This window comes from Mycobacterium sp. ST-F2, from assembly GCF_001905655.1.
Taxonomy (GTDB): Bacteria; Actinomycetota; Actinomycetes; order Mycobacteriales; family Mycobacteriaceae; genus Mycobacterium.
Genome location: NZ_JMHT01000006.1, coordinates 1 through 56,649, shown reverse-complemented (window position 1 = coordinate 56,649; position 56,649 = coordinate 1). Strand labels below are relative to the sequence as shown.

The window sequence follows — 56,649 nt, the reverse complement described above, 5'->3', positions numbered from 1 at the left end:
TGTGGTCACCGTCGAATCCCTGGGCGCGGCAATCGAATTCGTCAATGCCCGACCGAAGCCGCTGGCGGCTTACCTCTTCACGAAGAGCAAGACCACCCGTGAGCGGGTCATCCGTGAGGTGCCGTCCGGCGGCATGCTGGTCAACCACCTGATCTTCCACGTGGCCACCTCCAAGCTGCCGTTCGGTGGAGTGGGTCCCTCGGGGATGGGTGCCTACCACGGCAAGTACGGCTTCCTGGAGTTCAGCCACTGCAAGTCGGTGATGACCAAGCCGACCCGTCCCGACCTCGGCAAGCTCATCTACCCGCCGTACACCGACAAGGCGTGGAAGCTGGCCCGCAAGTTCTTCTAGACCCGACCCGACGATGCGGCGGCTGATCGGTCGCCGTATACACAAGGGGTGGCCCACCCGAAAATGGATGGGGCGGGCTGTCCGATTTTCTGTTCCATGAGAGGAAACCCATGCCCGGAGTGCAGGATCGCGTCATTGCCGTCACCGGAGCCGGAGGCGGCCTGGGACGTGAATACGCGCTGACGCTGGCCCGCGAAGGCGCCTGCGTCGTGGTCAACGACCTGGGCGGCGCCCGGGATGGCACCGGCGCCGGCCACAACATGGCCGACCATGTCGTCGAGGAGATCAAGGCCGCCGGTGGCCGCGCTGTCGCCAACTACGACTCGGTGGCCGAGGCCGAGGGCGCCGAGAACATCGTCAAGACCGCGATCGAGGCGTTCGGCAAGATCGACGGCGTGGTGTCCAACGCGGGCATCCTGCGCGACGGCACCTTCCACAAGATGACCGCCGAGCAGTGGGACATCGTGCTCAAGGTGCACCTGTACGGCGGCTACAACGTCATCCGTGCCGCGTGGCCGCACTTCCGCGAGAACGCCTACGGCCGCGTCGTGGTCGCCACCTCCACCAGTGGCCTGTTCGGCAACTTCGGTCAGGCCAACTACAGCGCAGCCAAGCTGGGTCTGGTCGGCCTGATCAACACCCTGGCCCAGGAAGGCGCCAAGTACAACATCAAGCTCAATGCCGTCGCGCCGATCGCCGCGACCCGCATGACCGAGGACATCGTGCCGCCGGAGGTCTTCGCGAAGCTGTCGCCGGAGTACGTGGCGCCGGTCGTGACGCAGTTGTGCAGTGAAGAGCTGCCGGAGACGGGCTCGATCTTCATCGTCGGCGGTGGCAAGGTGCAGCGCACCGCGCTGTTCCAGAACGACGGTGTCACCTTTGACCACGTGCCCACCGTCGACGAGGTGGCCGCCAAGTGGGGCGAGATCACCGACCTGTCGGCCGCCAAGGCCGCGTCGTTCGCACTGGGCTGATAGGTGAAAGCGCTTGTCGCGCAGACGCTGACCGGCCCCTCGGGCCTTGCTTACACCGATATCGATGACGCCGCGGACCCTTCGGGGAATGCGGTGGTCATCGATGTCGGTGCGGCCGGCGTCTGCTTTCCCGACCTGCTGCTGATCCGCGGCGAGTACCAGCTCAAGCTGCCGCCGGGGTTCACGCCGGGCATGGAAGTGGCCGGCACTGTCCGGTCGGCGCCGGAGAGCTCTGGTTTCGTTGCCGGTCAACGAGTTTCGGCCTTCACCATGATGGGCGGCTACGCCGAACGGGCGCTGGCGCTGCCGGATTCGGTGATCCCGACGCCCGCTGCCTTGGACGATGCGGAGGCCGTCTGCCTACTGGGCAACTACTACACCATGTACTTCGCACTGGCCCGCCGCGGCCGGCTGCTGGCGGGGGAGACGGTGCTGGTGCTCGGCTCTGCCGGCGGCATCGGGGTGGCGGCCATTCAGATCGCAAAGGCCATGGGCGCCAAGGTGGTTGCCATGGTGCACCGCGTCGAAGCGATGGATTTCGTGGCATCTGTCGGCGCTGACGTGGTGCTGCCGCTGACCGATGGCTGGCGCGAGGCCGCGCTGGCGGCCACTGACGGTCGGGGAGTGGACCTGGTGGTCGACCCGGTCGGCGGTGATGCTTTCGATGACGCGATCCGGGTACTGGCCCCCGAGGGCCGGCTGCTGGTGCTGGGTTTCGCTGCCGGACAGGGCATCCCGTCGGTCAAGGTGAACCGGCTGCTGCTGCGCAACGTCAGCGTGGTGGGTGTTGGGTACGGCGAATTCATCCGCCAGGTGCCCGGTTCGGCCACGGAAATCGGGGCGGGCCTGGCCAAGCTGGTTGACGGCGGGTTGCGGCCACCGGAGCCCGTGCGTTTCCCGTTGGCCTCTGGCGCTGAAGCGCTTCAGGCGTTGGCAGACGGCAAGATTCACGGCAAGGCAGTCCTGGAGCCGTAAGTGAACACCTTGGGAACGGTGCTCGTGGCACTGGTCATCGCGATCGGCCTGGTCGGCATCGTGGTACCGGTGCTGCCTGGTGGGTTGCTCGTGTTCCTGGCGATCGCGGTGTGGGCGGTTGTCGTCCACACCGCGACGTCCTGGGTGGTGCTCGGCATCGCCACGGCGTTGTTCGTGGCCGGTGAGGTGATCAAGTATGTCTGGCCGGTGCGCCGGATGCGGCAGGCCGACGTGGCCACCCGCAGCCTGATCATCGGCGGAATCCTCGGTGTCATCGGGTTTTTCGTGATCCCGGTCCTGGGGCTGGCCATCGGCTTCGTGCTGGGGGTCTACCTGTCGGAGTACTCGGCGCTGCGGGACCCGAACCGGGCGTGGACATCGACCAAGCACGCCATGAAGGGCGTCGCGCTGGCGATGGGAGTGGAGCTGACGGCCGCGCTGTTGGCGACCGTTGCCTGGGTGGTCGGGGTATTCGCCTAGCCGTTGACGGTGCGCCTACGCAGATAGAGTCCGAGTAGAGGTGTGCGTAGATGCACAGTCAACGCACACTTCAGCCCCGCAGCACGCTCCGCAGTCGCGTCAGCTGGTCATCGGTAACACCAATGGCCGCAAGGTAATTCGACAGCGAACCGTACTCGGACTCCACGACACCCAGCGCCGCGTCCAGGTACTCCTCGCGGACGCCGAGCACCTCTTCGGTCAGCCGGGCCTCGGCGAACGTGACGACTTCGGCGGTCTGCCCGGCCCGGGTCCGGATGGTCTCCAGGATGCCCTCGCGCAGCTGGGGGACCGCGTCGTTGCTGCGCAGGAAGTCCGTCAGGATCGCGTCGCGCTCGATGCCCACGGCACCGAGCACCGTCGCCACCGTGAAGCCGGTGCGATCCTTGCCGGCGAAGCAGTGGGCGATCACCGGCCGGGATTCGGCGAGCATCGAAATGACCTGGCGCACCGCAAGATGTGCGCCGGGCAGGGTGGGGAAGCGGCGGTACTCCTCGACCATGAATCGACCCGCGGCCGCTGCGACGTCTTCGTCGGCGGGCTTCTCGGTCATCATCTTCTCGAACGCGTTCTCGTGCGGCGCTTCGGCGTCGTCGGTCCCGGCGGCGGCGAGCTCGTGGAACGGCAACAGGTGGATCGCGACGCCGTCGGGCACCTGACCGGGACCCCGGCGCTCGACCTCGCGCAGGGATCGGAGGTCCGCGACGTCGCTGATGCCGTAGCGCTGCAACGCTTTACGACCTTCTTCGGCCAATGCGCTGAGCTCGCTGGAGCGGAACAACCGGCCGGGGACAATGCCCGTCTCTTCGGCGACATCGCGGAAGTTCCAGGCACCGGCGAGTTCCAAACCCGTCGACCGCATCAGTGGCCCAACGCCGCGGCCGCCAGTGCCGACTTCTCGCGGCCGAGTTCGGCGCGCGCGATGGTGCGCATGTGCACCTCGTCGGGACCGTCGAACAGCCGCATCGCGCGGTGCCAGGCGTAGAGCCGGGCCAGCGGGACGTCGTCGCAGATACCGGCGGCGCCGTGTACCTGGATGGCGCGGTCGATGACGTCGCACGCCACCTGCGGGGCCACCGACTTGATCTGCGACACCAGCACATGAGCGGCCTTGTTGCCCTGCTGGTCGATGGTCCACGCGGCCTTCTCGCATAAGAGCCTGGCTTGATCTATCGCGTTGCGGGACTTGGCAATCGACTCGCGTACCACGCCCTGCTCGGCCAGCGGCTTGCCGAACGCCACGCGCGTCTGCACCCGGTCGATCATCAGCGCCAGGGCCCGTTCGGCGGCGCCGAGGGCGCGCATGCAGTGGTGGATGCGTCCCGGTCCCAGCCGCGCCTGCGCGATGGCGAAACCGGAGCCCTCTTCGTGCAGCAGGTTCTCGGCCGGCACCCTGACGTTGTCGAAGACGATCTCGCAATGGCCGTGCTGGTCCTGCCACCCGAACACCGGCAGTGAGCGCTGGATGTCGACGCCGGGCGTATCGACCGGCACCAGGATCATCGACTGCTGCTGGTGCGATGCCGCGTCGGGGTTGGTGCGGCCCATGACGATCAGGATTTTGCAGCGCGGGTCGGCGGCGCCGGTGATCCACCACTTGCGGCCGTTGATGACGTAATCGCCACCGTCGCGCAGCATCGTCGTCTCGATGTTGCGGGCGTCGGACGAGGCGACGGCGGGCTCGGTCATGGCGAAAGCGCTGCGGATCTCGCCGTTCAGCAGAGGATCGAGCCACTGCTTGCGCTGCTGCTCGTTGGCGAACAGGTGCAGCGTCTCCATGTTGCCGGTATCAGGGGCGGCGCAGTTGATGGCTTCTGGCGCGATCTCCATACTCCACCCGGAGATCTCGGCCAGCGGGGCGTACTCCAGGTTGGTCAGCCCCGACTCCGACGGCAGGAACAGGTTCCACAGGCCGCGCTTGCGCGCTTCGATCTTGAGCTCCTCGACCACCGGCGGCACCGTGTGGTCTTTCGGGCCCTTCTCCTCGCGATAGGCGTGGTAGGAGGCCTCGGCCGGCAGTACGAGCTCCGTCATGAACTCGGTGAGCCTGTCCCGGTAATCCTGCGCCTTTGCCGACAACGCGAAGTCCATGCCCGCCACGATATGCCACTTGTCTAACGATGTGACGGGCGGTCGACGTCCGGTCCACGACAGCGGATTCCCTCCCCGCGACGACTTCGGGGAGGGAATCCGGGTTCGGGGCGGTCAGCGGCCCTGCAGTGCGGCCACACGGTAGATGCCGTGGTGCCAGATGGCGCCGGGCAGCGGCATGCCGGCCGGGGGAGCGGTGATGGACGGCGTGGCGACCACGTACGGCGGACGGACGTCGGGGCCGAGGGTCGTGGCGCCGGCGACGCCGGCCAGGCCGAGTGCCGAGCCGCCGAGAACGCCGGCGGCGATGACCGAGAGGCCGAGGGTGCGGGCTGAGATGTTCATGTCAATTCTCCTGTGTCAGTGGGCTTTTGGTGTCTTGCTCCGGTGTGTTCCGGTGATGACTCAAGAATGCCGCGACGCGGGCGCGGCGGGTATCGGGTAATCGGCCCAATCGCCGGACGATTCCCGGGTCCGCTGATCGGGGGACAACCACCCGACACCGGCCGGTTAATTTGCGATCGGAGTTACTTTTTCGCTGGTCGCCGTGCGACGCTGACGGCATGACCGACGAACGGGTTCGCGTGGTGGTGGGGGACGACCACCCGATGTTTCGCGACGGCGTCGTCCGCGCGCTGACCGCGAGTGGCGCCATCGAAGTGCTGGCCGAAGCAGATGACGGCACGTCGGCACTGGAGGCGATCCGCACCCACAAGCCACAGGTGGCTCTGCTGGACTACCGCATGCCCGGTATGGACGGCGCCCAGGTGGCGGCTGCGGTGCAGCGCGACGGCCTGCCGACCCGGGTGTTGTTGCTCTCTGCCCATGACGAAGCCGAGATCGTGTACCGCGCCCTACAGGACGGCGCGGCGGGTTTCCTGCCGAAAGAGTCGACGCGCAGCGAACTCGTCAACGCGATCCTCGAATGTGCGAAGGGCCGCGACGTCGTCGCACCCAGCCTGGCCGCGGGCCTGGCCGGCGAGATCCGTCGCCGGGCCGAGCCGGACGCACCCGCGCTGAGCCCGCGCGAACGTGAAGTCCTGCAACTGATCGCCAAGGGCGCGACCATCCCCGCCATGGCCAAGGAGCTGTACCTGGCGCCGTCCACCGTCAAGACCCACGTGCAGCGGCTCTACGAGAAGCTCGGCGTCGGGGACCGTGCGGCGGCCGTGGCTGAGGCGATGCGTCGCAAGCTGCTGGACTGACGTGCGGTCGACACTCACCCGGATCGGGGAGTACCTGGCCGCTGAACCCGTGCGGATTTCCGCTGGGCTGCGACTGCCGCTGATCGCGCTGATCGGCGTGCTGGTGTGGATCTGGGAAGTCGACCACTGGCTGCCCGAGCTGTACGCGGTGATCCTGGGGCTGTACGCCATCGCCGCGGTGGTGTGGCTGGTGGCCGTACTTCGCGGACCCGTCCCGCGCTGGGCCGACTGGGCATCGACCGGCATCGACCTGGTGGTGATCCTGTCGCTGTGCCTGGTGTCCGGCGGCGCGACCGCGGCCCTGCTGCCCGTCTTCTTCCTGCTGCCGATCTCGGTGGCGTTCCAGGACCGGCCGCTGATGACCGCGGCGATCGGCACGCTGACGGCCGCCGGCTACCTGGCGGTGTGGATCTTCTATTCCAAACACGACGACCGCATGGGCCTGCCGAACATGGTCTACACCCACTTCGGATTCCTGGTGTGGCTGGCCGTGGCCACCACCGTGTTGTGCTTCGTGCTGGTCCGGCGCCAGGAGCGCGTGCACGCCCTGCAGGAGGTGCGTCGCCAGCTGGTGTCCGAGGCCATGCAGTCCGACGAGCGGCACAACCGGGAAGTCGCCGAAGGGCTACACGACGGCCCGCTGCAGACGCTGCTGGCGGCCCGTCTGCAGCTCGACGAGGTCCGGGAACGCACGCCCGCCCCCGAACTCGACGCCGTCTACGCGGCCCTCGAGGACACCGCGACGGCGCTGCGCTCGACGGTCACCGAGCTGCATCCGCAGGTGCTGGCGCAGCTCGGCCTGACCCCGGCCGTACGGGAACTGTTGCGGCAGTTCGAGTCTCGCAGCCGCATCGAGGTGCGCGCCGACCTCGAGGAGGTGGGCAAGCCGGATTCGCAGCAGCTCCTGTACCGCGCGGCCCGCGAACTGCTGACCAACATCGGCAAGCACGCGCAGGCCACGACGGTGACGGTGCGGCTGGGCCGCATCGGCAACCGGATCGTCCTGACCGTGTCTGACGACGGCGTCGGGTTTGACTCGGCCGAGGTGGCCAGGTACGTCGCCGACGGGCACATCGGCCTGGGCTCGCTGCTGGCCCGGTTCGATGCGATGGGCGGCTCGATGCTCGTCGACTCCGGCCCCGACGGCGGCACCCGCGTCACCGTCACCTCACCTCCTGAGCGCTGACGCGGTGGCAGGAAATAATTCATCGCTGGCAGTGGGGTCGCGGCGGTAGCGTCGCGCCATGAAACTGCGCATCCTGATCGGCCTCCTGGTCGCCGCGGTGGTGGCGTTGGTTGTCAACGCCGTGGTCGTGGAGCACACCAGCCGGGCGCCGGAACCGTTCGCCGGCGGCCACGTCCTGAAGCTCGATGGACCAGACCTGAACGTCCGCGAATACGGGCCACCCGGTGACCGCGCAATCGTTCTGCTGCACGGGTATTCGGCCTCCATCGAGTGGTGGGAGAAGGTCGCCCCGGCACTGGCCGCCCACCAGCGGGTGATCGCCGTCGACCTCGTCGGCCACGGCGGTTCCGAGGCCCCGACCGATGCCGCGCCGTATCACGCCGACGGTCAGGCCGAGGCCGTGCACCGGGCGCTGGAGGCATTGGGTGTTCGGCATGCCGAACTCGTGGGGCATTCGATGGGCGGCGAGGTGGCTGCCGCGTTCGCCACCAAGTACCCGGAAATGGTTGAGCGCGTAGCGGTTTCGGATACTCCAGCCGGCGAGGATCTGGTCGCCATGCCGTTGCTCGGCAAGATGCTGTGCTGGCCGGTCCTCGGACCCGCGCTGGATCACCTCCGGAGCGTCGATGCGATCAGCAAGAGTTCGCTGCAGACCGGGTTCGCCGCCGACTACCCCGTCCCGGCGCTGGCGTACCGGTCCCTGAAGCAGCTGACCTACGCGGGCGTGTGTGACTCCAAGGAGCCCGGCCGGCCCGTGGTGGAGACGTTGAAGGGGCTGGGCAAGCCGGTGCTGGTGGTGTGGGGCGACAAGGACGTCCTGACGCCGGCGGAGTCCAACGTCGCGCGCTACACCGCCGCAGGCCTGCCGCCGCATGTCATCGCAGGCTCCGGCCACAGCCCCATGGTTGAGAAGCCCGACCAGTTCCTCGCGGCGATAGGCGATTTCGTCCGCTGACGCGATCGAGGTGGGTGGCACCGACACAATGTGACGCTGAGAGCGTTGCCAGCGCTATATACGCCGCGACGAGGCTCTCAGCGTCACATTGTGTCGGGCACCGCAACGAAAAAGCCTCCAATCCGAATGGATTGGAGGCTTTTTCGGGTACGGCTACAGCGCGGCCAGGATGTCGTTGACGCGGTCGCGGGCGTCGCCGAACAGCATCTGGCTGTTGTCGCGGAAGAACAGCGGGTTCTGCACGCCGGCGTAGCCGGAGGCCATGGAGCGCTTGAACACGATGACGTTGTTGGCGTTCCACACCGTGAGCACCGGCATGCCGGCGATCGGCGAACCCGGGTCTTCGGAAGCGGCCGGGTTGACGGTGTCGTTGGCGCCGATGACGAGCACGACGTCGGTGTCGTCGAAGTCGTCGTTGATCTCGTCCATCTCCAGGACGATGTCGTAGGGCACCTTGGCCTCGGCCAGCAGCACGTTCATGTGGCCGGGCAGGCGGCCGGCGACGGGGTGGATGCCGAAGCGGACGGTGACGCCCTTCTCGCGCAGCTTGCGGGTCAGGTCGGCGACGCCGTACTGGGCCTGGGCGACGGCCATGCCGTAGCCGGGGGTGATGATCACCGAGCTGGCCGAGGCCAGCAGCTCGGCTGCGCCTTCGGCGGTGATCTCGCGGTGCTCGCCGTAGTCCTTGTCTTCGGCCGGGCCGGCTTCGATGCCGAAGCCACCGGCGATGACGGAGATGAACGACCGGTTCATGGCCTTGCACATGATGTACGACAGGTAGGCACCGGAGGAGCCGACGAGCGCGCCGGTGATGATCAGCAGGTCGTTGGACAGCAGGAAGCCGGAGGCGGCCGCGGCCCAACCGGAGTAGCTGTTGAGCATCGAGACGACGACGGGCATGTCGCCACCGCCGATGGAGGCGACCAGGTGCCAGCCCAGCAGCAGGGCCAGGACGGTGACGCCGACCAGCAGCCACAGGTTCGGCGAGATGACGAACCACACGGTGAGGGCGACGAACAGCACCAGCGAGCCGACGTTGAGGAAGTTCTTGCCCGGCAGCATCAGCGGGGCGGACTTGATCTTGGCAGACAGCTTCAGGTTGGCGACGATCGAACCGGTGAAGGTGACGGCACCGATGAAGACACCGATGAAGACCTCGGCGGAGTGGATGCCGAGCATGCCTTCCTTGGCCAGCTCGAGGGCACCCTGGCCGTCGAGCTCGTGCTCCACGTGCAGGTAGCCGGACCAGCCGACCAGTACCGCGGCCAGACCGACGAAGCTGTGCAGCAGCGCGATCAGTTCGGGCATGCCGGTCATCTCGACGATGCGGGCGCGCCACAGACCGATCGCGGCACCGATGGCCATGGCGCCGACCAGCAGTCCGAGGCCCAGGGGCTCGATCTGCTTGTTGATGGCCAGGACGATGGTGGCGATCAGGGCGACGCCCATGCCGGCCATGCCGAAGGCGTTACCTGCCTTGGAGGTCTCGTGCTTGGAGAGGCCGGCCAGAGCGAGGATGAACAACAGGGCTGCGACGACGTAGGCCGCGTTCGCCACGTTGGTGATGGTTTCTGCGTTGAACATGAATCCGTTCCAAAGGTTTCTGAGGTTCGCAGGCTCTAGCTGCGGGAGAACATGGCCAGCATGCGGCGGGTCACCGCGAAGCCACCGAAGACGTTGATGCTGGCGAGCAGGATCGCGACAGTGGCCAGCGCAGTGATGGGCACATTGCGGTGGCCGACCTGCAGCAGGGCGCCGACGACGATGATGCCGGAGATCGCGTTGGTCACCGACATCAGCGGGGTGTGCAGGGCGTGGTGCACGTGCCCGATGACGTAGTAGCCGATGACGATGGCCAGGGCGAACACCGTCAGGTGCACCTGCAAGGCGGCCGGGGAGGCTGCGATCAGCGCGAACAGCACCGCGGCGGCACCGAAGGTGATGCCCAGGCGACGGCCGGTGGACATCGGCGCCTTGGCCTGCGAGACCACGGGAGCTGCGACGGCTGCCGCTGCGGCCGGGGCGGCCGAGACCTGCACCGGGGGCGGCGGCCAGGTGATCTCGCCGTCGCGGACCACGGTCACGCCGCGCTGCACGACGTCGTCGAAGTCGAGGACGACCTGGCCGTCCTTCTCCGGGGTCAGCAGCTTGAGCAGGTTCACCAGGTTGGTGCCGTACAGCTGTGAGGCTTGGGCGGGCAGGCGCCCGGCCAGGTCGGTGTAACCGATGATGGTCACGCCGTTGTCGGTGACGATGGCCTGGTCCTTGACGGTGCCTTCGACGTTGCCGCCGTTGGCTGCGGCCATGTCGACGATTACCGAGCCGGACTTCATGGAGGCGACCATGTCCGCGGTGATGATCCGGGGCGCGGGACGGCCCGGGATCAGCGCGGTGGTGATGATGATGTCGACGTCCTTGCACTGCTCGGCGTAGAGCTCGGCTTCGCGGGCCTTGTAGTCGTCGTCCATCTCCTTGGCGTAGCCGGTCGCGGAGACTTCGGCTTTGTCGTTGGCGACGGACAGGTACTCACCGCCGAGGGAGGCAACCTGGTCGGCGACCTCGGGACGCGGGTCGGTGGCCCGCACGACGGCACCGAGCGAGCCGGCGGCACCGATCGCGGCCAGGCCGGCGACGCCGGCACCGACGACCAGGACCTTGGCCGGCGGGACCTTGCCCGCGGCGGTGACCTGGCCGGTGAAGAACCGGCCGAACGCGTGCGCGGCTTCGACGACGGCGCGGTAACCGGCGATGTTGGCCATCGAGGACAGCACATCCAGGGACTGGGCGCGCGAAATACGCGGCACCGCGTCCATGGCCAGCACCGTGATCGGGCGGGTGGCGAGTTTCTCGACCAGTTCGGGCTTCAACCCGGGGGAGATCAGGCTGACCAGGGTGGCGCCGTCCTTGAGAGACGCGATCTCCGCATCGTCAGGGGCGTTGACCTTGAGCACGATGTCCGCGGCCCAGGGGGAGCCGACGTCGGCGCCGGCCTCGACATAGGCGGCGTCGGAGAAACTGGACAAGTCGCCCGCGCCGGACTCGACCACTACCGAGTAGCCGAGCTTGATCAGCTGCCCGACAGTTGCAGGAGTGGCGGCAACCCGCGTCTCACCAGCCAGAGACTCGCGGGGAATCCCGATGATCATCGAATTCGATCCGATCTGTGTTGGTTTGCTTGCAAGAGTCTCCCCCATCCACGTCTGGACGGTGCTCTTGCCCCCTATACCAGTTAGCAATCGCTTATAAATTAGCAGTCGCTCATAAACCGACCAAAAGCGCATTGCCTGGGCCGTGCCGGGATATTTCTACGCCATCGGCACGGTTCTGGGCACACAAGATTCCGGCCGGTGGGACGACGTGCGTCGAACACCGGCCGGTGGGTGAAACTTGGATTACACCGGGGGGTACGCCGGGGGCGGGTAGACGCCGCGCAGGCCCCACGGGACCCAGTTGAAGAAGTACTCGACCTCGTCGCTCGCGTCGTAATCCGGGTTCGGATCCATCAGTACCTCCAACCGACCAGCTAGTTACTTCCGAGCTTAGCTGCTGAGCCGCGGTTCCGAGTGGCGGATCGGCTGCCGATATGTCACGGCATAGACTGGCCAACCAGTTGATTGGGTCCCGGGCCACGCGTCCGGCTGCATAGAGTGAGCTGACATGTCCACAGAGTCGTCGACAAAAGGTTCTGCCACGGGGTCGTCCGCGGGCACGGCGGCTGCGTCGAACGGCACGTCGCGGCGCGAGGAATTGCTGGCGGTGGCCGCCAAACTGTTCGCGGCCCGCGGTTACCACGGCACGCGCATGGACGACGTCGCCGACGCCGTCGGGCTCAACAAGGCGACCGTCTACCACTACTACGCCAGCAAGTCGCTGATCCTCTGGGACATCTACAAGTCGACCGCCGACTTCACCGTCGACGCCCTGCACGACGACCCCACCGCTTCGGCGCGCGAGACCATCTTCAACTTCACCCGGCGGCTGCTGACCGGCATCGCCACCGACCTGGAATCGGCGGCGGTGTACTTCCAGGAGGGGCCGTACATCACCGAATGGTTCACCGAGGAGCAGGTCGCCTACATCCGCAAGGCGGAGACCACCGTCTATGAGCACGTCCGCGATGTCATCGACCGCGGGATCGCCAGCGGCGAGTTCAACGACTGCGACTCGCACGTGCTCGCCCTGGGCTACATCGGGATGACGCTGGGCGCCTACCGGTGGTTGCGCCCGCACGGCCGGCGCACGGCCTCCGAGATCGCCGTCGAATTCAGCACAGCACTACTGCGCGGTCTGATCCGCGACGAAACGATCCGCACCGAGGATCCCCTCGGCGGCGGCACATCCCACTGATCAGCGCGCTCGAGAGGTGACCGAGGTCCGATGAAATCCCTGCTGCTGTCCCGCCGAGACCTCGACTTCCTGCTGTATGAGTGGCTCAAGGTCGACGAACTGACCGGTCGCAAGCGGTTCGCCGACCACTCACGCGAGACCTTCGACGGGGTCCTGGACCTCAGTGAGCAACTCGCCGAGCGCTGCTTCGCGCCGCACAACAAGAAGAGCGACGCCAACGAGCCCACCTTCGACGGGCAGACCGTGACGATGGTGCCCGAGGTCAAAGAGGCCTGGGACGCGTTCGTCGGCGCCGATCTGATCGGTATGTCGATGGACGAATCGGTGGGTGGCGCGCAGCTGCCCGCCGTGGTCGCGCAGGCGGCGTTCGCGTGGATCGCCGCGGCCAACGTGTCGACGTCGGGCTACCTGATGCTGACCATCGCCAACGCCAATCTGCTGACCAAGTTCGGCACCCCCGAGCAGATCGAGACCTACGTCAAACCCATGCTGGCAGGCCGCTTTTCGGGCACCATGGCACTCTCGGAGACACAGGCCGGGTCGTCACTGGCCGACGTGGCCACCCGCGCCGAACCGCGCGACGACGGCACCTACCGGCTGTTCGGCTCGAAGATGTGGATTTCGGGCGCCGAACACGAAATGACCGACAACATCGTCAACCTGGTGCTGGCCAAGCTCCCCGGCGGGCCTCCCGGTACGAAGGGCATCTCGCTGTTCATCGTGCCCAAGTTCCTGGTGAACGCCGACGGTTCGATCGGCGAGCGCAACGACGTGGCCATCGCGGGATTGAACCACAAGATGGGGCAGCGCGGCGTCACCAACACCGTGCTGAATTTCGGTGACACGCAATTCAATCCGGGTGGCGAGAACGGCGCCGTCGGTTACCTGGTCGGCGAGCCCCATCGCGGCATCGTCTACATGTTCCAGATGATGAACGAGGCCCGGCTGGCCGTCGGCATGGGCGCGGTGGCGCTCGGCTACACCGGTTACCTCAAGTCGGTGCAGTACGCACGCGAGCGGCCGCAGGGCCGGCCGCTGGACGTCAAGGACCCGACGACGCCCCAGGTGCCCATCGTCGAACACCCCGACGTCCGGCGAATGCTGTTGGCGCAGAAGGCCTATGTCGAAGGTGGCATGGCCCTGGGCCTGTACTGCGCACGGCTGGTCGACCTGCAGCACAGCGCGGAGTCGGACGACGAAGCCGACGCCGCCGGGCTGCTCGTGGACATCCTGACGCCCATCGCCAAGAGCTGGCCATCGCAGTGGTGTCTGGAAGCCAACAACCTGGCGATCCAGGTGCACGGCGGGTACGGCTACACCCGTGAATACGACGTCGAGCAGCACTACCGGGACAACCGGCTGAACCCGATCCACGAGGGCACCAACGGCATCCAGAGCCTGGACCTGTTGGGCCGCAAGGTGACTCAGCGTGGCGGGGCCAGCCTGGCGGCGCTGGGGCGGGTCATCGCTTCGACGGTGGCGACCGCCGACGCGTTGGGCGGGGAGGCCGCTGAACTGGCGGCGGCGCTGGACGCGTCGTGGCAGCGGCTCGTCGCCGTGACGGCCGGCATGTTCGGCTCGGGCGACATTCCTGCCGTGATGGCCAACAGCCACGTCTACCTGGAGGCGTTCGGGCACATCGTGGTGGCGTGGCTGTGGCTCGAGCAGTTCGTCGCTGCCGCCGGTAAGGACGGCGACTTCTACGACGGCAAGCGTCAGGCGACCCGGTACTTCTTCCGTTTCGAATTGCCCAAGACCGCACCGCAATTGGACCTGCTCGAGTCGCTGGACCGCACGACGCTGGAGATGCGGGACGCCTGGTTCTAACGCGAGCAGTTGAGCGTGCGTCCGCGCTGCCCGCTACTCGAGTTTTCTCTGCGCTGACGCACGGTCAACCGGTTCAAAACTCAACGATCTGGCGTACCGCGCGGCCGTCGGCCAGGGCGTCCATGCCGGCGTTGATGTCGTCCAGGGCGATGGTGTCGGACACCAGTTTCTCGACCGGGAGCCGTCCCGCCCGCCACAGCTCGACGAAGCGCGGGATGTCGCGCGACGGTACCGACGACCCCAGGTAGCTGCCGATCAGCGACCGGCCGTCGGCGACCAAAGCCAACGGCGACAACGAGATTCGCGCATCGGGATGGGGCAGGCCGACGGTGATGGTCCTACCGCCGGGCGCGGTCATGCCGACGGCGGTTTCGAGTGCCGCGGGGTGGCCGGCAGCTTCGATCACCACATCGGCCTTGATGTCTCCGGGGTCGGTGACGGCGTCGTGCGCGCCGAGCGCGCGTGCCTGCTCGAGCTTGTCGGTCAGCCGGTCCACCGCGACGACGCGGACGTCGTCATGCGCCAGGGCCGTGAGCATCGCGGCCATGCCGACCCCGCCCATGCCCACGATCGCCACCGTCTGGCCGGGTTTCGGCTGCCCGGCGTTGAGTACCGCTCCGCCACCGGTCAGCACCGCGCAGCCGAGGAGCGAGGCGACCACCGGCGGGACATCGGCGTCCACCGGCACGACCGAACGACGGTCCACCACGGCGTGCGTCGCGAACGCGGACACCCCGAGGTGATGCAGAACTGTTGTACCGCTTCGGGATAGCCGCGTCTCACCGCCGAGCAGCGTGCCCGCGCCGTTGGCGGCGCTGCCCGGGATGCAGGGCGCCAGACCGTCCGTCGCGCAGGACCGGCACTGGCCGCAGCGCGGCAGGAACGTCATGACCACCCGCTGGCCGACGGCCAAATCCGAAGTCCCCTGTTCGACGATTCCGGCCGCTTCGTGACCGAGCAGCATCGGTACCGGGCGGACCCGGTTGCCGTCGACCACCGACAGGTCGGAATGGCACAGCCCGGCTGCTTCGATGCGGACCAGCAGCTCGCCATCGCCCGGGGCATCCAGGTCCAGTTCGCTGATGGTGAGCGGCTTTGATTCGGCGTACGGGCGGGCCCGCCCGATCTCCTCGAGTACGGCACCGCGAATCAACATGTCACCAGCCTGACAGACTGGCCGGCATGGAGCAGGCACTGACCACCGCAGAGTTTCCGGTGCACTGGCCCGTGCAGACCCGCTGGACCGACAACGACATGTTCGGCCACCTCAACAACGCGGTCTACTACGAGCTGTTCGATACGGCGATCAACGCGTGGATCAACACCACGTGCGACGTCGACCCGGTGGCCGCGCCGTGGCTCGGGGTGGTGGCCGAATCCGGCTGCCGGTACTTCGCCGAGCTGAAGTTCCCGTCGCAACTGGTCGTCGGGCTGGCGGTGACCCGGTTGGGCAACAGCAGCGTCACCTACCGCACCGGGTTGTGGGCGGACGGGGACCATAACCCTGCGGCGGTCGGTTCCTGGGTGCACGTCTACGTCGACCGCGATGCTCGTCGTCCCGTCCCGATCCCGGCTCCGATCCGGGAACTGCTGGAGACCGCCGTCGTCAGCTGACTCCGCGGTGGCGGCATCGGTCACTCGCACAAATGCGCCCTACGCGCAGGGTCAAGGGCCGGGCAGGCGCCGTACAGGTTGAGCCTGTATCCAGGGCGGGAAATGTCGAGAGCCGGGCGCCGTCAGTACAGGGTCAACGGAGACACGTGCGGGACCAACGCAATATCGGCCTCGATATGCTTCGGCCCATGCCGATCGTGAGCAAGACCGTCGAGGTGGCCGCACCCGCTGCGCAGATCCTGGGGATCGTCGCCGACTTCGAGGCCTACCCGCAGTGGAACGAAGAGGTCACCGGCTGCTGGATCCTGCACCGCTACGAGGACGGCCGGCCCAGCCAGCTCCGCCTGGACACCAAGATTCAGGGCATGGACGGCTCGTACATCCAGGCCGTCTACTACCCGGGCGACGGTCAGATCCAGACCGTCATGCAGCAGGGCAACCTGTTCTCCAAGCAGGAGCAGCTGTTCTCCGTGGTCGACCTCGGGGCGAGCGCCCTGCTGACCGTCGACATGGACGTCGAGGTCGACATGCCGGGTATCCCGGCCATGATGGTCAAGAAGGTCGTCAATGACGCGCTGGATCACCTGGCCGGCAACCTGAAGACGCGCGCCGAGCAGCTCGCCGCCAACTAAGCAGGCCACAACCCGAGTTCGTCGAGACGCCCCGTCAGGCGTTCGGCGGCGTCATCGAACTGCTGGCGCGTCTGTCGCACGACTTCGTCGATGTTCTTGTCCCGCAAGGCCGCAATCAGTTCGCGGTGATTGGCCACGGCCGCCTCACCCCACTGCGGGTCGGCGGCGTAGATGCGCACCGGTAGATACCGCGCCGCGTTGAGTAGGAACCAGGCCAGCTTGGTCCGGCCCGCGGCGCGGTTGAACTCCCGGTGGAACAGGAACTCCGCCAGGGCGATCGCGTCGGCGTCGCCGGTCGCGACGGCCTCCGCCAGTTGGTCGGTGAGCCGGTCGAGTTCGACGATGACGGGTTCGGTGATCCGCCGGGCCGCGGTCGCGGCGATCTCGGTGGCGATGGTGGCCTGCAGCCAGAAGATGTCGTCGATGTCGTCGCGGGTGAAGGCCGACACGACGTGGCCGCGGTTGGGTTCGAGCTGGACCATGCCCTCGCCCCGCAGGGTGCGCAGCGCCTCGCGGACCGGCGTGATGCTCACGCCGAGTGCGGCGGCGGTTTCGTCGAGCCGCACGAACGTGCCGGGCCGCAGGGTGCCCGACATGATCGCTGTCCGGAGATGGCCGGCCACCTCGTCGGACAGCTGTTCCCGCCGGCGCAGACCGGGCAGCGATTGAGCCGAGGCGTTCACGGCAGTCCTTCTTGTCGGCGGGGTAGGGGCCACCCGGAGGTTGTCCCGCTGGTGTGGGCGTCATATTGTGACGGCGGCAACACTATATTTGATCAAATATCAGCATCGTTTGTCGTGATCCCGTCATTTCCGCTGCGATGCCGATCGAGACACAGGAGCAGACCGTGTCATCCGCAGCACTCCAGCAGCCCTATCTGGCCCGTCGACAGAACTGGACCACGCACCTCGCCCGGCACGCCCTCATGCAGCCGGACGCCACCGCGCTGCGCTTCGTCGGTCAGACGGTCACCTGGGGTGAGCTGCAGCGACGCGTCACCAAACTCGCGGGCGCGCTGAGCCGTCGAGGGGTCGGCTTCGGCGACCGCGTGCTGATCCTGATGCTGAACCGCACCGAATATGTCGAGGCATTCCTGGCGGCGAATGTGCTCGGTGCCATCGCGGTACCGGTCAACTTCCGCATGACGCCGCCCGAGATCGCCTACCTGGTCCGGGACTGCGACCCCAAAGCCGTGATCACCGAACAGGTGCTGGCCCCTGTCGCCACCGCGGTGCGGGAATTGGAGCCGTCGCTGGGCGTAGTGATCGTCGCCGGTGGCGCGTCCGAGGGTGACGTCCTGGGCTACGAGGACGTGCTCGCCGAGGCCGGCGACCCGCCTGCCCCTGTCGACATCCCCGAAGACACACCCGCACTGATCATGTACACCTCGGGTACCACCGGATATCCCAAGGGCGCCGTGCTGACGCACGTCAACATCATGGGCCAGGGTATGACCGGCTTGTTCACCATCGCGCCGGACATCAACAACGACGTCGGCTTCATCGGCGTCCCCTTCTTCCACATCGCCGGCATCGGCAACATGATCGGCGGCCTGCTCCTGGGTCTGCCCACGGTCATCTACCCGCTCGGCGCGTTCGATCCCGGCGCACTGCTCGACGTGTTGGCGGCCGAGGGCGTCTCGTCGATCTTCCTGGTTCCGGCGCAGTGGCAGGCGGTGTGCGCGGCGCAGCAGGCCAAGCCGCGCGACGTGAAATTGCGTGTTCTTTCCTGGGGTGCGGCACCCGCTTCGGACACTCTTCTGAGGGAGATGGCGTCGACGTTCCCGGGCACGCAGATCTTTGCTGCGTTCGGTCAGACCGAAATGTCGCCGGTGACGTGCATGCTGCTGAGCCAGGACGCGCTGCGGAAGCTCGGGTCGGTCGGCCGGGTCATCCCGACCGTGGCCGCCCGGGTCGTCGACGACAACATGAACGACGTCCCGGTAGGCGAGGTCGGCGAGATCGTCTACCGTGCGCCCACCCTCATGGCGGGGTACTGGAACAACCCGAAGGCGACGGCCGAGGCATTCGCCGGCGGTTGGTTCCACTCCGGTGACTTGGTTCGCCAAGACGAAGAGGGTTACATCTGGGTCGTCGATCGTAAAAAGGACATGATTATTTCCGGCGGCGAAAATATTTACTGTGCAGAAGTAGAGAACATTCTGGCCGCGCACCCATCGATTACCGAAGTTGCGGTGATCGGCCGTCCGTATGAAAAGTGGGGCGAGGTCCCGGTCGCCGTCGTTGCTGTGACGGCCAATGTGAACGCTGAACTCGAAAGTGCCCTGACCCTGGCAGATCTCGACGATTTCCTGACCGAACGGCTCGCGCGCTACAAGCACCCGAAAGCGCTGGAAATTGTCGACGCATTGCCACGAAATCCTTCTGGCAAGGTCCTTAAAACGGAACTCCGAGAGCGGTTCGGTGATACAAGTGTGTCGTGAGCGCGGCAAGTGACGTCGCGCTGAGAAATTCGACCACTTGAGTGGAGGGCGGATGGGCCCATGTCGCGTTTGCTGAAACTGAACGCAATTATCCCTCAGTTGGGTCACGTGGTACGCGGTGTATCGGGTACAGTCCTGTGGTCCGTCTTACTACTCGGGAGTAGCGAGACAGAAATCACTCAGTTTGTGCTACTGGCTAAGGAGGGGACGTGCCACGCGTGACGCCGCGGAACGGCCGCTTTCCGGAAGGGAAGGCTGATCGGTGACAGCCTCTGACAACTCCCTGGTCGGGTATCTCAAGGAGCAGCTCGACAAGCCATTCACCAAGGTGGGTGGCTTCGTCAAGATGTGCATCCTCACCTTCAAGGCGCTGGTCTCGCGGCCATTCCAGTGGAAGGAGTTCATCCTTCAGTGCTGGTTCCTGATCCGGGTGGCATTCCTGCCCACCCTGGCGGTCTCCATCCCGCTGACGGTGCTCATCATCTTCACGCTGAACATCCTGCTCGGTGAGTTCGGCGCGGCCGACATCTCAGGCGCCGGTGCGGCCCTCGGTGCTGTCACCCAGCTGGGGCCACTGGTGACGGTGCTGGTGGTGGCCGGCGCCGGGTCGACGGCCATCTGCGCTGACCTCGGAGCCCGGACCGTGCGTGAAGAGATCGATGCCATGGAGGTGCTGGGCATCGACCCCATCGAGCGCCTGGTCGTGCCCCGTGTGGTCGCCTCCACGTTCGTGGCCTTCATGCTCAACGGCGCGGTGATCATCATCGGTCTGGTCGGTGGCTACTTCTTCGGCGTGTACATCCAGAACGTCAACGCCGGCGCCTACGTCTCGACTCTCACCCTGCTGACCGGCTTCCCCGAAGTGGTCATCTCCGTCCTCAAGGCCACCATCTTCGGCCTGATCGCCGGCTTGGTCGGCTGCTACCGCGGGCTGACCGTGGCGGGTGGTTCGAAGGGTGTGGGCACGGCGGTGAACGAAACGCTGGTGCTCTGCGTCATCGCTCTGTTCGCGGTCAACGTGGTTCTCACCACGATCGGTATCAAATTCGGAACGCAGGCCGGGTAGCGCATGAGTACAGCGACAGTTTTGCAGGGACGGTTCCCCCGCGTCTTCTCCCGTGTCAAGGACTTCGGCGCTGCGCCGAGCCGGATGCTCGCCAGCATGGGCCACGTCGGTGTCTTCGTCGGGTCGGCCGTCGGGCATATCCCGCATTGCCTGCGGTACTACCGCAAAGAGGTGCTGCGGCTGATCGCCGAGGTCGGCATGGGCACCGGCGCCATGGCTGTCATCGGTGGCACCGTCGCCATCATCGGCTTCGTCACCCTGGCGGCGGGCTCCCTGATCGCCATCCAGGGCTTCGCCTCGCTGGGCAACATCGGTGTCGCCGCCTTCACCGGCTTCTTCGCCGCACTGGCGAACATCCGCGTCGTCGCACCGGTGGTCAGCGGCACCGCGCTGGCAGCCACGGTCGGCGCAGGCGCCACCGCCGAGCTCGGCGCGATGCGCATCAGCGAAGAGGTCGACGCCCTGGAGGTCATGGGGGTCAAGTCCCTGTCCTTCCTGGTCTCGACCCGCCTGGTCGCCGGCATGGTCGTCATCATTCCGCTGTACGCCTTGGCCCTGCTGCTGTCGTTCTTGTCGGCGCAGCTGGTCACCACGCTCGTCTACGGGCAGTCGGTGGGTACGTACGAGCACTACTTCCACACGTTCCTGCGCGTCGACGACGTGATGTGGTCCTTCCTCGAGGTCATCATCATGTCGATGGTGGTGCTGCTCAACCACGCGTACTTCGGCTACTACGCCAGCGGCGGTGCCGTCGGCGTGGGTGAGGCCGTGGGCCGGTCGATGCGTACGTCGCTGATCTCCAACGTGGTTGTCGTCCTGCTCTTCTCGTTGGCGCTGTACGGCACCGACCCGAACTTCAACCTGACGGTGTGACGCGATGACGAATCCACAAGCAACGCCTCCTGTCGCCGAGGGTCAGGTCCACGCACCGCTCAACAAGGACCGCACCCCGCCGTACCTGATCGTCGGCGTCATCTTCGCGGTGATCTCCGCCCTCGTTCTCGTGATGGTCTGGTTCCAGTTCCGCGGTTACTTCGACACCAAGGCCAAGCTGTACGTGGTGTCGCCCCGGTCCGGACTGTCCATGGACCCCGGTTCGAAGGTCACCTACAACGGCGTGCCCATCGGCCGCGTGAAGGAGATCGACGTCGTCGGCAAGGAAGACGACACGAAAGCTCGACTGCAGCTCGACGTCGACCCGAAGTACCTCCCTCTGCTGCCCAAGAACGTCAACACCAAGCTGCTGGCCACCACGGTCTTCGGTAGCAAGTACGTCTCGTTCACCTCGCCGTCGGATCCCGAGAGCGCGCGGATCAAGAACGGCGACACCATCGACGTCTCCAAGTGCTCGCCGCCGACGCCGGCCACGGCCTGCGTCACCACGGAGCTCAACACCCTGTTCGAGACGATCACCGCGATCTCCGAGCAGGTCGACCCGATCAAGCTGAACGCCACCCTGACCGCTGCCGCGCAGGCGCTCGACGGCCTCGGTGACAAGTTCGGGCAATCGCTGGTCAACGGCAATACCATCCTGGCCGACCTGAACCAGCGGATGCCGAACATCCGGCACGACACCAAGGCCCTCGCCGATCTGACAGAGGTCTACTCGAAGGCTTCGCCGGATCTGTGGGACGGCCTGAAGAACGCCGTGACCACCGAGCGCACCTTGAATGATCAGCGCGGCACCATCGACCAGGCGCTGATGTCGGCCGTCGGGTTCGGTAACACCGGTGGCGACATCCTCGAGCGCGGTGGCCCGTACCTGGTCCGCGGCGCGCAGGACCTGCTGCCGACCTCGGCGCTGCTGAACAAGTACGCCCCCGAGCTCGACTGCCTGGTCCGCGGCTTCGCCGCGGGTGCGCCGGCCGCGGCCAAGCGCCTGGGCGGCAACGGGTACTCGCTGGCGATGCACACCGAACTGGTCGGCAGCGCCAACCCCTACGTGTATCCGGATAATCTGCCGCGCGTCAACGCTTCCGGCGGTCCGATGGGTCGCCCAGGGTGCTGGACGGTCACCAAGGACATTTGGCCGATGCCCTACATGGTGATGGACACCGGCGCGTCGATCGCGCCGTACAACCACTTCGGCCTGGGCTCGCCGTTCGCGTCCGAATACGTCTGGGGCCGTCAAGACGGGGAGAACACGATCAACCCATGAGCATCAAGGGCACGGCGATCAAACTCGCCATCTTCTCCGCGGTCCTGCTGGCCTTCACAGCAGGCATCTTCATCGTCTTCGGTCAGTTCCGGTTCAGCCGGACCAATGAGTTCTCGGCGATCTTCACCAACAGCAGCGGTCTGAAGGCCGATCAGTTCGTGCGCGCCAACGGCGTCGAGGTCGGCAAGGTCACCGACGTCGAATTGATCGACGGTGGCAGCAAATCGCGGGTGAAGTTCAGCGTCGACAAGTCACTATCGCTGTACCAGGGGACCACGGCGCACATCCGCTACCTGGATCTGATCGGCAACCGGTACCTGGACCTGCGCCGCGGTGACAGCAACCAGGTACTGGCCCCCGGGGGGACCATCCCGGTCGACCGCACCGAGCCGGCCCTGGACCTGGATGCTCTCGTCGGTGGCTTCCGACCCCTGTTCCGGTCGCTGGATCCGCAGAAGGTCAACACCATCGCCTCGTCGCTCGTCACGATCTTCCAGGGCGAGGGCGGCACCATCAACAACATCCTCGATCAGACGGCCTCGTTCTCGTCGACCATCGGCGAGCAGGATCAGGCCATCGGTGAGGTGATCAAGAACCTCAACACGGTGCTCGACACCACGGTCAAGCACCAGAAGCAGTTCGACGACACGTTGAAGAACTTCGAGTCGCTCGTGACGGGGTTGAAGAACCGCGCCGACCCGATCGCCGACTCGGTCGCCAGCATCAGCAACGGCGCCGGCTCGCTCGCCGATCTGCTGGGCGACAACCGCGAGCTGCTGCACAGCACGCTCGGCTACCTGGAGACCACACAGCAGTCGCTGGTCGACCAGAAGGAACAGCTCAACGACACGTTGCAGAAGGTGCCGCAGGCACTGAAGATCCTGGGTCGTTCCGGCGGCGTCTACGGCGACTTCTTCAACTTCTATGTCTGCGACATCGAGTTGAAGATGAACGGTCTGCAGCCGGGTGGACCCGTGCGCACAGTCAAGCTCACCAACCAGCCGTCCGGAAGGTGCACGCCGAAGTGAGGTCCATAGAAGGATCCGACCGGGTCCGCAGAGGCGCGATGGGTCTGGCGGCCGTCGTGCTCGTCACGGCAGTGGGTGCGTCCGTCACCAAGGTGCCGATGCTGTTTGCGTCGCCCACGTACTACGGCCAGTTCAGCGATACCGGCGGCCTGATGGTCGGCGACTACGTCCGCATCGACGGCGTCAACGTCGGCACGGTCAAGGACATGGACATCGACCGCGACAAGGTGATCATCGGTTTCGATATCGGCACCAACACGATCGGCACGGACAGCCGTGCGCTGATCAAGACCGAGACGATCCTGGGCCGCAAGGCCATCGAGATCGAGGCCAAGGGCACCCATAAGCTGCCGCCGCGCGGCACCTTGCCGCTGAGCCAGACCTCCACGCCGTATCAGATCTACGACGCGATCTTCGACGTCACCCGGGCGTCGCAAGGCTGGGACACCAAGACCATCAAGGAATCGCTGAACGTGCTGTCTGAGACAGTCGATCAGACGTCACCGCACCTGAGCGCCGCACTCGAGGGCGTGCAGAAGCTGTCCGAGACCATCGGCAAGCGTGACGACCAGGTCCGCGCCCTGCTCGGCAACGCCAACAAGATCGCCACCATCCTCGGCGACCGCAGTGGCCAGGTGAACGCGCTGCTGGTCAATGCCCAGACGCTGCTGCATGCGTTGAACCAGCGCGGCGAGGCCATCGGCCTGCTGCTGGAGCGGGTCTCGCGGGTGTCGCACCAGCTGAAGGCGACCATCGACGAGAACCCGAACATCAACCACGTCCTGGAGCAGCTGCGGACCATCAGCGACATCCTCGTCGCCCGTAAGCAGGACCTGTCCGACGCCCTGGTGTCGGCCGGTAAGTTCGTGGCCTCGCTGTCCGAGGCCATCGCTTCGGGCCCGTACTTCAAGACCATGGTCGCGAACATCCTGCCGCCGCAGCTGATGCAGCCGTTCGTGGACGCCGCGTTCAAGAAGCGCGGACTGAACCCCGAAGACTTCTGGCGCAGTGCCGGTCTGCCGGAGGCGCAGTGGCCGGATCCCAATGGCACGCGCTTCGCCAACGGTGCGCCGCCGCCGGCCCCGCCGAAGCTCGAAGGCACGCCGGAGCATCCCGGACCCGCGGTGCCTCCCGGTTCGCCGTGCTCGTACACGCCGGGAGCCGGTGCCGACCCGTCGCCGGCCGACCCGCTGCCGTGCTCGCACCTCAGCGTCGGTCCGTTCGGTGGGCCCGACTATGCCCCGCCGAATGTCGTCCCGTCGGCGCCGAACCCGGCCGGCGTTCCCACCGGCCCGGGTGTGCCGTCGGCCGCCTTCCCGGGACAACCGGCGGAGAACGTGCCCGGTACGCCGGTGCCGTTGCCGCCCGCACCCGTCGGTGCCCGGACGGTTCCGCTGACGCCGCAGCCCGGCGACAGCGACATCGCTCCCGGATTCGCTCCGATTCCCGGGCCGCTGATCGCGCCGCCGGCGCCGCCGGGACCTGGTCCCAGCGCCGGTCCGGCAGGCACCGCGCCGCTGCCGGGTAACCCGCCGTTCCTCCCGCCAGGGTCGCAAGGATAGGGCCGCCACGATGTCGACTGTTTTCAGCATCCGAAACATCAAGAAGCCGAAGCTGTCCAAGGGGACGGTTATCGGTGGTGCCATCGCGCTCGTGGTGATCGTGCTCGCCGGTTTCTTCGGCCTGCAGCTGTACCGCAAGATGACCACCACCACGGTGACGGCCTACTTCCCCGAGGTGCTCGCGCTGTACCCGGGCGACAAGGTCCTGATCATGGGCGTCGAGGTCGGTGCCATCGACACCACCGAGCCACACGGCGATCAGATGAAGGTCGTCTTCCACTACTCGAATCACTTCAAGGTGCCGCAGAACGCGTCGGCGTCGGTGCTGAACCCGAGTCTGGTCGCGTCCCGCGTGGTTCAGCTGTCGCCGCCGTACACCGGTGGTCCGACGATGGCCGACGGAGCCGTGATTCCGAAGGAACGTACCCAGATTCCGATCGAGTACGACGAGCTGCGCAACCAGCTGACGCGCATCCTCGCCGAGCTGGGTCCGACCAAGGAACAGCCGAAGGGCCCGTTCGGCGACATCATCGAGTCGTTCGCCGACGGCTTCGAAGGCAAGGGTGCGCAGTTCAACAAGACCCTCAAGGGTCTGTCGGATGCGGTGAACACGCTCAACACCGGCCGCGGCGATTTCTTCCAGGTGATCAAGAGCCTGGCGGTGTTCGTCAACGCGCTGCACCAGAGCGATCAGCAGTTCGTGTCCTTGAACAACGACCTGGCGTCGTTCACCAACAAGTTCACCAACACCGACCAGGAGTTGGCGTCGGCGCTCAAGGACCTCAACCAGGTCATGACCACGACCCGGAGCTTCCTGGACAAGAACGGCAGCGTCCTGGCCCACGACATCAACAACGTGTCGGAGGCGACGACGGCAATCCTGCAGCCGGAGCCGCGGGACGGCCTGGAACGGGCACTGCACGTCTACCCGAACTTCCTGGCCAACCTCGAGAACATCTACTCGCCGGCCACCGGTGGTCTGATCGTCTCCGGTGTGCTGCCGGGCGTGACCAACTTCTCGAACCCGCTGCAGTTCATCTGCAGCTCGATCCAGGCCGGTAGCCGGTTGGGCTACCAGGACTCGGCGGAGCTGTGCGCGCAGTATCTGGCACCGGTCATGGACGCCATCAAGTTCAACTACCTGCCGTTCGGTATCAACATGGCGACCACCGCCATGACGCTGCCGAAGTTGGTCACCTACTCGGAGCCGCGCCTGCAGCCCCCGGGCGGGTACAAGGACACCACCGTGCCGGGCGTGTTCTCGCCCGACACCCCGTGGTCGCACGGCCAGCACGAGGCGGGCTGGATCACCGCGCCGGGCATGCAGGGACTGAAGGTCGGCCAGTCGACCCAGGACCTGCTGACGCCGGAGTCGCTGGGCGAGCTCATGGGCGGCCCGGACATCATTCCGCCGACCGGTGGCGTGAACATGTCGGGCCCGCCGAACGCCTACAACGAGAGCAGCCCGCTGCCCCCGCCGTGGTACCCGCAGCCGGGACCGGTCTCGCCGCCGCGACCGGGCAATGATCCGAGCCCGATGAGTGCCATGGCACCTGGGCCTGCCCCAGGACCGGCTCCGGCGCCCGCGCCGGCCGGACCCGCACTTCCTGCCGAAGTTGGAGGCCAATGATGACCGGGTCCACGGGGCCGAAGTCACCCTCGGCACGTTCGCGGCACAGCCGCGGGTGGGCGGCGCGTAACGCCCGTCGGGTCGGCGTGCTGTCGGCGGCGGCGCTGATGCTCAGCTCTTGCGGTTGGCGAGGCATCGCGAACGTGCCGCTGCCCGGTGGGCCGGGCACCGTAGATGGTCACTCGACCATCTACGTCCAGATGCCGGAGACATTGGGCCTCAACGCCAACAGCCGGGTCCGGGTGGCCGACGTGTTCGTCGGCCGGGTGCGTGCGATCGAGCTGAAGAACTGGGTGCCCACCCTCACGGTGGATCTGAACCCCGGCATCAACCTGCCGCGCAACGTGCAGGCCAAGATCGGCCAGACCAGCCTGTTGGGTGCTCAGCACCTCGAGCTGGACCCGCCGGCCGACCCGTCGTCCAAGCCGCTACGCAACGGCGACACCATCGAGTTGAAGAACTCGTCGGCGTACCCGACCATCGAGCGGACGCTGGCCGGTATCTCCGGAATCCTCAACGGCGGCGGTGTGCCGAACGTCGAGAAGATCCAGTCCGAGGTCTACAACATCCTCAACGGGCGTGCGGATCAGATCAAAGAGTTCCTGCACCGGTTGGACACGTTCACCGACGAGATCAATCAGCAGCGTGAGGACATCACGCGGGCCATCCGCTCCAGTGACACGTTGCTCAAGGTCGTCGCGGATCGCAACGACACGCTTGATCGGGTGCTGACCGAGACGCCGCCGCTGATCGAGCACTTCAACAAGACCCAGGACCTGTTCTCGAACGCGCTCTTGGCACTGGGCCGGCTGTCGAAGGCGTCGGACACCACGCTGTCGAACAGCAACGCGAACCTGCACACCAACCTCGCGACGTTGCAGCGGGCGCTCAAGCAGATCGCCAAGACGTCACCGAACCTGGTGCCGGCCATGAAGCTGCTGTTCACGCTGCCGTTCCCGATCGACAACATCCCCAAGGTCATCCGCGGCGACTACATGAACATCTCGCTGCACCTCGACCTGACGCTCAGTGCCATCGACAACGGCATCCTGACCGGCACCGGTCTGTCGGGTATGGCTCGGGCTCTGGAACAGTCGTGGGGCCGTGACCCGGCGACGATGATCCCGGACGTCCGATTCACCCCGAACCCGGCCAACGCACCGGGCGGCCCGCGAATCGAAAGGGGCGAGTGAGAAGATGCTGACCCGTTTTCTGAAGATTCAGCTGATCATCTTCAGCATCGTGACCGTGGCGGCGCTTGTCGGGCTGTCCCTGGTGTATCTCAAGCTGCCGACCTACCTCGGTGTGGGTATGCATCGGCTGTACGCCGAACTGCCCAACTCGGGCGGCCTGTACAAGACCGCCAACGTCACCTACCTGGGTAACCAGGTGGGGAAGGTGCTGTCCGTCGAGCCGACGGTAACCGGCGCGCGCGTGACCATGGACGTCAACAACGATGTGGACATCCCGGACAACGTGCAGGCGAACGTCCACTCGGTGTCCGCGGTCGGTGAGCAGTTCATCGATCTGGTGCCGCCGGAGAACCCGTCCAAGCGGTACCTCTCCGCTGGGCAGACGATCACCAAGGGCTCCGTCCCCAAGGAGGTCGGTCCGGCTCTCGACGCGACACAGAACGCGCTCGCTTCGCTGCCGAAGGAGAAGATCGGCGCGCTGCTGGACTACACCACGGAGGCGGTCGGCGGGCTCGGCCCGTCACTGCAGCACCTGGTCGACGGCACCCAGGCGCTGGCGGGGGACTTCAAGGACAACCTCGGTTCGGTCGACGACATCATCCAGAACTCGGCGCCGATCATCGACAGCCAGGTCAAGTCCGGCGACGCGATCTCGCGATGGGCCCGGAACCTGAACGTGCTGGCGGGACAGTCGGCCCAGCAGGACGCGGCGCTGCGGAATGCCATCCAGCAGGGCGCGCCGACGGCCGATCAGCTCAACGCCGTGTTCGGCGAGGTCCGTGACGCGTTGCCACAATCGCTGGCCAACGTCGAGATCGTGCTGGACATGCTGAAGCGCTACAACAAGGGCCTCGAGCAGGTGCTCGTGGTGCTGCCGATGGTCGGCCCGATCGTCGACTCGCTGACCGCGGTGTACGAGAAGGAACTGCCGATCAACCTGGCGCTGGGCATCAACCAGCCGCCGCCATGCCTCACCGGCTACCTGCCGGCGCCGCAGTGGCGGTCCCCGGCGGACACGTCGACCGCCCCGCTGGAGTCGGGCCTGTACTGCAAGATCCCGAAGGACGCCCAGAACACGGTCCGCGGTTCCCGCAACCTGCCGTGTGTGGACAACCCGGCGAAACGCGCGGCAAGCCCCATGGAGTGCCGCGACAACAAGCCGTACGAGCCGCTCGGTACCAACCCGTGGTACGGCACCCCGGACCAGATCGTGAACTGCCCGGCCCCGGCCGCGCGTTGTGATCAGCCGGTCGACCCGGGCAAGGTGATCCCGGCGCCGTCGATCAACAACGGGTTGAACCCGCTGCCGGCCAACATGCTGCCGCCGCCGGAGCGTGCGTCGGCGCCGTCCAGCGACCCGATCAGCGCACCGGGGCAGGGCACGGTGGAGTGCAGCGGGCAGCAACCCAACAAGTGCCTCTACACTCCGGCAGCAGGACCAGAGGCCACCTACAACCCACAGAGCGGTCAGGTGGTCGGACCGAATGGTGTGAAGTATTCGGTCAGTAACTCGAGCAACCCAGGAGACGACGGATGGAAGGAGATGCTGGCACCAGCCAGCTGAACCCCACCGATGAGCAGGACGTCACGTCCCAGGACGTGGTGACGACCGAGCCGTCTGCCGAAGAATCGATCGAGGCGCACGCGAGGAGCAGTTCGGGATTGGCGCCGGGCGAAACCGGTGAATCAGAGGGTGCGCAGCGCCCCGCCCGGATCGGGCGGGGCATTGCCCTGACGGTGTGCCTTGCGCTCGTCGTGCTGGCCGCCGCGGTCGGCACGGGCGGTTGGTTCGCGCTGAAATCGCATCGTGAGAGTCAGGCGCTCGCGGCGAACGAGACGGCCGCCATCGCGGCCGCCAAGGACTGCGTCACGGCGACCCAGGCACCCGACACGTCGGCCATGATCGCCGCGCAGACGAAGATCATCGAATGCGCCACCGGCGCGTACCAGACGCAGGCGTCGTTCATGAGCGGCATCACGCTCGAGGCGTACAAGGCCGCCAACGTGCAGGTGCAGATCTCGCAGATGCGGGCGGCCGTCGAGAAGCACAACGATGACGGGTCCATCGACGTCCTGGTCGCGGTGCGCGTGAAGATCAACAACAGCGCCGAGAAGGACAAGGAAGTCGGTTACCGGATGCGGGCGCAGATGGCACCGGTGGACGGGAAGTTCAAGGTGGCCAAGCTCGACCAGGTCACCTCGTGACGGTTGGTCAGGAGACGACGAGCGCCGAGGCAGTGAGCACGGGGTCCGAGTTGGAAGCGGCACCGGCGTTGGCCTCGTGGCCGGCGCGGGCCGGCGCTTTCGCGCTGGACGTGGTGCTGGGCGTGGCGATCATCGCCGTCATGGCCCTGCTGGGCTATGCCGCCCGGGCCGACTGGACGCTGTGGGTGTACGCCGCGGTGGCGACGGTGGCCGCGGCCGCGGTCCTGGTGAACCGGTGGCTGCTGCCGTCGATCACCGGATGGAGCGTGGGCCGCTCGCTGTTCGCCATCCGGGTGGAGCGGGTGCCCGCCGGCGTTCCCGCCGGTATGGGCCGACTGATCCTGCGTGACCTCGCGCATCTGTTGGATACCGTCGCGGTGCTGCTGGGCTGGCTGTGGCCGCTCTGGGACCCGCGGCACCGTACTTTCGCAGATCTGTTGCTGCACACCGAAGTTCGCGTCGTCCCGGCGCCCGAGGGAGACCCCGCCCGGCGGGCCGGGCAGGTGCTCGTGGCCGGTGCCCTGGTCTGTGTGGCGGCGGTGGGGCTGAGTTATGGCGTGCAGTTCCGGCACGACCGCGCGGTCGACGAGGCGCGGAACCAGATTTCCGAGCAGGGTCCCAAGATCGTCGAGCACGTCCTGAGCTACGGCATCGACACGTATCAGAACGACTTCAAGACCGCCCAGGCGCTGGTCACCGACGGTTACCGCGATCAGCTGATCAAGCAGCAGCAGGCGGTGAGCAAGAAACCGACGACCAACCAGTACTACGCGGTGAGCAGCGCGATCCTCAGCGCCGGCACCGATCAGGCCACGATGCTGCTGGCGCTGCAGGGGCAGCGCGGCGTCGACGCCAACACCCTCCGGTTCATCACCGCCACCGTCCGGGTCGACTTCGTGAAGTCATCCGACGGCAAGTGGCAGTTGTCGAATCTGACGGTGCTCAAGAGCCCGCGGGGAGGACGCTGATGAGTCCGCGTCGCAAGATCGATGCTGCCGAGCGTTTCGTCGCCGGTGACTACTTCAAGGCTGTGGCGGCGGTACCCCGCCGCGTGGCGTTGGTGGTGATCGCCTGCGTCACAACGGTTTTGGTGATCGCCGCGATCGCGGCCAGCACCTACCTGCTGGTCCAGCACGAGAAGGACGTGGCGAGTCAGGCCAAGTCGGCGGCCGTGCTGGGCTATGTCAAAGAGTTCATGACGGGCTTCACCGCGGTCGATCCGTTCCACGCCAATGCCTACGTCGAGAAGATCGCGGGCCAGTCCACCGGTGACTTCGCCAAGCAGTTCAAGGACAAGCACGACCAGATCCTGATGCAGGTGGCGCGCGCGCAACCGGCAGAGGGGACCGTCGAAGACGCGGGCGTACAACGGTGGAACGAGGACGGCAGCGCGGACGTGCTGATCGCGATGAAGCTGACGACGACGACGCCGGACGGCAACTCGACCGTCGAGAACGGATCGCGGTGGGTGGTAACGGCAACGCAGGAAGGGCAGCAGTGGAAGATCAGCCGCATGAATCCGGTGATGTGACCCCGGGGGACTCGGTGGCCGACGCTCCGCAGCAGGCCGACGCCCCCCAGGGCAAGGCAGCCCGCCGCCGGCACCGTCTGCCCCGGCATCAGCCCGGCGCTGCCGTGCCTGCTGAAGACGCCGACACTCCAGCCGACGACGCTGATGAGAAGTCGGAAGATACTGTCGCGCAGGAGGATTCGGCCGCCGAAGCGGCCGACGAGGTCGCCGCGACGGAGCCCGACACGGAGACCGAGACGGTGCCGGTGACGCTGGTGCCCCACCGTCCTGCCGGGCGTAAGCTGCTGGCCGCCGGCGTCGTGGCTGCGGCGCTGTTCGTCGGGGCCTCGGCCTTCGCGGGTGCGGCGGCGCAGCCGTACCTGGCGGACCGTGCCCTGGTGCAGGCCAAGTTCGATGTCGCCAAGACCGCCGCCGCGGCGGTGACGACGCTGTGGTCGTACTCGCCGGAGGACATGGACAAGCTGGCCGACCGGTCGCAGCAATATCTGTCCGGCGGCTTCGCCGAGGAGTATCGCAAGTTCGTCGACTCGATCGTCGCGAGCAACAAGCAGGCTCAGGTCACCAACCAGACCAAGGTGATGGGCACAGCGGTGGAAAGTATCGGTGCAAATGAGGCCACGGCCATCGTCTACACCAACTCGGTCGCGTCGAGTCCGCTGACCAAGGGCATCCCCTCGCTGCGGTATCTGTCGTACCGGCTGACTCTGAAGCGTTCCGGCGCTGATTGGAAGGTCAGTCAGATGAATGCCCTGACCAAATTGGATCTGACCCCGCGGCTGTAGCCGCCAGGCCGTCGGGGCGGGTTTGCCTGAACCGGTGCGCGCTGCCTGTCAGCACACTGTGGACTGCCCGCCGCCGGCTGGGTCGAGAAGGAACCCGGCCTGCGCGGACTATGGCATGAATCACGTTCGGACCTGCGCGAGTGTGATGTCACAGCGGCCGTCGGCGTCAATATTTGCCAGGACGTGGGACGGCTGCACGTCGCGTCTCCACGGTATCCAGCAAACTATATTCCGCAAACGCAAATTTGCTGTCCGCACCGCCCGCTCGGTGCTGTGTGAGCTTCGGGTCGCCGGTTGCCAAATCCGGGAAAGCGGCTGGTCAAGCTGCATGTTGGCGCTGCGATGCATTAATGTTACCGTCCGGTTGATAACCAACTGTGGTGGCTGAGGGGACGGGGAAAATGGCAGTTACGCATCGTGCGGGGCGCGTTCAAGCAAAGCGGGCGGCATTGCTGGGCGCGGCTGCCGCAACAGCTACCGCGATGACCGTCACGGCCTCGGTGCCGAACCCGCCGGCGCCCAAGCTGGTGCCGGCCTCGCACTCGGCCGTCAACCTGTCCGCGTTCAGCACGCCGTTCCCGAAGCCCGGCGTGCTGCCCGACATCACGTTCGGTGTCGGCAACGCCGCGTACAACCTGGCCCAGGGCGGCATCGAAGCGCTCCTCCCGCCGCTCGTCCAGGCGCTCAGCGCGGCCGGCGGCCTCACCGGGCTGAACCTGACCAACCTCATCAGCCAGCTGCCGCCCAATCTGTTGTCGCAGATTCTCAACGTGATCCCGATTCAAGTGAAGCCCCTGCTGCAGGCGGTACTTGGGCCCATCGCGCCGGCGCTCTTTGGTCCGCTGATCGGGGTGCTCGAGACGATTGGGTTGGTGGATGGCGATGGCAACATCCGCCTCGGTGGGCTGCTCGGGATTCTGGGTATCCACCTCGACAACATCCTCGACCTGAGTGACCTGAACGTCCCGGGCGTCAACATCGTCACCGCCGGACCGGTGTTCACTCTTTTGAAGATCGCCGGCCTCGATCTGGGCTGGACGCCGGGCACCGCGAATGCGGTAGCCAACGCCATCAACAACACGGCGTACCTCGACGTGAACGCATACACGCTGCTGCACAATGTGGTTACTCTTGCGGGCCCGCTCGGGGTTGCACTGGGGCTCCTGGTCGAGCCGCTCAAGCCCCTTCTCACGTCCGCGGATGTCATCGACGTGCGGGTGCCGATCACCATCGGCTTCGGACTCGGCGCGTTCTCCGCCGGGCAGGCCTATTCGAAGGTGCTGGCAGACTTGGCGAACCAGCCGGGCGGTGTCAACAACGCGGGCCCGATTCTCGGTAGTCTGACGGTCCTGCCGCTGGTTTTGCTGAATAACCTGGGCCGCGCCAACGGCGGCCTGCTGGCCCGCTTCTACCCGATCGGCGACCTGCTCGGCATCAACTTCATCACCCCCGACGTCAAGGCGGCGCACAGCGGTGGCATCGAGTTGCTGAGCACCGGATTGTCCATCGGCGGAGCGAACCTGCTACCGGTCAAGGTCGACGCCACTCTGGAATACCAGCCGTTCTCGGACCTGGCCGCCTGGCCCAACCCGTTCAGCCTGGCAAACAACCTGGTCGCCGGAACGCTGCCGACGTACCTGTTCCGTGGCATCTCGACGGCCACGCTGACCAACCAGCTGACCAGTCAACTGGGCCAACTCGCCGGTGGCCTTCTGGGCGGAAACCCGTTGGCGGTCAACATCTATCTGACGGTGCCGACCAACACGCTGCCGTTGATGGAGCCGATGTACCTGACCGGCGACGTCCTGAATATGGTCAGCTTCGGCACGCTGGGCAGCCCCATCTACAAGTTGGCCAACGCGCTTGCGCCGGCCATGACCAGCCTGGTGAACCTGGGCTACACCGATGTGGTGCGCAACCCGGACGGCACCTACAGCCGCACCCTCACCGAGGCCGGCACTCCGACGCCGTTCTTCTCGTTCCCGGACGTGAACTGGCAGAAGGTGCCGCAGGACATCGTGAACTCGTTGGTGGCGGGCTTCAAGAAGGAGTTCTTCAGCAACAACCCCACGGCCGCGCCGGACAACGCGGTCGAGGCACTCCTCAAGCTGCTCACGGGCGGCAAGCTCGGCGGCGTCAACCCGCTCAGTGGCCTGGGCGGTGTGGTGCAGGGTCTGCTCAACAACGTGCTCGGCACACTGGGCGGCCTGACGGCGGGTGCGACAATCAACTCGCTGGCCGCGAAGGAAGGCGTCATCTCCTCGGCGTCCGCGACCGACGTGCCGTCGACCACGCCGAAGCTGGCGCCGCTGTCGGCCAACCTGTCGGGCTTCACCGGCAGCAAGAAGGACGACAAGCAGAGCACCGACGGCAAGGACAAGGCCGCCGAGGACAAGGCCGGCACCGAGTCGCCTGCCGAGGATGCCAAGGCCGACCCCAAGGCCGACCCGAAGGCCGAGGACCAGAAGGCGGATCCGAAGGCCGACCCCAAGGCCGAGGAGTCCGGCGGCAAGCACGCCGCTGAAGAGGGCACCCCGTCCACGCCGGACAGTGGCAAGAAGCCGAAGCACGCTGCCGACGAGGCCGACGACGCCACCACCGCGGGCAAGGACCAGAAGGACAAGAAGGTCGACAAGCCCGCCAAGGTCACCAAGGACAAAGACAAGGACAAGTCCGAGAAGGCCACCACGGGTGACGGCACGACCAAGACGGACGCTCCGAAGACCAAGAAGCAGAAGAAGGCCGGCGCCGCAAAGGCGAACGCCGGTACCGGCGGTGGTTCAGCCGCAAGCTGACATCCGTGACAAGAACGCCCGGCGTGACTCACGTCGGGCGTTCTTGTTGCTATCGCGGCCGTTGACTGTGCCTGGGTCCGCGGTGAATTGGCGCATTCGGCTCAACCGCGTTGGCCCCGATCAGTCGGCCGGCGACAATGACGAGCCCGACGAGCAGTTGGCCGAGGAGCCACAGGCACAGTCCAAGGACGATCCCGAGGCCGAGCCCGAGGTAGAAGAGCCCGAGACCGATCCGGAGGCCGATCTTCAGCCCGAGCCACAGGCACGCGGGGAAGCGTTCGATCTTGAGGCCGGTGATGGGAGGACGGCGGTGGCGCCGAATGCTGAGAAGCACAAGCCGGGCCAGGGCGCGGGCCGAGACGGGACGACGTCGTATCCGGGCGGAGCCGACATCAAGTAGCAGCCCGAAAAGGCCTGCGCCAGAGCCAATTCCGGTGCCTGCCGCGGCACCGGAGAAAGTGTGGCCTGACGCCTGACGACTCAAGCGAACCCGAGCCAGCCCGGTAGTGCGCGTTCCCGGGAGTCGCACAGCACGGCCGGGGTGTCGCAGGAGCCGCGCGGCGTACCGGAGCCGGCCCACCGGCCTCCGGTGTCTCGGCGCAGCACGATGGCCGAGGAGCCGCCGCCGTCCAACAGGATGGCGGTGTCGCTACCGAGTCCCCGGAACAGATCCTGGACCTGGTCGGGGGTGTAGCTGCCGCCCTGGAAGATGTACATCTCGTCGCGGCTGCGCACATAGGCCAGTGCGGTGCGCGCGGCGCTGGGGCCGCCGTCGTTCAGCTGGCCGGTGTCGCCCGGGGCCAGGAGGCCGATGCCGCTGACGGCGACGAACTTGGCGCCCTGGTTCACCAGGTTGTTGATGGGCCCGGTGGCTGCGTTGAAATCGGTTGTGCTGCTGGGGTTTATCACGTAGGGCGCACCATCGGACGGGATGATCATGGTGCTCAGCGCGGTCCACACCTCGTTGCCGCCGGACAGTCCCTGCTTGCCGGCGTACGGGATGGTGCCGGTGACCGCGGCGTTGGCGCGGCCCTGACCGCGGGTGTTGTCGACGTAGGCACCCAGCGGTGAGCTGCATCCCGTCGAGTTCCACGACCCGCCCTGCTGCCCGCGGATGTCGAAGAAGTTGGCGTTCACCGCGATGGTGGGCCGGGCCAGCGCCTGCCACGCTTCCAGCGGCGTGAAGACCTCTGAGGCCTGCCACAGGCCTTCGCTGGTGCGGGCGCGGGGGTCGCGCTCGCAACGGGACTGGATGCCGCGGTGGGAGTCGACGAGCAGGCGCGGGTTCATGCGCGCCGAGGCCGCTTTGATCACGGTCAGGTGCCCGCCGTTACCCGACTCGTACCAGTTGCCCGCGGCGTTCAGCAGTGGCGCGGGGTGGTCGCCGCCGAAGTTGTAGACCAGGAAGCTGCCGCGGTAGTTGGTGATGGCGTTGACCAGGAGCGAGCGGCCGTCGGCGGCCTGCGCCGCCGGCGCCACGGTGGTCCCGACCAGGCCCACGCTGAGAGCCAGAAGCGTTGTACGCCTGAGGATTATCCGTGCGCGACGGAAGGAGTCGCGTCGGGTGATCGGCCCGAGAAACGACATTGTGGCCCTCTCTCCGGTCCGATACAACGACCTTCAGCGTAGCCACAGCAAACACTCTGTCAACTTTGGTCACGTCCGCATCACGGCGGGATGACGGTTGAATCACCTTGGGAGACAGTCGAATTAGCCCCGCCGCCGACCGGGGTCGGGGCGGGGCCGGTCCGTCGGGGTTACGAGCCGAGCAGATCGGTGTGCATCTCCCACACCAGGATTTCCGCAGGCGTGGTGGCGGTGACGCGCTGCCCGCCGGACGCGGTGAGCCGGACGGCGTCACCTTCCTGCAGTGGTCCGGCGCCCTCGAGCGCCACCTCGCCGCGCGCCACGAACACGTGCAGGTACTTGGCCTGCGGCAGCTCGACGCTGTCGCCGGGCTCCAGCCGGGCGCCGTGCAGCGCGGCGTTGCGCTGGCCGATGGTGATGGCCGTGTCGTTGGAATGGCCGGGCATGCCCGAGGCGATGGTGACCAGCTTGCCGCGCAGCAGTTCGTCGTCGATTTCGAGCTGCTGGTAGCCGGGCGTCTTCCCGGATTCGTCCGGAACCACCCACATCTGTACGAAATGCACAGGCTCGCTGTGGGATTCGGCTCCGGTGAGGCGCCAGGAGTCGTTCTTCTCCGAGTGCAGGATGCCGCGGCCTGCGGACATCCGCTGTGCCAGGCCGGGGTAGATGACGCCGGAATTGCCGGTCGAGTCCTGGTGCACGAGCGACCCGCGCAGCACCCAGGTGACGATCTCCATGTCACGGTGCGGATGGGTGTCAAATCCTGCAGCCGGAGCCACTTTGTCGTCGTTGTTCACCAGCAGCAGGCCGTGGTGGGTGTTGGCCGGGTCGTAGTGGCCGCCGAAGGAGAACGAATGCTTGGAATCCAGCCATGAGATGCGGGTGGCATCGCGGTCGGCGGCGCGGCGGATGTCCACGGTCTCGGTCATGTCAGCCCCTGTCGTTGTCGGTGAGCTTAGGTGTCGCTACTGGACGGCACAACATAAATGATGTGTCATATATTTCGTGTGGCTCACCGACGATCAGCAGGACCTCTGGCGTGCCCATCTGGCCATGAGCGGCCGGCTGCAGGCGGCCCTCAACCGACAGTTGCAACGCGACCACGGGTTGTCGCTGGCGGACTACGACGTGCTCGTGGCCCTCGATGAGCGGCCGGACTGCCGGATGGGTGAGCTCGGAGAGCACCTGGGATGGGAGCAGAGCCGGGTGTCCCACCAGCTGACGCGCATGCGGACGCGCGGTCTCATCGAGCGGTCCGGGTCGGCGGACGACCGGCGCGCCGCGGTCGTCACCCTCACCGCCGGCGGCCGAGATGCCCTCGAGGCCGCTGCACCAGGGCACGCCGAGCTGGTGCGCTCGGTGGTGTTCAACGGGATGAGCCGATCGCAGGCGGAGGCGGTGCGGCGGTGGACCGCGACGGTGCTGGAGCGACTGGGCTGAACGGACCCGGTGAGTCGGGGCGAATTCGCGGCTACAGTAGGAGCCGTCGGGTTTGCGGGGAGGATTCACGTGAAACATTCAGTGGCAGCCGCCGGGGTGGCGGGCGCGCTGATCGCCGGGCTGGCGGCGTTGCCGGCTCCGCAGGCCCATGCCTGGGAACCCTGCGTGCCGCTGGACGGCAGCCCGATGGTGAAGAAGCGGCACACGAGCGCGGGCCTCGGTAAAGAACTTCAGGTCAACAGGACCTACACCTACGCCGATGGCATGGTGAACTGGACCATCGAGCAGTCCGGTGGCGTCAAATACAACACCGGTTTCGGTTTCGGCGCGAAGATCAACGCAAACTACATCCCGGAACTGAACTCGAGCGGGTCGGTGCCGGCCGCTCCGGGCGAGTACGTGAACATCGACAGCTGGCACTTCCACGAGCAGGTGCTGGTCTGCTCGCAGTAGTCCTGCGCTAGCGCATTTGCTGGCCGAGGGGTGCCCCGTCGCACCATATGACACAACCGTCAATTCGCCGGAAATTGCTGCTTCACCGGTGCTAGCGTCCTGTCGTCGCAGTCAATATTGCGGGACGGGGCGGGGCACATGGGCGGTCGGCATCGCGAACTCGACGGACGCGGAACACGTTTGGCGTTATTGGGGGTAGCGGCCGCGACCGCGACGGCAGCCGTCGTCGTGGCGCCGTCTCCGACTCCGACCGCGCTGCTCGCGGCCAGCACCCGTGACATCAGCCTGACGGCGGCCACCACCCCCTATCAAGCGTTCCAGGACACCGTCGACGCAGTCCTGCCCGCACTGGTCAATCGGTTCGGCCGGCCACCGACGGTCACACTGCAGACGCTGCTGGCGCAGATCCCGGCGAGCCTGCTGGCGGACGTCCTCAACGCCAACGCGGGCAGTATCAACGTGCCGTCGCTGCTGAACATGTTGAGCCCCAACCTGGTCTCCGGGTTGACGTCGCAGGTGGGCGCCGGGACCACGTCGCAGCTGAGTTCGGCGGTCAGCGCCGCCGTCAGCACGGCCCTGACCACTGCGCTGTCCGGCCTGACGGGCGGCAGCTTCTTGAGCACGTTGCAGTCAGGCCTCGTGACCGCGTTGCTCGCGCCGCTGCAGTCGGTTCTGGGGACGCTGACCGTCGACGTGCCGGTCGTCGGGACGGTGGACCTGTCCACCCTGCTCACCCCGCTGGGCCTCAACATCGGTGGTTTGGCGAACTCGATCGCGAATGTTGTCGCGCAAGACCTGATCGGGAAGTTGACCACCAGCCTCACCGGTGCGCTGACCGGCAGCGGCGGATTGACTGGCGGAGCGCTGACCAATGGCCTGGACGGGTCGCTCACCACGGCCCTCGGCACCATCGTCACCGACAACCTCGGCAATCTGGTGAACCCGCTGCTGCAGGCGGCCGGCCTCCAGGACGCTTCCGGCAACATCGGCATCGGCAGCCTGCTGGACCTCGTCGGCCTGAACCTCGGCAGTCTCGAGGCCAGCCACGCCATCTCGGTGACGACCGCGGGCCCGGCATTCACGTTGGCGCGGCTCCTGGGCGTCGACCTCGGCTGGACGCCCGGCACCGAGACCGCCATCTCGAACTCGGTCAACAGCACGCCGTACCTCACCCTGGGTACCGACACCTTGAAGAGCGTGCTGACGACCAACCTGACTGCCGCCCTGGGCACCGGCGCGCTGACCGCCAGCCTCACGCCGATCCTGACGAACGCGCTCACGTCGACGCTGACCAGCGCGCTCACCAGCTCGCTGACGACCGCGCTGACCAGTGCGCTGACCACCACCGTGGATGGGACGTTCGGCAGCAGCAGCACGTTGACCACTGCGCTGACGACCGCCATCAACCAGCAGGTCGGGGGTCTGGGCCTGAGCATCCTCGGCATCGATGTCACCGGACTGGTGCTGACCAGCCTGACCAGTCAGGTCGGCGGCATCGTCACCGGCCTGACAGGCGGGACGAGCATCAGCACGCTGGTCAACAACACCGTGAGCAGCACGGTGACGAGCGTCGTCGGCGGCGTCGTCACCGGCGCCACCAGTGGGCTCTCCGGCACGGTATCCAGTGCGCTGACCGGCGTGCTGAGTAGTGCCGTCCTCGGCGTCGTCGACGCCATCCCGTCGGTCGACATCGGGTCGGTCCGCATCCCGATCGTGGTGGGCACCGGCCTGGGGGCGTTCTCGGCCGGAGCGGCCTATCGGGATGTGCTGGCCAAGCTGTCGTCGCAGCCGGGCGGGCTCGACTACACCGGTGCCACGTCCATCGCCGGGAGCCTGACGTTGTTGCCGGAGATCCTGCTCAACAACGCCGGCCGCGCGAATGGCGGTGTGCTGGCGCGGTTCTCGTCGATACTGCGGCTTTTCGGCGTCAATGCCGTCACCCCCGACGTGGCGATCACCAGCAGCGGCGGCACGGCGCTGGGGGATACCGGGCTGGCGCTGGGCGGCGCGAACCTCGTCCCGGTCAAGGTCGACGCCACCGTCGAGTACCAGCCGATGTCGGACTTCGCCGCCTGGGCCAACCCCGTGACGCTGCTGAACAACCTGGCCGCGGGCCTGATGCCGACGTACATGCTGCGCGGCATCGACGAAGCGACGGCCGCAGGTCAATTGGTCACGCAACTCGAGTCGATGGTCACCGATCTGAAGAACGGCGGCCAGGCGAATTCCAACATCTACCTGACGGCCGAGGCGAACCACCTGCCGCTGCTGGAGCCGGTGTACCTGGCCGGTGACGCGTTGAACATGGTGGGCCTGACGCCCGTCGGGAACTTCACCTACCGCCTGGGCAACGCGTTGTCGCCCGTCCTGACCAGCCTGGTGAACCTCGGTTACTCCGACGCGTACTGGGACCCGGCGACGGGTCAGTACCAGCGCACCTTCAGCACATCGGCGACGCCGGTGCAGTTCGGCACGCTGCCGCACATCGACTGGTCGAAGGTCGGACCGCACCTGATGACGTCCTTGGTCACCGGATTCCGGACCGCCTTCACCGGCCCGGTGTCGATGCCCAACGCCATATCGCAGGCGATCTCGCTGATCAGTCACGGCGGGAACCTGCTGAGCGTGGGTGCGGTGCCGACGTCGGCCGCAGCGAAAGCGCCCACCGCGTTGCCGACAGCGGCGATCGCACCAACCACCAGCAAGTCGAAGACGCCGGCGCCGGCGAAGCCCAAGCCCGCCGCCGACGGCGCGGACGCCGGGGCGACGGACACCGCCGGGCCGACGAAAGACAGTGCCGCGTCCGACGAGACCAAGCCGGCCGACACGGGCAAGGACAAGGGCACGGGCGAGCGCAAGGCGGGCAAGCCCAAGCGCACCAAGGCGCCGAAGCCGAAAGCCGATGCCGCGAGCGGTGATTCGTCCGCTGCGACGGCGACCGGTGACGGCGACGGCACCGGCCGGCACCGGGCCCCGTCGTCGACCGGCGGCAAGCACCGCGCGCCAGAATCGGGGAACGGCAAGCACGCCGCCTGAGCATTGCCAGGTCCGTCCCACTGAGTGGATGGCCTCGCATACGCTGTCGGCGTGGATATCAATGGAGCTAGCGCGGTCGTCACCGGCGGCGCGTCAGGAATCGGTGCGGCTGTTGCCCGTCAGTTGGCCGCCAAGGGTGCCCGGGTCGTCATTGCCGACCTCCAGGCCGAGAAGGGCGAGGCGCTCGCCAAGGAGATCGGTGGCGTCTTCGTCACCGTCGACGTCACCAACACCGAGCAGATCATCGACGCGGTCAAGACCGCCGCTGACCTCGGCCCGCTGCGCGCCCTGGTGAACTCGGCCGGTGTCGGCTGGGCCCAGCGCACCATCGGCAAGGACGGCGAGTTCGAATCGGCGCACAACCTGGACCTGTACAAGAAGGTCCTGGACATCAACCTGGTCGGCACCTTCGACTGCATCCGCATCGCTGCCACCCAGATGAGCAAGAACGACTTCACCGAAGCCGGTGAGCGCGGCGCCATCGTCAATATGACCAGCGTCGCGGCGTTCGACGGCCAGATCGGCCAGGCTGCGTACTCGTCGTCCAAGGGCGGCGTCGTGGGCCTGACCCTGCCGGTCGCGCGTGACCTGTCGGCCGTCGGCATCCGCGTCAACACCGTGGCCCCCGGCCTGATCGACACCCCGATCTACGGCGAGGGCGAAGCCTCCGAGGCCTTCAAGGCAAAGCTCGGCGAGTCCGTGCTGTTCCCGCACCGCCTGGGCAAGCCCGAGGAATTGGCTTCCATGGTCATCGAGCTGATCACCAACTCGTACATGAACGCCGAGGTCGTCCGTGTCGACGGCGGCATCCGGATGCCTCCGAAGTAGTTCTTCCCAGTCGCTTTCGAAAACCCTCAATCTCCAACGAGATTGGGGGTTTTCGGGCGTTTTGGGCGGGACGGGTCCGACGGTGGCGCGAGCCTGACCTGACGCCGGAAATCCGCGTCGAAATCGTCCTGTGGTCAGGCTCGGCGAATGCGGTAGGCCTCGCGAGCGTGCGCACCGATCGCCGAGCCGAGGGGCTCCGTGATCTGGCTGCACGTTCGCCACGGGAGTCCTGTGAAACGCTCGGTACGCTGGGATGGCATGACGCGCACGCGGTTCCGGCCGGTCGTATTTCTCGCCCTGTTGATCGCCTCGTTGTGGTTGGTGGCCGGCTGTAGCGGAGGCAACTCCACGCGGCATTCCGAGTCGGCCCCGGCAGCGCCGGCTCCGCTGAAGAGTGGGGCCGATTACAAAGGCGGCGCTCCGGAGGCGCCCCCGCCACCCGTCGAGCCGGCGCGGGACGTCGTCAAGACCGCGTCGCTGATCCTCGTCGCCGCCGATCCGGCGGGTGCGGCGGACAAGGCGACGACGATCGTCGACAAGGCCGGTGGGCGCGTCGACGAGCGCTCCGACGATGCCGGGTCGACGTCCGGCCGGGCCAGCGTCCACCTGGTGCTGAGAGTTCCCGCCAACGGCCTTGATGCCGCGCTGGCTTCGCTCAAGGGACTCGGCAGCGTCCAGACACTTGAGGTGAAGACCGACGACGTCACTGCACGCCGCGTCGACCTCGACGCCCGGATCACCGCGCTCAAGACATCAGTGGACCGGCTGCTGGCCATCATGCGCGACTCCAAGGATCCCGATGCGTTGATCAAGGCCGAGGACGCGCTGTCGTCGCGACAGGCCGAGCTGCAGAGCCTGCAGGCGCAGCGCGACACCCTCCGCGACCAGATCACCTACAGCTCCGTCGACGTCCAGATCACCGCGGAGCGTCCGGGCGGTCCGGCCCCGGAGCGGTACCACGGGTTCTTCGGCCAGGTCGAGCGCGGCTGGGATACGTTGTGGGCCTTCGGTTCGCACCTGGTCCTGGCGTTCGGTTTCCTGCTGCCGTGGCTGATTCCGCTGGCCGTCCTCGGCGGGGCGCTGTACGCATTCGTCAAGTGGACCGGCTCGCGTCACAAGCGCAGCGTGCCGGCAACTACGGCGCCGCAGGAACCCACCGCTGTGGATTCGCCGCAGTAGACACCTGCCGAGACGCGAAAGCCCCCAATTTCCAGTGAAATCGAGGGCTTCGCATCTCGCGAGGACCGTTACCAGTCGGACTCGTCGAAGGTGACGACGCCACGAATGTTGTTGCCGTCCAACATGTCCTGGTAGCCCTGGTTGATGTCCTCGAGCTTGTAGGTCCGGGTGATCATGTCGTCGATGTTCAGCAGCCCGGACTTGTACAGCGCGGCCAGGCGCGGGGTCTCGATGTGCGAGCTGCCGCCGCCGAAGATGTTGCCCTTCAACGTCTTCTGCAGCATGGTGAACAGGAAGAGGTTCAGCTTGACGTCGGCGTCCATCATCGAGCCCATGCCGGTGACGACGCAGGTGCCGGTCTTGGCGGTGAGGATCATGGCCTCTTCGATGTACTCGCCCTTCATCTCGCCGACGGCGATGATGACCTTGTCGGCCATCAGGCCCCAGGTCAGGTCGATCATCGGCGCGATGGCCTCGGCCATGGAGGCGTACACGTGCGTCGCGCCGAACTTGATGGCCTGTTCGCGCTTCCACGGGTTGGGGTCGATGGCGATGACGTGCTTGGCGCCCGAGATCACGGCGCCCTGCAGCGCGCTCATGCCGATGCCACCGACGCCGACGATGGCGACGGTCTCACCGGGCTGGACCTGCGCGACGTTGGTGGCCGAGCCGAAGCCGGTCGGGACGGCGCAGCCCATGATGGCGGCCGACTCGAACGGGATGTCGTTGTCGATCTTGACGACGGAGTCCTTGTGGACCGTCATGTACGGCGCGAAGGTGCCGAGCAGGTTCATGGCCGCGACCTCTTTGCCGCGGGCGTGGATGCGGTTGGTGCCGTCGGCAATCGACTTGCCACCCAGCAGGACGGCGCCGCGGTCGCACAGCGAGCGGAAGCCCTTCATGCACGGCGGGCAGGAGCCGCAGGCCGGGATGAACGCGAGGATGACGTGGTCGCCCTCTTCGATGCCGGTGACGTTCTTGCCGACCTTGGTGACGACGCCCGCGCCCTCGTGGCCGCCGAGGCACGGCAGCGGCATCGGGGTGGCGCCGGTGGTCAGGTGGTAGTCGGAGTGGCACATGCCCGCGGCATGCATCCGGATCTGTACTTCGTCGGCAACGGGGTCACCGAGGTCGATTTCCTCGACCTGGAACGGTGAGTTCACTTCCCACAGCAGAGCACCTTTGGTCTTCATGACGAAGATCATAGCCACAAATCGAGAACACGTTCCAGAATGATGCTATAGCAGGCCGTCTACCTGCATAAATATGATGTCAGAACATGTTGTTGTGAATTATCAAAAACTAGCAGCAGTAGTGCACAGGGCGCCGCCAACGGGCACGTCGAGGCCGGCCGGGCTCGCGGCCGGAACGGTGGCGGAGGGCCTCAGAGGTGGGCCGGCAGTCCGAACTTCTCGAACAGCGTCGGGTCCATGAACGCGACGACGTGCGAAATGCCGTCCGGCTTGATGTCCAGCACGTGGAGCTGGAATGCCTCGTGCCGACCGGTCTCCGGATTGCGCATGTACATGCCCGCCGCGGACTGGCCGTTGGCCGTAGTGACGACGAACCGCATGTCGCCCGGGTGCTCGGCGGGACATTTGAACTTGGACAGCTCGACGATGTCGCGCGGGCCTGAGTACCAGGTGTCGAACGGGGGCATCTCCCACACCGAGTCGGCGGTGAACAGCTCGACCAGGGCGTCCATGTCGTAGGACTCGAAGGCGTTGACGTACTTGGCGAGCAAGTCGCGCGCCTCATCGGACTCCGGCGCGACCAGGACGTCGTCCTCGCTGGGGCCGACGGCGTCGAGCTGGGCGCGCGCCCGTTGCAACAGGCTGTTGACGGCGGCGGTGGACGTCCCGACCGCCTCGCCGACTTCGGCGGCCTTCCACTGCAGGACGTCGCGCAGCACCAGCACCGCGCGCTGGCGCGGCGAAAGATGTTGCAGCGCAGCGATGAACGCGAGGCGGACCGACTCACGAGAGCCGACGATGGTCTGCGGGTCACCCGGTGCGTCGTGCACATCGGGCAGCGGCTCGAGCCAGGCGGTGTCGGTGCGTTCGGTGATCTCGGCCTGCGGGTCGGCCGAGGGCTGCCCGAGCCCGGACGGCAATGGTCGACGCTGACGGCCCTCCAGCGAGGTCAGGCAGGTGTTGGTGGCGATGCGGTACAGCCACGTCCGTACCGACGACTTGCCCTCGAAATTGTCGTAGGCCTTCCAGGCGCGCAGGTAGGTCTCCTGCACCAGGTCCTCGGCATCGTGCAGAGAACCGGTCATGCGATAACAGTGGGCCAGCAGCTCGCGCCGGTGCCGTTGGGCGTCGGCCAGGAACGCATCCCGTGACCGGGGCGACGTGTCTGCTGCGGTGGATTCACTGAGGACACTCACCTGACCCAGCGTACGCACGGGGTGTGACATCTGGCGGGGGTCGCGGCGGCGACGGACGCGCCCGGGCCGGACCCCGGATATTGTCTCTCCATGGCCACGACCCGCAGCGAACGTAGCTTCGACGGTATCGGCGGCACCAAGATCGTCTACGACGTCTGGGTGCCCGAGACCGACCCGACGGGCGTGGTGGTGCTGTCGCACGGTTTCGGTGAGCACGCGCGTCGTTACGACCATGTCGCGCAACGGTTCGGTGAGGCCGGTCTGATCACCTTCGCGCTCGACCACCGCGGCCATGGCCGCTCGGGCGGCAAGCGCGTGCTGGTCCGCGACATCTCCGAGTACACCGGCGACTTCCACCACCTGGTCGGCATCGCGACCGTCGAATACCCCGAGCTGAAGCGCGTCGTACTCGGCCACAGCATGGGCGGCGGCATCGTGTTCGCGTACGGCGTCGAGCACCCCGACGACTATCACCTCATGGTGCTGTCCGGTCCCGCGGTCGACGCCCGGTCCCAGGTCGGCCTGCCGTTGGCGCTGGCGGCGAAGCTGCTGGGCTCCATCCTGCCCGGGCTGCCCGCGCAGAGCCTGCCGTTCGACGCGGTGTCGCGTGATCCCGAGGTGGTCGCGGCCTACAACGCCGACCCGCTCGTGTACCACGGCAAGGTGCCCGCCGGCGTGGGCAAGGTGCTGATCGGGGTCGGCGAGACCATGCCGCAGCGCGCCGCCGCCCTCACCGCGCCGCTGCTGGTGGTGCACGGCGAGGAGGACAAGCTCGTCCCGGTGGCCGGCAGCCGCAAGCTGGTGGAGTGCGTCGGCTCGTCCGACGTGGCGCTGAAGGTGTACCCGGAGCTGTACCACGAGGTGTTCAACGAGCCCGAGAAGGCAGTGGTGCTCGACGACGTCGTGAGCTGGATCGAAGTGCGACTGTGACCGGGGTGGTCGCGTGAAATGGGCTGTGCGCCTGCTGGTTTGGCTGACGGCGCTGGCAGTTGCGGCGTGCAGTTCGAGCCCCGCAACCGACTGGGTCGACGAGGACGTCAGCTTCGTCGCCGACGGCCTGACCATCCACGGCAGCTACCGCCATGTGCCCGGCGCCGCCGCGGCGCCGACGGTGTTGCTGATCTCCGAGAGCGGCCAGACCGACCGCAACGGTGACAACGCCGTCGCCGGCAAGGTCGGCAACATGCGGCAGCTCGCCGAGTACCTGTCCGACAAGAAGGTCGACAGCCTGCGGTACGACAAGGTCGGCACCGGCAAGACCGGCGTCGGCCCGCACGCCCAGAACCTGCGCGACGTGGGCAGCGCGGTGTACACCGCCGGCGCGAAGGCGGCCGTGAAGTTCCTGTCCGAGCAGAAGGGCACCGACGACGCCCGAATCTCGGTGTACGGGTTGGGCGAGGGCACCGTCCACGCGCTGGCGCTCGCGACCGACACCAGTCCGGGTGCCCCGAAGATCCACTCGCTCGCGCTGCTGCAGCCACTGGCCGGCCGGTATCTGGACGTCATCACCAACCGGGTGCGGTCGTCGGTCGACGCCGACGTGAAGGCTGGGGCCAAGACCCAGGCGCAGGCCGATCAGGTGATGGCGGACTGGAACGCGGCCGTCGCGACGACGCGTGCCACCGGCACTCCACCGACCAAACTGCCCGAAGGGCTGGGCGCGATCCTCAACCCCGGCAACGCCAAGGCGGTGCTGGAGGCCGACGCCATCGACCCGCTGGCCCTGGCGGCGAAGGTCCCGGACGGCACCCCGGTGCTGCTGACCTGCTCCGACTCGGACGTGCAGGCGTTCTGTGAGGCCGAGCAGCCGTTGATCAAAGCGCTGGCGCACACCGCGCTGACCGTGGTTCCGCTGAAGGGCGTCAGCCATGTGCTGCGCGACGATCCCACCGACAACGTCGCCAACTACGCCAACAAGGCACCCCTGTCCCCGCAGCTGACCGGCGCGCTGGACGGATTTGTCGGACGGTAGTCGTACACTGCCGCCATGGGGGATAAAACTAGCGCAATGTATCTGAAAGTTCTTGTCGGACAAGGTGGTTGGCGCCATGAGTGACGACAGGATGTTGGCGCGCATCGCAGCGTTGCTGCGGCAGGCCGAGAACACCGACAACCCGCACGAGGCCGAGGCGTTCATGGCCGCCGCACAGCGGCTGGCCACCACCACCTCGATCGACCTGGCGGTGGCGCGGGCGCATTCGGCAACCCGGACGGCAGCGCAGGAGCCGGTGCAGCGCACCGTCACCATCGGCGAGGCCGGCACCCGCGGGCTGCGGACGTTCGTGCAGTTGTTCGTGCTGATCGCGCGGGCCAACGACGTCAAATGCGATATCGCGTCCAACTCGACGTTCGTCTACGCCTACGGCTTCACCGAGGACATCGACGCCACCCACGCGCTGTACGCCAGCGTGGTGGTGCAGATGGTGAAGTCGTCGGACGCCTACATCTCGACGGGCGCGCACCGGCCGACGCCGACCATCACCGCCCGGCTCAATTTCCAGCTGGCGTTCGGCGCGCGGGTGGGACAGCGGCTCGTCGATGCGCGGGAGGAGGCCCGGCAGGCGGCGACGGCCGAGCGGGCCGATCAGCCGGGGACCGCGGTTGCGTTGCGCAACAAGGATCTTGAGCTGGTGTCGTTCTACAAGAAGACGTCGCAGGCGCGGGGCAGTTGGCGGGCGACCAGTGCTTCGGCCGGCTACTCGTCGGCGGCGCGGCAGGCCGGGGACCGGGCCGGGCGCCGGGCACGGCTGGGGCCGAGTCCCGAGTTGTCCGGTGCGCGTACGGCCCTGGAGCGATGAGTCGCGACACCCAACGGTCTGCGGTCTACGCCGCTGAGCAGTTCGTGCGCACGTTGTTCGATCGCGCCGCCGAGCGCGGCAACCGGTCCGTCGAGTTCTTCGGGGCACAGTTGACGTTGCCGCCGGAGGCCCGCTTCGGGTCGGTCGACGCGGTGCGGCGCTACGTCGACCAGGTGCTGACCATGCCGGCGGTGACGGCGCGGTGGCCGGCGGCCGGTGCGGTGGCGGTCCGGGCGCGCCGGGGAGTGACGGCCGCGCACTACGAATTCGGTGAGGGCGGCGCCGTCATCGCGGTACCGGAACGTCAATCCACCTGGGCGCTAAGGGAATTGGTGGTGTTCTTTGGACACTTCGCGCCTGTTTATGTACTGAATGTTCTCACGATTGCCTCGCCACTGCCGCTGAATGGAGTGGCTGGCGCGTCACGGCTTTCGCCTGCGCGCGCAACCTCCTGTGCGATGGCTGGGAACCGAGAAGAGGCTTCACGGCGAATCCAGCTTGTGCGGGGGATCCGTAACCCGAACAGCGGGCTTACGAAGATTTTCCTCGGCGGTTCTGATCCAGCGATGCCACGTTCGACGCGCCCTCGCATAGTTCGGCGTCCAGCGCCTCGGCGGCAGTGCGATAGTTCGGCATGGTGGCGCGGAGATGGAGCAGGTAAGCACGAACGGCCTCGTCGATGAATGCTTGGGTGCTTTTCGCGCCTGTGAATCCGCGTGCCACGTCGATCTCCCGTCGGAGCGCCTCGGTTGCGCGATACCCAGTCGCTTCGGCGCGTTCGGCTCTTGGTGGCCGGCCCCGGCGCGCCGATGCGCCGGCTTGCTGCCCGGCCACGCCAACCTCCCGACTCCCGTGTGGTGCCTTAGGCTCATTTTATGAAACAATGTACCGGAAAGTGTAGTGCGGTGGATTCCGGAGTGATGCGCTGCGCACTTGCGGCATCCTCAACTAGGTGCGGGTGATTTCGGTATGACTAGTCAAGTGGGACTTTTCGACAGCGATTTGTCCCTTGTGCGAGCCACGCCGCGGCACCGCTCGGTTGCAACCGTTTCGGTTGGCGGCCGGGTCCTGCCGGTCTCGCCAGTGTTCGACACGTATTGGACCTTCGCCGCCAAGCGTCAGGCTCTGTATGAAGCGCGCTGCAGCGGGACGCCGGGACCGTGGACCGATGACCCCATATTGCGGGTGTTCCGATTCACCAACTGCTATCGCGCTACCGATCGGGTCAGTCAGTATCTGCTGAATCGCGTCGCGTACGCCGGGCGGCAAGACGATCGCAATCTAGTCTTCCGCACTTTGCTATTCAAGATGTTCAATAAGATCTCAACCTGGCAACTACTTCAGGACGCACTGGGCGAAATCTGTTGGGAGACATTTGATGTCGCGACCTACGACGAAGTGTTGGGCGCGGCATTCGGTGGAGGTCAGCGTTTGTACTCCGCTGCCTACGTCGTGCCCCCGCCGGCGATGGGCGCTGAACGTAAGCACACCAATCACCTACTGCTGCTGCGTCACATGATCGACGACGGCGTGCATAAGAGGTTGGGTGACGCCTCATCGATGGATGAGGCCTTCGAAGTGTTACGCGGTTACCCCGCGATCGGCGACTTCTTGGCTTATCAGTTCCTGATTGACATCAACTACTCAAGCGCCCTTGATTTCAGCGAGAACGACTTCGTCATGCCGGGCCCCGGCGCTCGGGACGGCATCCGAAAGTGTTTTGGTCCCGCCTCCAACGGTATCGAATCCGAGATTATTCGGTACATGGTCGACAGTCAGGACGAGCACTTCGCGCGGCTCGGTCTGCAATTCAACGGATTGCGGGGCCGCCCACTACAGCTCATCGATTGCCAGAATCTATTCTGCGAGGTCGACAAGTACGCACGTGTTGCACATCCGGAGGTGGCGGGGATCTCCGGGCGTAGCCGCATCAAGCAGCGATATACATGCCTTCCGCAACCGTTGTCGGCGTGGTTTCCTCCGAAGTGGGGGATCAACGGCGGGCTACCCGGCACTACGCGAGTCGTCGCCGAAACTCTCGACGTCTCAGCCGTTTAGCGCGTAGGGAACGGCTGACAGGTCAGCGTGCGTGCGTCCATGTCGGCGGTCACGATGCCTTCTCGGGTGGCGACGAGGTAGTTGAATGCCTGGTAGCCGGTAAGTATGGCGCGTTGCCAATCTCCGGCGCTGCGGTCGGCAACTTCCAGGTGCGAGGTCATTGCACGGCACGACTTGATTAGGGCCCCGGGCACGCGGTCGGCGGTAGCGAAGTATGAGTGACTTCGGGCCTCGGCGAAGACCGCCGCGGTCAGGCCCTCCTCGATGGCGATCGCGCGGCCCCCGTCTTCGACGCGGTCGGCGCGGCCGTTGCGGCGCTTGCGCTTCGGACGCAGTGTCGCGCGCATGACCGGTGACCATCCCAGGACCGCCATGTGTGCTAAGTGCAGAACATCGTGGTAACGGTAGTCATCCTCCACGTCGCTGTTGTCGTCGAGTGGGTCGCCGATCGCCACGCCCGTTCCGAGCACTTCGACGTGAACTCCCGGTGCCTGCTGGTTTCCGCGGACGACCTCTGTCTCGCGGAATGACACCGCCAGTTTGCGGGGCAGCTGTTCGGGCTCGGGGCGGTCGTCGTCGTAGCGGTGCTGCAGTGTGTCACCCCCGCCGAACAGATCGGAGACCTTGTCGAGGTTGGCCTGGGCGAGGTCGGACAGTTGGAGACCGGCTCTTTCGGCGAGAATTGCCATGTACCACAACGCGTCACCGAGTTCTTCGCGTACCTGATCGGTGAACGCGTGATATCCGGTGCTGTCGCGACGACGCTTCTTCCACTCCGAGGCCAGCGCCCCGACCTCGCCGACGAGCCCTAGCAGTGGTAGCACCAGTCGGTCGTCGTCGGCGGCGGGAAGTTTGTCGGTCAGCGTCGCGAGGTGTTGATACTCGTCGAAAGTCAGCGATCGATCAGACATGCACACTCTCCAGGATGGCGAGCTGAACACAGTAGTTTTGCAGGTAATCCACGGGCAGTAGGCAGTATCCGCCCGCACCCCAATACTCGCCCCAAGAATTGCGGACCAGAAGGACGCGGCCGTGAACGGGATCGGTCCAAGCCCCGACGATTAGGACCGCGTGATAGCCGCCGGAGGCAGTGCGGATCGGGGGTACCGGCACGAAACCCTCTGGTGGTAGCGGCTGCATGAACGCCGCGGTCACTTCGATGATCGCGATCAGGGGGTGCCCTGCGGCCAGCGCGTCTTCCACTTCGTCTTCCACGCCGTCGTGGGCGGGTTCAAATATGTTGAGCGAAGCCAGGTTCCAAGGGGGCGCGCCAGCTGCTGACGGGGGATCCTCAGTGAGAAAGCCCAGCGTTTCGTTGTAGGGCCACAGGGTCGCCAGGCAGTGACCGACGCGGGCAACGCTGTCGGCCGCATCGCTGAGCAGAGCGCCATCGGGCCCCGCGCGGCCTGCACTGTGCAAGTCCCACCACACAGGTTCGACAGCGGCATGAAAACCACCTGTTTGGTACTCGGCTTCGTGCGCAGCGGCCAAGGCGCACGGTAGGCAGGTCGGACGCGGCCCCTGGCTCATCACCGCACTGCTTACTCGGTTCGAGAGGTCTACCGCCGGGCGCTGGAGGGAGTCGGCGCGGCGGCGGGCGAGGCGCTTGCGGCTAGTGGTCACGGCATGACCTCAAAGACGGCATCGTCGGCGGGATCGCCGGGCAGGCGGGTGTCGAGGTCGGTGGACAGCCGCCGCAACCGATACGCGTGATTGGGTGTGGGTTCGACGTCAACCCGTAGCTGATAACGCGCAGCCGATGGCGCGTCCGGATCGTAGGCGTGGGTGTAATACAGGTCCAAGCTCCACTGGCCCGGCTCGGCACAATGTACGGCTACTGTGCGCTGACCAGTTTGGCCGACGAGCACTGCTGTTGGCTCTGCGGTGGATATCGAGGCTTCTGCGCGCTCGGCGAGATCCCGCCGCCGGCGTTCCAGTTCTCGGCCCGTTCGTCCGTCGCCCCGAACGCGGAAATCGTCACCGACGATCCTCAGCGGGGCGTCTATGTCGAGGTACGGCTCGGGATGGGCGTCGTTGTCGGAAGCAACCGCCGCCAGGGCCTCGTCAAGGCGGGACACTGACTCGGCACTCCGGTCGTGATGATCCCCGTTCTCGCGGCGCGGAGCGGCGGGCCGGGGCCGGCGCACGCTCCTTCGGCGCGTGTGCAGCGCCGCTTCGTCGAGCCACCGCCAGCCGGTGGTGCGATTCTCAGGCAACACGATTAGGACGTCGTCACCTTCGCGTACAGGCACTGTGACGCGGTCTAACGTTTGGTCAACGCTCCACAGCTCTGCGTAACCGTCGACTGGGCGGTGCCCGTCGAAGGCGCCTCTGAGGGCGTTGAGCCGGCCTACCCGATGCAGAGCTGCTGCGTCAGTGCGGCTGATCAGCCCCATGGTGGTCAGCCTGTGGATGGCGGCCTCGTAACTCACGCCCGCATCACGACTGATCAGGTAAACCTGTTCGGGGCGGACGCTTCCGCGCTTTACGCCATGCCGGGCGACCGCGGCTTCCATCAACGGCGGGGGCATCAAGAAATAGGCGGCGAACAGCTGGGCCTGCCGTTCCCATTCGGTGGTGGGGTTGCCGAGTACTTCGCCGGCACTGTCGAGGCGCAGTTGATTACTGTGCAGAATCCAATGCCCGATCTCGTGCGCAGCGGTGTAGCGCTGAACCCCGACGGGGCGCTCTGAGGTGATCAAGACTCCGCCGTGACCGGCGGGCAGGACGGCGCCCAACAGGTTGTCGAGTTTGGCGATGACGAGGTCCAGACCGAGGCTGTCGATCGCGCCGAACGGATCGACGGCGCGTTCCTGATCGATATTGAGTGCGGTCAGCGTGTCGGCTGCCGCAACGAGTGCGTCGATGCGCTTGGGGCGGGTCATTCGGGGTCTCCGGCGCCCGGTGGACGGGGGCGTGGCCGTGGGCTCTTACCGTCACCCTGTTGCGCGGGTTGAGCTGCGAGGAACTGCGCGAAGCGCAGTACCTGTTCTTTGTCATGTTGGCTGAGTTCGGCAGTTGCTCGCTGCAGTACCGCATCGGTGGCGGCGGGCTCGGCGTCATCCCCTAGTAGCCAGCCCACGCTGCGTTGGTAGAGCCGCGCCAGCCGGCGCAGCTCCAGACCGGACACCTTCCGGGTGCCCTTCTCCAGCGCTGCCACCGCGGGGCGACTGACTCCCAGGGCCGAGGCGGTATCGGCCTGGGTGAGACCGACCGCCAAGCGCGCCTCCCGCAGACGCGCACCGACAACTTGGTGTTCGGCCAATGGGTCCGGCGGCGTAGTCACTGCACGGCTCCGATACCGGTCGCGATTGGGGAGGCTAAAGATCCATTTAATAGCTGGGACTCGCCGTGGACCCCAGCATGAGGGTCGCGGGCGGTCGCGGCAAGGTGGGCTCGCGCACGGCCGAGCAGTGTGGTGATCGCCGACTTGGTGAACAGTTCACGTTGGTCATCGGCCACGGTGGCATGCACCATCAATTCTCCCACCGGGTAGCCGGTCTGCTGCGCCAGAAAGTGATGCAGTCGGCTTAAGCCGATGAGATTGCCCAGGGCCTTGGTGATGAGATGCCAGTTTCGGTAGACGGCGAGCAGGCTCAACTGGTTCTGCACGACGCTGATGTCCAGGTGCACCAAACACGGGAACCCAATGGGCCGTTCGTCGTGAGCGTCGTACTCGCGCAGGCCGATGCCGTCTTGGACGTCGATGGGATCGTCGGTCGTGAGGTCGGCGGCGTTGGTTGATGACCACCCGAGGTCGCGCCGGCCGCGTAATTGCCGAACCCGCGCCGCGAGCTGGTTGTAGCCATCGCCATCCTTGCCAGGCCAGGACACCAGGCGCCCGAAGTACGTGCCGCGTTCGTTGCCGTCGAAGGTTTGCAGCCACGGCAGCATCGTCCGGTATCGGCTGTAGAGGTCGGCCGCCGCCGAGTCGAGGACGGCCAGCTGTTCAGCTGGCATCTCCGGCTCATAGTTGAACCCGGGATCGGCGTAGCTGCTCGACGGAAATACGGTGGACGCCACCCGATGGACGGGATGCTTTCCCTTAGCGGCCAACAATGCGTCGTTGAGAGCGACTACCTCCGGGTCGGCGGGGCCGGGGGTACTGATGGGAACGACGGCGTGCAACAACTGCCCGCGCGGCGCTGTTATGGCGGCATCGAGAACTGCGATCCATGCCTGCGCTGGCGATGCACACTCCGGAAGTGCTCTCATGCGGGCACCCGCTCGTGCCGCAACCGGCATACCAAATGCGCCACAGTTGCGGTACTGGCGAAATCATTGGGCTGGCAATTTCCACGCGGCGCGCGCATCTGGGCGGGGCCCAGTTTGTCGGCGATGATTTTGCACACGAAGACCGCCGTCATCGAGTCCAGCGCGATCTCGAGGTGCTCGGTGTAGTCCTGTCCGTCCAAGATCTCGGTGACAGGGCGCCGCAAACTCGCCGCCACCAGTTCGAGGACATGGCGCGCGACCTCCGCCTCGCTCCCTTCCGCCAATACTGCGACGTCCATGACCGCCAACGCGGCGTCGGTGGCACCGGCAGTGTCGCCTATAGCCGCCGGCTGCGGAGGCAAGGCCGACGGCACGCTCGCCGACGGTCCGAACAGATTGAAGAGGTCCTTCGAGATCGGGCCCCGGGTGTCATCCTGCATACGGCCAGTGTCAGCTTTTCTGACATTGATGTCAAGTATGACGACGCTTGTCGGCCTTCCGTGCCGAGGGCGGCGGGTATCAACGCCCCGAGCACTACTCCACGTGGCGAAGATTCGATCAGGACTCGGACTGCTCGATCTGCTCCACTGCGATGAACGCGGCCAGATCGGTCACGTCCCGATGTTGGTCAAAGCCGCGCAGCAGCGCGATGTACCGCGGCTTATCGAGATCCCAGTCGTATTGCTGCTCGGCGGGTGCCTGGGCGGCGGCGAACACGAGGTCGGCGAGAAGCCTTGTCGTGCGCCCGTTTCCGTCCACAAACGGATGAATGCGGACCGTCTCGGCATGGACGACGATCCCCAGCTGCCGCGCCGTCCAGTCGTTCGTGTGCGCCCACCGCCAGGCGATCGTCCCGAGCGAGTTGCGCAGCTCCACCGCAATCTGCTCGGGCGCGACGCCAATGTTGCCTTCGAGCTGCCGCAGTCGGCCGGCCCACTCCCAGATCGGCTTGAACAACCGCGTGTGCAGATCGCGCACGAAGTGATCACTGAGAAGATCGTCGAGCGGTAACGACCCGTCGAGCGCCGCCGGCATCAACTCCTCGACCACCTGGTCCTGCATGCCCTGCTCGACGTCGTAAACATCCGCGCGTGTGATCGGCTTGTCCAGAATCTCGATGACCTCAGGAAGCAGAGCGTCGAGTTCGTCGTGCGGTAGCGGGGTTTCGCCGTATCCGGGCGTCAGCGGCATCAGCGCTTGGGTGGCTGCTGCTTCGCGAGGTAGGCCGTCACTGCGGCAGATCGGCGGTGGCCGGCCGGCACGACACGCCCCTCCAACTTTGCCGACGCCTTCGTGGCCCGCATCCCGGCCTTCTTGACCGCAGCCCTCGACACCACCACCTTCTTCGGTGTCTTGCGCTCCATCGCGGCACCTCCTACGGGCTCGACCTGGCGTTGATCGTACCGGGCCAGCACTGGCGATGACCACGGCATTTAGCCGGGCGGAAGTTGTCACCGGTCGAACGCGGGGCATCAGCAACCGCGCCACGGGCCTCGTCGACGCGCACCAGGTGGCAAGGTATTACTTGTAGTGCAGTCGCCAGGCTGGTCGGGGATCGTCCACTGGGCGGAGGAATTGTCAATACCTGTGGATCGGCTTGTTTCAGGCGACCTCCGT

At 66.5% G+C, this 56,649-nt stretch carries 56 protein-coding genes and 1 pseudogene (1 of these 57 only partly in view); 36 read left to right on the top strand and 21 right to left on the bottom strand.

All coding sequences use genetic code 11. The features are described from left to right. The 4 genes from EB75_RS03130 to EB75_RS03115 form a co-directional block, all read left to right on the top strand. On the top strand, positions 1 to 352 hold the 3' portion of the coding sequence (locus EB75_RS03130) for an aldehyde dehydrogenase family protein (protein WP_073694024.1). Its footprint begins 1,058 nt before the window's first position; 352 of the gene's 1,410 nt are visible here — the last part of the coding sequence; the start codon falls outside the window, past its left edge; it ends in the stop codon at positions 350 to 352. A gap of 110 nt (positions 353 to 462) precedes the next feature. Beyond that, the gene (locus EB75_RS03125; RefSeq protein ID WP_073694023.1) at positions 463 to 1,326 is read left to right on the top strand and encodes an SDR family oxidoreductase; all 864 of its coding nucleotides are present in this window, start codon (positions 463 to 465) and stop codon (positions 1,324 to 1,326) included. Positions 1,327 to 1,329: 3 nt separating this feature from the next. After that, positions 1,330 to 2,301, top strand: a complete 972-nt coding sequence (locus EB75_RS03120) for an NADPH:quinone oxidoreductase family protein (RefSeq protein ID WP_073694022.1) — start codon at positions 1,330 to 1,332, stop codon at positions 2,299 to 2,301. Continuing rightward, positions 2,302 to 2,781 (top strand): DUF456 domain-containing protein, encoded by a 480-nt coding sequence (locus EB75_RS03115; protein ID WP_073694021.1) that lies wholly within the window; start codon positions 2,302 to 2,304, stop codon positions 2,779 to 2,781. A 70-nt stretch (positions 2,782 to 2,851) separates the two neighbouring features. Here EB75_RS03115 and EB75_RS03110 read toward each other — a convergent pair whose 3' ends face one another. The 3 genes from EB75_RS03110 to EB75_RS03100 form a co-directional block, all read right to left on the bottom strand. Continuing rightward, positions 2,852 to 3,661, bottom strand: a complete 810-nt coding sequence (locus EB75_RS03110; RefSeq protein WP_073694020.1) for a tyrosine-protein phosphatase — start codon at positions 3,659 to 3,661, stop codon at positions 2,852 to 2,854. After that, entirely contained in the window at positions 3,661 to 4,878 is a 1,218-nt protein-coding gene (locus EB75_RS03105; RefSeq protein WP_168175974.1) for an acyl-CoA dehydrogenase family protein, read from the bottom strand. The genes EB75_RS03110 and EB75_RS03105 overlap by 1 nt, the downstream gene beginning before the upstream one ends. A 126-nt stretch (positions 4,879 to 5,004) precedes the next feature. Continuing rightward, a complete protein-coding gene (locus EB75_RS03100) occupies positions 5,005 to 5,235 on the bottom strand; it encodes a hypothetical protein (protein ID WP_073694018.1) in 231 nt (76 codons plus the stop codon). A 218-nt stretch (positions 5,236 to 5,453) separates the two neighbouring features. On the opposite strand from EB75_RS03100, the gene EB75_RS03095 reads away from it, so the two are divergent. From EB75_RS03095 to EB75_RS03085, 3 genes are read left to right on the top strand one after another with little or no spacing between them, the layout of a single operon-like run. Then, complete coding sequence (locus EB75_RS03095; protein ID WP_073694017.1) at positions 5,454 to 6,095, top strand: response regulator; 642 nt, start codon at positions 5,454 to 5,456, stop codon at positions 6,093 to 6,095. 1 nt (position 6,096) lies between these two features. After that, a complete protein-coding gene (locus EB75_RS03090) occupies positions 6,097 to 7,281 on the top strand; it encodes a sensor histidine kinase (protein ID WP_073694016.1) in 1,185 nt (394 codons plus the stop codon). Between the two features lie 58 nt (positions 7,282 to 7,339). Further along, entirely contained in the window at positions 7,340 to 8,236 is an 897-nt protein-coding gene (locus EB75_RS03085) for an alpha/beta fold hydrolase (protein ID WP_073694015.1), read from the top strand. A 153-nt stretch (positions 8,237 to 8,389) separates the two neighbouring features. Here the strand turns inward: EB75_RS03085 and pntB are convergent, their stop codons facing one another. The 3 genes from pntB to EB75_RS30245 form a co-directional block, all read right to left on the bottom strand. Continuing rightward, entirely contained in the window at positions 8,390 to 9,820 is a 1,431-nt protein-coding gene (gene pntB / locus EB75_RS03080; protein ID WP_073694014.1) for a Re/Si-specific NAD(P)(+) transhydrogenase subunit beta, read from the bottom strand. Between the two features lie 35 nt (positions 9,821 to 9,855). Further along, a complete protein-coding gene (locus tag EB75_RS03075; RefSeq protein ID WP_073694013.1) occupies positions 9,856 to 11,382 on the bottom strand; it encodes a Re/Si-specific NAD(P)(+) transhydrogenase subunit alpha in 1,527 nt (508 codons plus the stop codon). Between the two features lie 246 nt (positions 11,383 to 11,628). Continuing rightward, positions 11,629 to 11,742: a hypothetical protein gene (locus tag EB75_RS30245; RefSeq protein ID WP_502689332.1), complete on the bottom strand. Its 114-nt coding sequence runs from the start codon at positions 11,740 to 11,742 to the stop codon at positions 11,629 to 11,631. A 151-nt stretch (positions 11,743 to 11,893) separates the two neighbouring features. On the opposite strand from EB75_RS30245, the gene EB75_RS03070 reads away from it, so the two are divergent. Both EB75_RS03070 and EB75_RS03065 read left to right on the top strand, forming a co-directional pair. Beyond that, complete coding sequence (locus EB75_RS03070; protein WP_073694012.1) at positions 11,894 to 12,583, top strand: TetR/AcrR family transcriptional regulator; 690 nt, start codon at positions 11,894 to 11,896, stop codon at positions 12,581 to 12,583. A gap of 30 nt (positions 12,584 to 12,613) precedes the next feature. Then, entirely contained in the window at positions 12,614 to 14,410 is a 1,797-nt protein-coding gene (locus EB75_RS03065) for an acyl-CoA dehydrogenase (protein WP_073694011.1), read from the top strand. 73 nt (positions 14,411 to 14,483) lie between these two features. Here EB75_RS03065 and EB75_RS03060 read toward each other — a convergent pair whose 3' ends face one another. Further along, positions 14,484 to 15,566, bottom strand: coding sequence for an alcohol dehydrogenase catalytic domain-containing protein (locus tag EB75_RS03060; RefSeq protein ID WP_073694010.1), 1,083 nt, complete (start codon positions 15,564 to 15,566; stop codon positions 14,484 to 14,486). Between the two features lie 26 nt (positions 15,567 to 15,592). On the opposite strand from EB75_RS03060, the gene EB75_RS03055 reads away from it, so the two are divergent. Both EB75_RS03055 and EB75_RS03050 read left to right on the top strand, forming a co-directional pair. After that, a complete protein-coding gene (locus EB75_RS03055) occupies positions 15,593 to 16,024 on the top strand; it encodes an acyl-CoA thioesterase (RefSeq protein WP_073694009.1) in 432 nt (143 codons plus the stop codon). A gap of 188 nt (positions 16,025 to 16,212) precedes the next feature. After that, positions 16,213 to 16,656 (top strand): SRPBCC family protein, encoded by a 444-nt coding sequence (locus tag EB75_RS03050; RefSeq protein WP_073694008.1) that lies wholly within the window; start codon positions 16,213 to 16,215, stop codon positions 16,654 to 16,656. Here the strand turns inward: EB75_RS03050 and EB75_RS03045 are convergent. After that, complete coding sequence (locus tag EB75_RS03045) at positions 16,653 to 17,339, bottom strand: GntR family transcriptional regulator (protein ID WP_083611924.1); 687 nt, start codon at positions 17,337 to 17,339, stop codon at positions 16,653 to 16,655. The two genes, EB75_RS03050 and EB75_RS03045, sit on opposite strands and share 4 nt — an antisense overlap. A gap of 137 nt (positions 17,340 to 17,476) precedes the next feature. Between EB75_RS03045 and fadD5 the strand changes: the two genes are divergently transcribed. The 15 genes from fadD5 to EB75_RS02970 all read left to right on the top strand — a co-directional run bounded on the left by fadD5 (position 17,477) and on the right by EB75_RS02970 (position 35,449). Beyond that, positions 17,477 to 19,099, top strand: a complete 1,623-nt coding sequence (fadD5, locus tag EB75_RS03040) for a fatty-acid--CoA ligase FadD5 (protein WP_073694006.1) — start codon at positions 17,477 to 17,479, stop codon at positions 19,097 to 19,099. A 346-nt stretch (positions 19,100 to 19,445) separates the two neighbouring features. Then, the gene (locus EB75_RS03035; RefSeq protein ID WP_502689331.1) at positions 19,446 to 20,165 is read left to right on the top strand and encodes an MlaE family ABC transporter permease; all 720 of its coding nucleotides are present in this window, start codon (positions 19,446 to 19,448) and stop codon (positions 20,163 to 20,165) included. 84 nt (positions 20,166 to 20,249) lie between these two features. Beyond that, positions 20,250 to 21,038 (top strand): MlaE family ABC transporter permease, encoded by a 789-nt coding sequence (locus tag EB75_RS03030; RefSeq protein ID WP_502689330.1) that lies wholly within the window; start codon positions 20,250 to 20,252, stop codon positions 21,036 to 21,038. A 4-nt stretch (positions 21,039 to 21,042) separates the two neighbouring features. Next, positions 21,043 to 22,323: an MCE family protein gene (locus EB75_RS03025; RefSeq protein WP_064858564.1), complete on the top strand. Its 1,281-nt coding sequence runs from the start codon at positions 21,043 to 21,045 to the stop codon at positions 22,321 to 22,323. After that, positions 22,320 to 23,351, top strand: coding sequence for an MCE family protein (locus EB75_RS03020; RefSeq protein ID WP_064858563.1), 1,032 nt, complete (start codon positions 22,320 to 22,322; stop codon positions 23,349 to 23,351). Before EB75_RS03025 ends, EB75_RS03020 begins: the two co-directional genes overlap by 4 nt. After that, positions 23,348 to 24,913 (top strand): MCE family protein, encoded by a 1,566-nt coding sequence (locus tag EB75_RS03015; protein WP_064858618.1) that lies wholly within the window; start codon positions 23,348 to 23,350, stop codon positions 24,911 to 24,913. Before EB75_RS03020 ends, EB75_RS03015 begins: the two co-directional genes overlap by 4 nt. A 10-nt stretch (positions 24,914 to 24,923) precedes the next feature. After that, positions 24,924 to 26,543 carry a virulence factor Mce family protein gene (locus EB75_RS03010; protein ID WP_064858562.1) on the top strand — a complete coding sequence of 540 codons (1,620 nt, stop codon included), beginning with the start codon at positions 24,924 to 24,926 and terminating at the stop codon, positions 26,541 to 26,543. A gap of 107 nt (positions 26,544 to 26,650) precedes the next feature. Continuing rightward, positions 26,651 to 27,736, top strand: coding sequence for a virulence factor Mce family protein (locus EB75_RS03005; protein ID WP_064858617.1), 1,086 nt, complete (start codon positions 26,651 to 26,653; stop codon positions 27,734 to 27,736). A 4-nt stretch (positions 27,737 to 27,740) separates the two neighbouring features. Beyond that, entirely contained in the window at positions 27,741 to 29,300 is a 1,560-nt protein-coding gene (locus EB75_RS03000; protein ID WP_073694005.1) for an MCE family protein, read from the top strand. Then, on the top strand, positions 29,270 to 29,941 hold the full coding sequence (locus EB75_RS02995) for a hypothetical protein (protein ID WP_061000438.1): 672 nt from the start codon (positions 29,270 to 29,272) through the stop codon (positions 29,939 to 29,941). Before EB75_RS03000 ends, EB75_RS02995 begins: the two co-directional genes overlap by 31 nt. Next, entirely contained in the window at positions 29,938 to 30,909 is a 972-nt protein-coding gene (locus EB75_RS02990; RefSeq protein ID WP_073694004.1) for an RDD family protein, read from the top strand. The genes EB75_RS02995 and EB75_RS02990 overlap by 4 nt, the downstream gene beginning before the upstream one ends. Beyond that, on the top strand, positions 30,909 to 31,472 hold the full coding sequence (locus EB75_RS02985; protein WP_073694003.1) for an Rv1363c family protein: 564 nt from the start codon (positions 30,909 to 30,911) through the stop codon (positions 31,470 to 31,472). The genes EB75_RS02990 and EB75_RS02985 overlap by 1 nt, the downstream gene beginning before the upstream one ends. Beyond that, positions 31,439 to 32,254, top strand: coding sequence for a mammalian cell entry protein (locus EB75_RS02980; protein ID WP_073694002.1), 816 nt, complete (start codon positions 31,439 to 31,441; stop codon positions 32,252 to 32,254). Before EB75_RS02985 ends, EB75_RS02980 begins: the two co-directional genes overlap by 34 nt. A 401-nt stretch (positions 32,255 to 32,655) precedes the next feature. Beyond that, positions 32,656 to 35,049 (top strand): cell envelope integrity protein TolA, encoded by a 2,394-nt coding sequence (locus tag EB75_RS02975; protein ID WP_168175971.1) that lies wholly within the window; start codon positions 32,656 to 32,658, stop codon positions 35,047 to 35,049. A gap of 82 nt (positions 35,050 to 35,131) precedes the next feature. Then, the gene (locus EB75_RS02970) at positions 35,132 to 35,449 is read left to right on the top strand and encodes a hypothetical protein (protein WP_073694000.1); all 318 of its coding nucleotides are present in this window, start codon (positions 35,132 to 35,134) and stop codon (positions 35,447 to 35,449) included. A gap of 80 nt (positions 35,450 to 35,529) precedes the next feature. Here the strand turns inward: EB75_RS02970 and EB75_RS02965 are convergent, their stop codons facing one another. Then, positions 35,530 to 36,636 carry a phosphodiester glycosidase family protein gene (locus EB75_RS02965; RefSeq protein WP_083611923.1) on the bottom strand — a complete coding sequence of 369 codons (1,107 nt, stop codon included), beginning with the start codon at positions 36,634 to 36,636 and terminating at the stop codon, positions 35,530 to 35,532. A gap of 170 nt (positions 36,637 to 36,806) precedes the next feature. Beyond that, a complete protein-coding gene (locus tag EB75_RS02960) occupies positions 36,807 to 37,565 on the bottom strand; it encodes a pirin family protein (protein ID WP_073693999.1) in 759 nt (252 codons plus the stop codon). A 67-nt stretch (positions 37,566 to 37,632) separates the two neighbouring features. Between EB75_RS02960 and EB75_RS02955 the strand changes: the two genes are divergently transcribed. The 5 genes from EB75_RS02955 (at position 37,633) to EB75_RS02935 (ending at position 43,572) form a co-directional block, all read left to right on the top strand. Next, a complete protein-coding gene (locus EB75_RS02955; protein ID WP_174557615.1) occupies positions 37,633 to 38,076 on the top strand; it encodes a MarR family winged helix-turn-helix transcriptional regulator in 444 nt (147 codons plus the stop codon). Between the two features lie 69 nt (positions 38,077 to 38,145). Then, positions 38,146 to 38,529, top strand: coding sequence for a hypothetical protein (locus tag EB75_RS02950; RefSeq protein ID WP_142239394.1), 384 nt, complete (start codon positions 38,146 to 38,148; stop codon positions 38,527 to 38,529). Positions 38,530 to 38,667: 138 nt separating this feature from the next. Beyond that, entirely contained in the window at positions 38,668 to 41,565 is a 2,898-nt protein-coding gene (locus EB75_RS02945; protein WP_142239393.1) for a hypothetical protein, read from the top strand. A 51-nt stretch (positions 41,566 to 41,616) separates the two neighbouring features. Beyond that, positions 41,617 to 42,393, top strand: a complete 777-nt coding sequence (locus tag EB75_RS02940; RefSeq protein WP_064978891.1) for an SDR family NAD(P)-dependent oxidoreductase — start codon at positions 41,617 to 41,619, stop codon at positions 42,391 to 42,393. A gap of 258 nt (positions 42,394 to 42,651) precedes the next feature. Continuing rightward, positions 42,652 to 43,572 (top strand): DUF4349 domain-containing protein, encoded by a 921-nt coding sequence (locus EB75_RS02935; protein ID WP_083611921.1) that lies wholly within the window; start codon positions 42,652 to 42,654, stop codon positions 43,570 to 43,572. 68 nt (positions 43,573 to 43,640) lie between these two features. Here EB75_RS02935 and EB75_RS02930 read toward each other — a convergent pair whose 3' ends face one another. Together EB75_RS02930 and EB75_RS02925 are read right to left on the bottom strand one after the other, a co-directional pair. Next, on the bottom strand, positions 43,641 to 44,765 hold the full coding sequence (locus EB75_RS02930; RefSeq protein ID WP_073694104.1) for an NDMA-dependent alcohol dehydrogenase: 1,125 nt from the start codon (positions 44,763 to 44,765) through the stop codon (positions 43,641 to 43,643). A 191-nt stretch (positions 44,766 to 44,956) separates the two neighbouring features. Next, the gene (locus EB75_RS02925) at positions 44,957 to 45,991 is read right to left on the bottom strand and encodes a sigma-70 family RNA polymerase sigma factor (protein ID WP_073693996.1); all 1,035 of its coding nucleotides are present in this window, start codon (positions 45,989 to 45,991) and stop codon (positions 44,957 to 44,959) included. Between the two features lie 60 nt (positions 45,992 to 46,051). On the opposite strand from EB75_RS02925, the gene EB75_RS02920 reads away from it, so the two are divergent. The 4 genes and pseudogenes from EB75_RS02920 to EB75_RS02905 form a co-directional block, all read left to right on the top strand. Then, on the top strand, positions 46,052 to 46,891 hold the full coding sequence (locus EB75_RS02920) for an alpha/beta hydrolase (RefSeq protein WP_073693995.1): 840 nt from the start codon (positions 46,052 to 46,054) through the stop codon (positions 46,889 to 46,891). Between the two features lie 13 nt (positions 46,892 to 46,904). Further along, entirely contained in the window at positions 46,905 to 47,933 is a 1,029-nt protein-coding gene (locus EB75_RS02915; RefSeq protein WP_073693994.1) for an alpha/beta hydrolase family protein, read from the top strand. Positions 47,934 to 48,009: 76 nt separating this feature from the next. After that, the gene (locus EB75_RS02910) at positions 48,010 to 48,759 is read left to right on the top strand and encodes a DUF2786 domain-containing protein (RefSeq protein WP_073693993.1); all 750 of its coding nucleotides are present in this window, start codon (positions 48,010 to 48,012) and stop codon (positions 48,757 to 48,759) included. After that, a pseudogene (locus EB75_RS02905) lies at positions 48,756 to 49,097 on the top strand (TIGR04338 family metallohydrolase); the annotation flags it as partial. The gene EB75_RS02910 and the pseudogene EB75_RS02905, both read left to right, overlap by 4 nt. A gap of 193 nt (positions 49,098 to 49,290) precedes the next feature. Here the strand turns inward: EB75_RS02905 and EB75_RS29175 are convergent. Continuing rightward, positions 49,291 to 49,593: a hypothetical protein gene (locus EB75_RS29175; protein WP_168175968.1), complete on the bottom strand. Its 303-nt coding sequence runs from the start codon at positions 49,591 to 49,593 to the stop codon at positions 49,291 to 49,293. 147 nt (positions 49,594 to 49,740) lie between these two features. Between EB75_RS29175 and EB75_RS02900 the strand changes: the two genes are divergently transcribed. After that, the gene (locus EB75_RS02900; RefSeq protein WP_286150060.1) at positions 49,741 to 50,817 is read left to right on the top strand and encodes a nucleotide kinase domain-containing protein; all 1,077 of its coding nucleotides are present in this window, start codon (positions 49,741 to 49,743) and stop codon (positions 50,815 to 50,817) included. On the opposite strand, the gene EB75_RS02895 is transcribed toward EB75_RS02900, so the two are convergent. The 8 genes from EB75_RS02895 to EB75_RS29170 all read right to left on the bottom strand — a co-directional run bounded on the left by EB75_RS02895 (position 50,814) and on the right by EB75_RS29170 (position 56,396). Further along, positions 50,814 to 51,728, bottom strand: a complete 915-nt coding sequence (locus EB75_RS02895) for a nucleoside triphosphate pyrophosphohydrolase family protein (protein ID WP_083611919.1) — start codon at positions 51,726 to 51,728, stop codon at positions 50,814 to 50,816. The two genes, EB75_RS02900 and EB75_RS02895, sit on opposite strands and share 4 nt — an antisense overlap. Next, positions 51,721 to 52,347 carry a C1 family peptidase gene (locus EB75_RS02890; RefSeq protein WP_142239392.1) on the bottom strand — a complete coding sequence of 209 codons (627 nt, stop codon included), beginning with the start codon at positions 52,345 to 52,347 and terminating at the stop codon, positions 51,721 to 51,723. Before EB75_RS02890 ends, EB75_RS02895 begins: the two co-directional genes overlap by 8 nt. An 89-nt stretch (positions 52,348 to 52,436) precedes the next feature. After that, complete coding sequence (locus EB75_RS02885) at positions 52,437 to 53,702, bottom strand: ImmA/IrrE family metallo-endopeptidase (protein WP_073693990.1); 1,266 nt, start codon at positions 53,700 to 53,702, stop codon at positions 52,437 to 52,439. Then, the gene (locus EB75_RS02880) at positions 53,699 to 54,103 is read right to left on the bottom strand and encodes a helix-turn-helix domain-containing protein (protein ID WP_073693989.1); all 405 of its coding nucleotides are present in this window, start codon (positions 54,101 to 54,103) and stop codon (positions 53,699 to 53,701) included. The genes EB75_RS02885 and EB75_RS02880 overlap by 4 nt, the downstream gene beginning before the upstream one ends. Next, on the bottom strand, positions 54,100 to 55,062 hold the full coding sequence (locus EB75_RS02875) for a thymidylate synthase family protein (protein ID WP_142239391.1): 963 nt from the start codon (positions 55,060 to 55,062) through the stop codon (positions 54,100 to 54,102). Before EB75_RS02875 ends, EB75_RS02880 begins: the two co-directional genes overlap by 4 nt. Continuing rightward, positions 55,029 to 55,472: a hypothetical protein gene (locus EB75_RS02870; protein WP_073693987.1), complete on the bottom strand. Its 444-nt coding sequence runs from the start codon at positions 55,470 to 55,472 to the stop codon at positions 55,029 to 55,031. The genes EB75_RS02875 and EB75_RS02870 overlap by 34 nt, the downstream gene beginning before the upstream one ends. A gap of 118 nt (positions 55,473 to 55,590) precedes the next feature. Then, positions 55,591 to 56,223, bottom strand: coding sequence for a Fic family protein (locus EB75_RS02865; protein WP_073693986.1), 633 nt, complete (start codon positions 56,221 to 56,223; stop codon positions 55,591 to 55,593). Continuing rightward, positions 56,223 to 56,396 (bottom strand): hypothetical protein, encoded by a 174-nt coding sequence (locus EB75_RS29170; RefSeq protein WP_168175969.1) that lies wholly within the window; start codon positions 56,394 to 56,396, stop codon positions 56,223 to 56,225. Before EB75_RS29170 ends, EB75_RS02865 begins: the two co-directional genes overlap by 1 nt. Between the last annotated feature and the right edge of the window lie 253 nt (positions 56,397 to 56,649).

Excerpts from the sequence above, each read along its gene's own strand:
- EB75_RS03125 (WP_073694023.1), top strand. The coding sequence starts at position 463 with ATGCCCGGAGTGCAGGATCGCGTCATTGCCGTCACCGGAGCCGGAGGC.
- EB75_RS03110 (WP_073694020.1), bottom strand. The coding sequence starts at position 3,661 with ATGCGGTCGACGGGTTTGGAACTCGCCGGTGCCTGGAACTTCCGCGAT.
- EB75_RS03100 (WP_073694018.1), bottom strand. The coding sequence starts at position 5,235 with ATGAACATCTCAGCCCGCACCCTCGGCCTCTCGGTCATCGCCGCCGGC.
- EB75_RS03095 (WP_073694017.1), top strand. The coding sequence starts at position 5,454 with ATGACCGACGAACGGGTTCGCGTGGTGGTGGGGGACGACCACCCGATG.
- EB75_RS03085 (WP_073694015.1), top strand. The coding sequence starts at position 7,340 with ATGAAACTGCGCATCCTGATCGGCCTCCTGGTCGCCGCGGTGGTGGCG.
- pntB (WP_073694014.1), bottom strand. The coding sequence starts at position 9,820 with ATGTTCAACGCAGAAACCATCACCAACGTGGCGAACGCGGCCTACGTC.
- EB75_RS03075 (WP_073694013.1), bottom strand. The coding sequence starts at position 11,382 with ATGATCATCGGGATTCCCCGCGAGTCTCTGGCTGGTGAGACGCGGGTT.
- EB75_RS03070 (WP_073694012.1), top strand. The coding sequence starts at position 11,894 with ATGTCCACAGAGTCGTCGACAAAAGGTTCTGCCACGGGGTCGTCCGCG.
- EB75_RS03065 (WP_073694011.1), top strand. The coding sequence starts at position 12,614 with ATGAAATCCCTGCTGCTGTCCCGCCGAGACCTCGACTTCCTGCTGTAT.
- EB75_RS03060 (WP_073694010.1), bottom strand. The coding sequence starts at position 15,566 with ATGTTGATTCGCGGTGCCGTACTCGAGGAGATCGGGCGGGCCCGCCCG.
- EB75_RS03055 (WP_073694009.1), top strand. The coding sequence starts at position 15,593 with ATGGAGCAGGCACTGACCACCGCAGAGTTTCCGGTGCACTGGCCCGTG.
- EB75_RS03050 (WP_073694008.1), top strand. The coding sequence starts at position 16,213 with ATGCCGATCGTGAGCAAGACCGTCGAGGTGGCCGCACCCGCTGCGCAG.
- fadD5 (WP_073694006.1), top strand. The coding sequence starts at position 17,477 with ATGCCGATCGAGACACAGGAGCAGACCGTGTCATCCGCAGCACTCCAG.
- EB75_RS03035 (WP_502689331.1), top strand. The coding sequence starts at position 19,446 with ATGTGCATCCTCACCTTCAAGGCGCTGGTCTCGCGGCCATTCCAGTGG.
- EB75_RS03030 (WP_502689330.1), top strand. The coding sequence starts at position 20,250 with ATGCTCGCCAGCATGGGCCACGTCGGTGTCTTCGTCGGGTCGGCCGTC.
- EB75_RS03025 (WP_064858564.1), top strand. The coding sequence starts at position 21,043 with ATGACGAATCCACAAGCAACGCCTCCTGTCGCCGAGGGTCAGGTCCAC.
- EB75_RS03020 (WP_064858563.1), top strand. The coding sequence starts at position 22,320 with ATGAGCATCAAGGGCACGGCGATCAAACTCGCCATCTTCTCCGCGGTC.
- EB75_RS03010 (WP_064858562.1), top strand. The coding sequence starts at position 24,924 with ATGTCGACTGTTTTCAGCATCCGAAACATCAAGAAGCCGAAGCTGTCC.
- EB75_RS03005 (WP_064858617.1), top strand. The coding sequence starts at position 26,651 with ATGCTCAGCTCTTGCGGTTGGCGAGGCATCGCGAACGTGCCGCTGCCC.
- EB75_RS03000 (WP_073694005.1), top strand. The coding sequence starts at position 27,741 with ATGCTGACCCGTTTTCTGAAGATTCAGCTGATCATCTTCAGCATCGTG.
- EB75_RS02995 (WP_061000438.1), top strand. The coding sequence starts at position 29,270 with ATGGAAGGAGATGCTGGCACCAGCCAGCTGAACCCCACCGATGAGCAG.
- EB75_RS02985 (WP_073694003.1), top strand. The coding sequence starts at position 30,909 with ATGAGTCCGCGTCGCAAGATCGATGCTGCCGAGCGTTTCGTCGCCGGT.
- EB75_RS02975 (WP_168175971.1), top strand. The coding sequence starts at position 32,656 with ATGGCAGTTACGCATCGTGCGGGGCGCGTTCAAGCAAAGCGGGCGGCA.
- EB75_RS02965 (WP_083611923.1), bottom strand. The coding sequence starts at position 36,636 with ATGTCGTTTCTCGGGCCGATCACCCGACGCGACTCCTTCCGTCGCGCA.
- EB75_RS02960 (WP_073693999.1), bottom strand. The coding sequence starts at position 37,565 with ATGACCGAGACCGTGGACATCCGCCGCGCCGCCGACCGCGATGCCACC.
- EB75_RS02945 (WP_142239393.1), top strand. The coding sequence starts at position 38,668 with ATGGGCGGTCGGCATCGCGAACTCGACGGACGCGGAACACGTTTGGCG.
- EB75_RS02935 (WP_083611921.1), top strand. The coding sequence starts at position 42,652 with ATGACGCGCACGCGGTTCCGGCCGGTCGTATTTCTCGCCCTGTTGATC.
- EB75_RS02930 (WP_073694104.1), bottom strand. The coding sequence starts at position 44,765 with ATGAAGACCAAAGGTGCTCTGCTGTGGGAAGTGAACTCACCGTTCCAG.
- EB75_RS02925 (WP_073693996.1), bottom strand. The coding sequence starts at position 45,991 with ATGTCACACCCCGTGCGTACGCTGGGTCAGGTGAGTGTCCTCAGTGAA.
- EB75_RS02920 (WP_073693995.1), top strand. The coding sequence starts at position 46,052 with ATGGCCACGACCCGCAGCGAACGTAGCTTCGACGGTATCGGCGGCACC.
- EB75_RS02910 (WP_073693993.1), top strand. The coding sequence starts at position 48,010 with ATGAGTGACGACAGGATGTTGGCGCGCATCGCAGCGTTGCTGCGGCAG.
- EB75_RS02895 (WP_083611919.1), bottom strand. The coding sequence starts at position 51,728 with ATGTCTGATCGATCGCTGACTTTCGACGAGTATCAACACCTCGCGACG.
- EB75_RS02890 (WP_142239392.1), bottom strand. The coding sequence starts at position 52,347 with ATGAGCCAGGGGCCGCGTCCGACCTGCCTACCGTGCGCCTTGGCCGCT.
- EB75_RS02885 (WP_073693990.1), bottom strand. The coding sequence starts at position 53,702 with ATGACCCGCCCCAAGCGCATCGACGCACTCGTTGCGGCAGCCGACACG.
- EB75_RS02875 (WP_142239391.1), bottom strand. The coding sequence starts at position 55,062 with ATGCCGGTTGCGGCACGAGCGGGTGCCCGCATGAGAGCACTTCCGGAG.
- EB75_RS02870 (WP_073693987.1), bottom strand. The coding sequence starts at position 55,472 with ATGCAGGATGACACCCGGGGCCCGATCTCGAAGGACCTCTTCAATCTG.
- EB75_RS02865 (WP_073693986.1), bottom strand. The coding sequence starts at position 56,223 with ATGCCGCTGACGCCCGGATACGGCGAAACCCCGCTACCGCACGACGAA.
- EB75_RS29170 (WP_168175969.1), bottom strand. The coding sequence starts at position 56,396 with ATGGAGCGCAAGACACCGAAGAAGGTGGTGGTGTCGAGGGCTGCGGTC.